Source organism: Phocaeicola salanitronis DSM 18170 (genome assembly GCF_000190575.1).
Lineage (GTDB): Bacteria > Bacteroidota > Bacteroidia > Bacteroidales > Bacteroidaceae > Phocaeicola > Phocaeicola salanitronis.
Genome location: NC_015164.1, coordinates 2,966,027 through 3,023,537 on the forward strand (window position 1 = coordinate 2,966,027; position 57,511 = coordinate 3,023,537).

The window sequence follows — 57,511 nt, forward strand, 5'->3', positions numbered from 1 at the left end:
CAATCTGACGGCTCAGTTTCACGAGTTCGACGGTGTGTTGCTCCAGCTTGTAGAGCAACGCCATCGCCTTTTTCTCGGAAAAATGCAGCCTCAATTCCTTCACGACTTGGTTGTAATTCGTACCCACGGCGCGGAACTGCGCGTGAAAATCCGACAGCTTGGTGTAGTAGTCCACCAGCGTCTTGTCCACCTTCAGCACCTTGAACGGTTGCCCGAAGAAGTGCGCTTTGAGGAAAACCGACCGTGCATAGACACCCGATTTTCCGAACATGGCGAGGAAACGGTTGTGTTCCTCCTCGTTGAAACGGACGGTGTACCGGTACACCGCCGGATCAAGTTTGGGATTTCTCCCTGCTTTGCTTTTCCTTTTCTCTTTCATATCACTTTGGATTTAGCGGATTGACGGCATAAGCCGCCGCTTCTGTTCACGGCACCGCAGTTCTGAAAGGCTTTCCGACTTCGGAGGGAAAGCCCGTCCCCTGCAAGGGCAAGTGCTTTTCCGGGATGCTCAAATCATTTTGAGCGGCTGAAAAGACATCTTGCTATGTTCAGGTGAACATAAAAATCCGTCAGGGGACGGATTGGGAAAATACCTTTCAGGACTCCGGGCCGCGCGTCATCGGCGAACCCTGCTGTCCGGGTGCAAAGTTACGCCCTTAAAGCGGTATCGGACAGATGCTTGACCCGGTCAATGACTGCCAACCGGCGCAACGTGCCGCCACTTGCCGGAGAAGTGATACAGGTTCCAAAATATACTTGTTTATTTGCAGCATGATTCAAGAAACGAACGATTTGAAGATATGATAAACGGAACATTCAAATACCCGGAAATCCGCTTCTTCGGATACTTGCCGAAACGGATACCCGAACCGTCGGAAACCCGGTTCTCCGACAATTCGGTGACGTATGGATTCAATGACTTCATGACGCAATGTCGTCAATCACCATTTGTCCGACGCACCGCTTCACCACAGAACCGGATACGCGACGACCCGCCTGCGTGTGTAGTCACGGAAGCGGATGGTGCGACAGCCAAATCCGTATGGAAACAGAAAAACAAATCATCAACAATTAAAATAAATGGAACTATGAGTAAGGAAATCTTCGTTGCATTCGCAACACAGAAAGGTGGCATCGGCAAATCCACTGTCACGGCACTTGCCGCCAGCTACCTGCACAACGTGAAAGGCTACAATGTCGCCGTCGTGGACTGCGACGACCCGCAGCACAGCATCCACGGGCTGCGCGAACACGAAATGGGGCTTATCGACAGCAGCACCTACTTCAAGGCTCTCGCTTGCGACCATTTCCGCCGGATCAAAAAGAACGCCTACACCATCGTCAAAAGCAATGCGGTGAACGCCCTCGACGATGCCGAGAGGATGATTGCCACTGAGGACGTGAAACCCGACGTGGTGTTCTTCGACATGCCCGGCACACTCCGAAGCAACGGCGTGATAAAGACGCTCTCGCAGATGGACTACATTTTCACTCCGCTGAGTGCCGACCGCTTTGTCGTGGAGAGTACCCTGAAATTCGTCACGATGTTCCGCGACAGGCTGATGACTACCGGACAGGCGAAAACAAAGGGGCTGCATCTGTTCTGGACGATGGTGGACGGCAGGGAGAGGAACGACTTGTACGGCATCTACGAGGAAGTGATAGCCGAAATGGGCTTTCCGGTACTTTCCACCCGCTTGCCCGACAGCAAGAAGTTCCGCCGTGACCTTTCGGAAGAGCGCAAGAGCGTTTTCCGCTCCACCATCTTCCCGATGGACACGGCACTGCTGAAAGGGAGTGGCATCCGGGAGTTTTCCGAAGAGATAAGCGACATCATCAGACCGCAGTGAGCATGGGCAGCAGGAAAGTGAACACGGAAGGCATCGACGAGGAACTGCTGTTAGCCTCCATCGGGCGGCGCACACAGGACGGGACACTGCGCCCCGCACAGGAAGTACCCGCAGCTGCACCGACCGAAGAGGACACCGCCGCACCGGAACCATCTCCTGTGCAACCCGTAACACGGGAAAAAGCGCAGAGGGAAAGTGGACGCCGGAAAAGGCAGGACGAGGACTACAACGAGCTATTCCTGCGCCGCAACGAGATAAAGACCCGCCAATGTGTCTATATCAGCCGTGACGTCCACGGCAAGATCCTCAGAATCGTGAACGACATCGCCGGAGGGGAAATCTCAGTAGGCGGATATGTGGATACCGTGCTGCGCCAGCATCTGGAACAGCACAAGGAGAGAATCAACGAACTGTACAAGAAACAACGTGAAGATCTGATTTGAAAATGGAAAAAGAAATGACACCGAATGAAAAAAGACCACAGCAAGACTGCGGAGGTATGTTTACCCAAGTGCAGGCGAGTGTGGAAATACTGTCGCCTGTCCCGGTAAGCGGCAAATGCAGTGAGAAGGACTATGAACGCCTGTTCATCCGCGACCCGGAAGTAAAGGCACGTGAGGGGAAGATGGCGTATGTGCGCCCGGAGTACCACGAGCGTATCATGCGTATCACCCGTGTAATCGGGCATGACCGGCTTACGCTGTCCGCTTACATCGACCATGTGCTGACGCACCACTTCAACCAGTGCGAAGATGCGATAAAGAGCCTTTATGCCCGAAATTACAATTCAGTATTCTAACCAAAAACGGAAGGATATGAATTACACAATCAGCATGACAGACATTCTGCTGGCGGTATCGGTCGGCTGCAACCTCTGGTTCCTGTTCCTGCTCCTTTACGAGCGCATCATGGACACGCGGATTGTCCGCTTCTTCAAGGGCATTGTCGGATTATGGCGGTCACTGGACGGGAATGAGGCTAAACGCATAGCGGCACACGAGGAAGTCCCTGCGGAAAAGGCGGACATCATCGGCAAGAGCCGTTTCAGGATGGCATCCACCCGGACAACCGCTGCCATACCGACGCAAGAAGCCGCCACTATTGAAAAAGGCATTGAGCTGTCGGAGGAAGAGGCTACTTTTGACGACGGAAAAACGGGAAACGCATCCCGCCCGGCACAAGTCCCGGAGGAAAAACTCGATGAGACCTTCACGAGCATACCGCCGGAGGAACTGGGATACGGGGACGACGAACCGGAAGAGGACGCCTCGGACACGCCACGGGCTTCGGGCAGCAGCTTTGACGAGATTGACGACGCCTGCAAGACCGCCAAAAACCCGGACGCGACACAGGCGGAACGTGAAAAGGCGGCTAAGGTGTTCACCGACATGGAGGGCACGGAGTTGTACGAGAAAATGATGGAAGGCTCTTCGGAGATAGGCATCCGCATCAAGGGGCTTATCGAGATTCGGCTGAAGAAATCTGAAAAGGAGTTCGTCGTGCCGGACAACATCGAGGAGTTCGACATTCGCAACTATGTATGACAACAATAAAAGAAATGAACATGAAAGAATGACATCAACCCACGCGGCGAGGAAACGCAAGGCGCATCCCCATCCGCAACGGACACGCCCACGTCCGTGGAAACAAACGGGCATCCACTAAAACCAAAGTAAAGAAACAAAGTATCAACCGCCCGACAAAGGACCATCCACCCTTTTGACGGCAAAAAACAAGAACAGTTTATGAACAAGAACATCTTGAAAAACAGAAAAGCAATCCTCTCCGCGGCACTTGTCATCGCCGCAACCGCCTCCGCTTTCGCGCAGGGAAACGGCATCGCGGGCATCAACGAAGCCACCTCTATGGTGAGTTCTTATTTCGACCCCGGAACTAAACTGATATACGCCATCGGTGCAGTCGTCGGGCTTATCGGGGGCGTAAAAGTGTACGGCAAGTTTTCATCGGGCGACCCCGACACCAGCAAGACAGCCGCCTCGTGGTTCGGCGCGTGCATCTTCCTGATTGTTGCCGCCACCATCCTGCGCTCATTCTTCCTTTAATAAATAATGTATGGCTGAATACCCAATCAACAAGGGTATCGGCCGTCCGGTAGAGTTCAAGGGCTTGAAGGCACAGTACCTCTTCATCTTCTGCGGAGGTCTGCTGGCTCTCTTCGTCCTGTTCGTCATCCTCTACATGGTCGGTATCGACCAGTGGATATGTATCGGCTTCGGCGCGGCATCGTCCTCCCTCCTTGTATGGCAGACCTTCGCGCTGAACGCCCGGTACGGTGAACACGGGCTGATGAAATTAGGAGCGGCACGGAGCCATCCCCGATACCTTATCAACCGGCGGCGGATAACCCGTCTGTTCAAACGACAACGAAAGGAAGAAAGACAATGAGGAATACATCGAAAATGACAACACTGGAAAACAGGTTCCCACTTTTAGCGGTGGAGCATGGCTGCATCATCTCAAAGGACGCCGACATCACGGTGGCTTTCGAGGTGGAACTACCGGAACTTTACACCGTGACGGGTGCGGAGTACGAGGCGATACACAGTTGCTGGTGCAAGGCTATCAAGGTGCTGCCGGACTACTCCGTCGTCCACAAACAGGACTGGTTCATCAAGGAACGCTACAAACCGGAGCTTCAGAAGGACGACATGAGCTTTTTAAGCCGCTCTTTCGAGCGTCACTTCAACGAGCGTCCGTACCTGAAACACACCTGCTACCTCTACCTGACCAAGACAACAAAGGAGCGTAACCGGATGCAGAGCAATTTCAGCACGCTGTGCCGGGGACATATCATCCCGAAGGAGCTGGACAGGGAAACCACGACCAAGTTCTTGGAAGCCTGCGAACAGTTCGAGCGCATCATGAACGACAGCGGGCTTGTCAGGCTGCGCCGCCTCTCCACCGATGAGATTGTGGGTACTGAGGGAAAGACGGGACTTATTGAACGCTACTTCTCGCTCATGCCGGAAGGTGACACCACCTTGCAGGACATCGAGCTTTCGGCAAGGGAGATGCGCATCGGCGACAACCGCCTGTGTCTGCACACCCTCTCCGACGCGGAAGACCTGCCGGGCAAGGTGGCTACCGACACCCGTTACGAGAAGCTCTCCACCGACCGGAGTGACTGCCGACTGTCATTCGCCTCCCCGGTGGGGCTTCTGCTCTCCTGCAACCATATCTACAACCAGTATGTGCTGATAGACAACAGTGAGGAAACCTTGCAGAAGTTCGAGAAGTCCGCCCGTAACATGCAGTCGCTATCTCGCTATTCAAGGAGCAACAGCATCAACCGCGAGTGGATAGACCAATACCTGAACGAAGCCCATTCCTACGGACTGACCTCGGTACGGGCACACTTCAACGTCATGGCGTGGAGCGACGATGCGGAGGAACTGAAGCATATCAAGAACGACGTGGGCAGCCAGTTGGCAAGCATGGAATGCGTGCCGCGCCACAACACCATCGACTGCCCGACACTCTACTGGGCGGCGATACCCGGCAATGCGGCGGACTTCCCGGCGGAAGAGAGTTTCCACACCTTCATCGAACAGGCGGTGTGCCTGTTCACAGAGGAAACCAACTACCGCAGCTCGCTCTCGCCCTTCGGCATCAAGATGGTGGACAGGCTCACGGGAAAACCGCTGCACCTTGACATCTCCGACCTGCCCATGAAGCGAGGTATCACGACCAACCGCAACAAGTTCGTGCTGGGTCCTTCGGGCAGCGGCAAGTCTTTCTTCATGAACCACCTCGTGCGCCAATATTATGAGCAAGGCGCACATGTGGTATTGGTGGACACGGGAAACTCCTATCAGGGCTTGTGCGGCATGATCCGACGCAAGACAGGCGGAGCGGACGGTGTGTATTTCACCTACACGGAAGATAAGCCCATCAGCTTCAACCCGTTCTACACCGACGATTACATCTTCGACGTGGAGAAGAAGGACAGCATCAAGACCCTGTTGCTGACGCTCTGGAAGTCGGAGGACGACAAGGTGACAAAGACGGAGAGCGGCGAGCTGGGCAGTGCCGTGAGTGCCTATATTGAGCGCATCCAATCCGACCGTAGCATCGTGCCGTCGTTCAACACCTTCTACGAGTATATGCGTGACGACTACCGCAAGGAACTGGCACAGCGTGACATCAAGGTGGAGAAGTCCGACTTCAACATCGACAACATGCTCACCACCATGCGGCAGTATTACCGGGGCGGGCGTTACGATTTCCTGCTCAACTCCACGGAGAACATCGACCTGCTCGGCAAGCGGTTCATCGTCTTCGAGATAGATTCGATTAAAGAAAACCGCGAACTGTTCCCCGTCGTGACCATCATCATCATGGAAGCCTTCATCAACAAGATGCGGCGGCTGAAAGGCGTGCGGAAACAGCTTATCGTGGAAGAGGCTTGGAAGGCCCTCTCATCGGCGAACATGGCTGAATATCTGCGCTATATGTATAAGACGGTCAGAAAATATTACGGCGAGGCAATCGTGGTGACGCAGGAGGTGGACGACATTATCAGTTCTCCGGTGGTCAAAGAGAGCATTATCAACAACTCGGATTGTAAAATCCTGCTTGACCAAAGGAAATATATGAACAAGTTCGACCAGATACAGGCGTTGCTCGGACTGACGGAAAAGGAGAAGTCGCAGATACTCTCCATCAACATGGCGAACAACCCTTCACGGCTCTACAAGGAGGTGTGGATAGGCTTGGGCGGCACGCAGTCGGCGGTCTATGCCACGGAGGTCAGCGCGGAAGAGTATCTGGCGTACACCACCGAGGAAACGGAAAAAGTGGAGGTTTACCGTCTGGCGGAGAAGCTGGGCGACGACATCGAAGCCGCCATCCGGCAGCTTGCCGAAAGGCGGAGAAACAAGGAATAACTAAAAAACAGAATGTATCAACCAAAAAAGAAAAACGCGTATGAATTTACCAAAAGTGAAAATGCTGCAAGTCAGCAAGTGCCTTATCGGATTGGCGGTCATGATGCTGCAATCCTGCGACGTGGCCGACAACCGCCGCGACATGCTGTGCGGGAACTGGGAGAGCGTGGAGGGAAAACCTGACGTGCTTATCTACAAGGAGGGCGAAGCCTACAAAGTGACGGTGTTCCGTCGTAGCGGTCTGCGCCGCAAGCTCAAGCCGGAAACCTATCTCTTGCAGGAGGAGAACGGCAACCTGTTCATGAACACCGGCTTCCGCATCGACGTGTCCTACAACGAGGCCACGGATGTGCTGACTTTCTCGCCAAACGGGGACTATGTGCGGGTGAAGCCGCAGCCGGGACATCCGACCGAAGAATAACAACCACTAAAATCCAAAGTAACATGAGAACAAGAATAACAATGATTATCTGCCTGTGCCTGCTTTTCGCGGGCAGGGCAAGCGCACAGTGGGTCGTAAGCGATCCGGGCAATCTAGCGCAGGGCATCATCAATGCCTCCAAAAACATCATCCATACCTCCAAGACCGCCACGAACATGGTGAGCAACTTTCAGGAGACGGTGAAAATCTATCAGCAGGGCAAGAAGTATTACGATGCCCTCAAATCGGTGAACAATCTGGTCAAGGACGCCCGCAAGGTGCAGCAGACCATCCTGATGGTGGGCGACATCACAGACATCTATGTGAACAGTTTCCAACGGATGCTCCGTGACGGGAATTTCAGACCCGAAGAGCTTTCCGCAATCGCTTTCGGCTACACGAAACTGCTGGAGGAAAGCAACGAAGTGTTGACGGAACTCAGGAACGTGGTGAACATCACCACGCTCTCCATGACCGACAAGGAGCGCATGGACGTGGTGGAACGCTGCCACTCGAAGATGAAGCGTTACCGCAACCTCGTGAGCTACTACACGAACAAGAACATCTCCGTGAGTTACCTGCGTGCGAAAAAGAAGAACGACCTCGACCGCATCATGGGGCTGTACGGGAACATGAACGAAAGATACTGGTAGCCTATGAAGTTCGACAACCTTCATCAGATTTTACGTTCACTTTATGAGCAGATGATGCCGCTGTGTGGGGACATGGCTGGTGTGGCGAAAGGCATCGCCGGGCTGGGTGCGCTGTTCTACGTCGCCTACCGGGTATGGCAGTCGCTGGCGAGAGCTGAACCGATAGACGTATTCCCGATGCTCCGTCCTTTTGCCATCGGTCTGTGCATCATGTTCTTCCCGACTGTGGTGCTGGGCACGATAAACAGCATCCTCTCACCCGTCGTACAGGGCACGGCAAAGATGCTGGAGGCGGAAACGCTGGACATGAACCGATACCGGGAGCAGAAGGACAAACTGGAATACGAGGCGATGGTACGCAACCCCGAAACCGCCTACCTCGTGTCCAACGAGGAATTTGACAAGCAACTGGAGGAACTCGGCTGGTCGCCCTCCGACATGGTGACGATGGCGGGAATGTATATCGACCGGGGAATGTACAACATGAAGAAGAGCATCCGCGACTTCTTCCGCGAGATACTCGAACTGCTGTTCCAAGCCGCCGCCCTCGTGATAGACACCGTCCGCACCTTCTTTCTCGTGGTGCTGGCGATTCTCGGTCCGATAGCCTTCGCCCTGTCGGTATGGGACGGTTTCCAAAACACGCTCACGCAGTGGATATGCCGCTATATACAGGTCTATCTGTGGCTACCGGTATCGGACATGTTCAGCACCATACTGGCGAAGATACAGGTTCTGATGCTGCAAAACGACATCGAGCGGATGCAGGCAGACCCGAACTTCTCGCTGGATTCGAGCGACGGGGTGTATATCGTATTCCTCTGCATCGGCATCATCGGCTACTTTACCATTCCCACCGTTGCGGGCTGGATTATCCAAGCCGGAGGCATGGGCGGTTACGGTCGCAACGTGAACCAGATGGCGGGACGAGCCGGAAGCATGGCGGGCAGCGTGGCGGGTGCAGCCGCAGGAAACGCAGTCGGACGTGTCGGCAAATTGCTGAAATAATCAATGTGCAATCATAAATTGGAAAATATAAATGGAATTCAAATCACTTAGAAACATCGAATCGTCGTTCAGGCAGATACGCCTGTTCGGTATCGTCTTCCTCTCGCTGTGCGCCGTGGTGACGGTGTGGAGCGTGTGGAACTCCTACCGTTTCGCAGAGAAGCAACGGGAGAAAATCTATGTGCTGGACAACGGCAAGAGCCTGATGCTCGCCTTGTCTCAGGATTTGTCGCAGAACCGCCCGGCGGAGGCACGGGAACATGTGCGCCGTTTCCACGAGATGTTCTTCACGCTATCACCTGAAAAAAGCGCGATTGAACACAACGTGAAACGTGCCTTGCTGCTGGCGGACAAGAGCGTGTACCACTATTATTCGGACTTCGCGGAGAAGGGGTACTACAACCGCATCATCGCCGGGAACATCAACCAAGTGCTGAAGGTGGACAGCGTGGTGTGCGACTTCAACGCCTATCCCTACCGTGCCGTGACCTACGCCACACAGAAAATCATCCGGCAGAGCAACGTCACCGAGCGCAGCCTCGTGACCACCTGCCGCCTGCTGAACGCATCGCGGTCGGATGACAACCCGAACGGTTTTACCATCGAGGGTTTCACCATCATTGAGAACAAGGATTTACAGACTATCAAACGGTAACAGGACATGAAAAGTATCAGAAAATCAATGTGGGGCATGTATTGGAAACTCCACGACAAACGGAAACGCTTGGCGGCAAGTCTCAAAGGGTATCTGGACGGCTTGCCGCCGGAAACACGCCGCCGCATCGTGCTGGGGATGTTCGCCGCCTTCGCGGTGCTTGCCCTTTACACCTTCGGCAGAGCCGTCTATGACATCGGCAGGAACGACGGCTCACATATGGAAACGGGACACGCCGGACGGGTGGAACTGCCGACCCCGGCGGAAACAGGCAATCACTTAACACCTTATTTATATGGAACAGACAAAGAATGAACCGACGAAAGAGAACAAAGCTGCTCCCGAAACGGGGAAACCGAAAAAGGAGCGCGAACCGCTGACAGAGGCGCAACGGCTGAAACGGCAGAAGATGATCGTGCTGCCCGCTATGGTGTTGGTGTTCATCGGGGCGATGTGGCTGATATTCGCCCCGTCCTCCGGCAAGGAGCAACCGCCGGGAACGGACGGATACAACACCGAGATGCCCGACGCTGACAAGGCGAACCGGCAGATTATCGGCGACAAGCTGAAAGCCTACGAGCATGGGGAGATGGAAGAGCGTCAGGAGAGCCGCAACCGTGCCATCGGGCAGCTGGGCGACATGTTCGACCGCGAGATAGCGGGAACGGAGAACGGAGTGGACTTCGACCTCGCCAATCCGGGCGGCAAGGAAGAAAGGGCAAAGCCAGCCACGCCGCAGACCATCCAGTCCTCCGCAGCCGCCTACCGTGACCTGAACGCCACGCTCGGAAACTTCTACGACCAGCCGAAAAACGACAATGCGGAGATGGACGAATTGTTGGAGCGCATCGCATCGCTGGAGTCGGAACTGGAAAGCGAGAGGGGCAAGGCTTCCTCTATGGACGAGCAGGTGGCTCTTATGGAGAAGTCCTACGAGCTGGCGGCAAAGTACATGGGCGGTCAGAACGGAGGACAGCCATCGGCGGAACAGAGGGCAGAGCCAACTACCGTGCAGAAAGGGAAGAAGAACAAGGCAATGCCTATCAGACAGGTGGAGCATCAAGTAGTTTCTTCACTCTCACAGCCTATGAGTAACGCGGAGTTTGTCGCCGCCTTATCGCAGGAACGCAACCGGGGTTTCAACACGGCTGTCGGCACGGCGGAGGTATTGGACAGGAACACCATACCGGCGTGCGTGCATGGGGCGCAGAGCGTGACGGACGGGCAGACGGTAAGGCTGCGCCTGCTGGAGCCTATGGCGGTGGCAGGCAGGACAATACCCCGGGGTGCGGTGGTGGTCGGCACGGGCAAGATACAGGGTGAGCGGCTCGACATCGAGATTACCTCGCTGGAATACGACGGCACGATTATCCCCGTGGAGCTTGCGGTCTATGACACGGACGGACAGCCCGGCATCTTCATCCCGAACTCGATGGAGATGAACGCCGTCCGGGAGGTCGCCGCCAACATGGGCGGCTCGCTGGGAAGCAGCATCAACATCTCCACCAATGCCGGGGCGCAGCTCGCCTCCGACTTGGGCAAGGGGCTGATACAAGGCACGAGCCAGTACATCGCCAAAAAGATGCGAACCGTCAAGGTGCATCTGAAAGCCGGGTACAGGGTCATGCTTTACCAAGAAAAATATTGAAAACAATAAAAATTACCACTAAAATCCAAAAGTAATGAGAAAAGTAATCATCATGTTTGCCCTCGCTATGGGCATCATAACTGCCAACGCGCAGGAGAATGTAACCGTTGAAACGACCAACGGAAGTGAACAACCGACCTTGACGAAGGAGGTCTATCCGCAGAAGGAGGCGGACGGCGACCTATATCACGGGCTGTCACGCAAGCTGACCTTCGACCGCATGATACCGCCGCACGGTCTGGAAGTGACCTACGACAAGACCGTCCACGTCATTTTTCCGGCGGAGGTGCGCTATGTCGATTTAGGCTCGCCCGACCTGATTGCCGGGAAAGCCGACGGAGCGGAGAACATCATCCGTGTGAAGGCTACCGTAAGGAATTTTCCCAACGAAACGAATATGTCCGTCATCACGGAGGACGGCAGTTTCTACACCTTCAACGTGAAGTACGCCGCCGAACCGCTGTTGCTCAACGTGGAGATGTGCGACTTCATCCATGACGGCAGCACGGTGAACCGCCCGAACAACGCGCAGGAAATCTATCTGAAAGAGCTGGGCAGCGAAAGCCCGATGCTGGTGCGCCTTATCATGAAGTCCATCCACAAACAGAACAAGCGCGAGGTGAAGCATATCGGCTGCAAGCGTTTCGGCATCCAATACCTGTTGAAAGGCATCTACACGCACAACGGCTTGCTTTATTTCCACACGGAGATAAAGAACCAGAGCAACGTGCCTTTCGATGTGGACTACATCACTTGGAAAATCGTGGACAAGAAGGTTGCGAAGCGTACTGCCGTGCAGGAGCAGATTATTCTGCCGCTCCGCGCGCAGAACTACGCCACCCTCGTGCCGGGCAAAAAGAGCGAGCGCACGGTCTTCACGATGGCGAAGTTCACCATCCCCGATGACAAGTGCCTCGTGGTGGAATTGAACGAGAAGAACGGCGGCCGTCACCAGTCCTTCGTGATTGAGAACGAGGATTTGGTACGCGCGGGTACCATCAACGAACTTCAAGTACGCTGACCATGAGAAAGTACATCGCAATAATCATCGCGTCGCTTGCCCTTTTTACAGGGCAGGCGCACGCCCAGCGGTGTCTGCCGAAGATGCAGGGCATCGAGGTGAGGGCGGACATGGCGGACGGCTTCAATCTCGGCGGCAAGGACGGCGGGTACAGCTTCGGGGCGGCTCTCTCCACCTACACGAAGAAGGGGAACAAGTGGGTGTTCGGTGGCGAATACCTGTTGAAGAACAATCCCTACAAGGACACCAAGATACCCGTGGCGCAGTTCACGGCGGAGGGCGGCTATTACTTCAAGATACTGTCGGACGCCCGAAAGATTGTTTTCGTCTATGCCGGGGCTTCGGCTCTCGCCGGATATGAGGCGGTAAATTGGGGGAAGAAGGTGCTGCATGACGGCTCCACGCTGCACGACCGGGACGCCTTCATCTACGGCGGTGCGCTGACGCTCGATGTGGAGTGTTACGTGGCAGACCGTATCGCCCTGCTTGCCAACCTGCGGGAGCGTTGCCTTTGGGGTGGCGACACACGGAAGTTCCACACGCAGTTCGGGGTCGGTATCAAGTTCATCATCAACTGACACGGGCATGGAAAGGACGGAAATAGATGCTGTCAGAAGGATGCCGCTTGCGGATTTTCTCGCACGGCTGGGGCATGAGCCTGTCAGAAGGAGCGGTAACGAGCTGTGGTATCTTGCCCCGTACAGGGGCGAGCGCACATCCTCTTTCCGTGTGAACGTGGCGAAACAGCTCTGGTACGACTTCGGTTTGGGCAAGGGCGGCGACATCTTCACGCTTGCCGGGGAGTTTCTGCAAAGCGATGACTTCATGAAGCAAGCGAAGTTCATAGCGGAAGCCGCCAATATGACGGTTGCCGGATGGGAAAAGCCCGTCTATCTCTCGAAGCCGACCGAATCCGTTTTTGAGGATGTGGAGGTCGCTCCGCTGCTCCGCTCACTGCTGACGGAGTATTTAGAGGAACGGGGCATCCCTTACGCCATCGCATCCCGTCACTGCTGCCGCTTGAACTACGGTGTGCGTGGAAAACGGTATTTTGCCGTTGGCTTTCCGAACATGGCAGGTGGCTATGAAGTCAGAAGCCGATATTTCAAGGGTTGCATACCTCCGAAGTCTGTATCACTGGTAAAGGCGAATGACATCCCGGCTGACGAGTGCCTCGTGTTCGAGGGCTTCATGGACTTTCTCTCTGCCGTGACGCTTGGTGTAACCGGTAACGCTGACTGTCTTGTGCTGAACTCAGTCGCCAACGTGGAGAAGGCGGCGGGATTGCTGGACGGATACGGGCGCATCGGCTGCTTCCTCGACCGTGACGAAGCCGGACGGCGGACGCTTGCCGCACTTACCATGCGATACGGGGAACGTGTCACCGACCGTTCCTCCCTCTATGACGGTTGCAAGGACTTGAACGAGTACCTGCAACTGACAACGAAAAAACAGAAAAACAACCATCTAAAAATCGAAGAACAATGAACATACTGAACAACAGAAACAAGAGAACATCAATATTCAAGGCAGTGGCGTTATGCCTGATAGCCGCCATGTCATTCACCCTCGTGTCATGTGACGATGACATGGACATCCAGCAGTCCTATCCCTTCACGGTGGAGGTCATGCCCGTGCCGAACAAGGTAGTAAAGGGGCAGACAGTGGAAATCCGCTGTGAACTGAAAAAGGAGGGCGACTTTTCGGGTACGCTCTATACCATCCGCTATTTCCAGTTCGAGGGGGAAGGCTCGCTCAAAATGGATAACGGCATCACCTTCCTGCCTAACGACCGCTACCTGCTGGAGAACGAAAAATTCCGCCTGTACTACACGGCGGCGGGTGATGAGGCGCATAATTTCATCGTGGTGGTGGAGGATAACTTTAGCAACTCCTACGAACTGGAATTTGACTTCAACAACAGGAATGTAAAGGACGACGATCTTACCATCGTTCCCATCGGCAACTTCAGCCCCTTGTTGAAATGATGCGTGTATTCATGACAATGCTCTGTTCACTTCTGACGGTCTGTTCTGTGTCCGCGCAGATCAGCCGCCAAGAGGGAACGGACGGGCAGGCGGCAATCTACCGACTGCCGCTTATGGAACGTGCTTTTTTATGCTGCCGCTACTTTGAAGGCTGGCACTCAGAAAAACACTACCCATACGTCGGTTGGGGTCACAAACTTTTGCCAAACGAGAAGTATTCGGCACGAACCATGACAAAACGGGATGCGGATGAACTTTTGCGGAAAGACCTGCGCAAATTTGTCGCCATGTTCCGTAAATTCGGGGTTGATTCGATTTTGCTTGGCACGTTAGCTTACAATGTGGGACCGGCGAAGCTGTTAGGCAGCAAAACAATCCCCAAAAGCACCTTAATCAAGAAGCTGGAAGCTGGTGACAGGAACATCTACCGTGAGTATATAGCCTTCTGCAACTACAAAGGAAAACGCCACGCCATGCTGCTCAAACGGAGAAAGGCGGAGTTTGCGCTGTTGTATATCCCATAAAAGGACTGACAAAACTGGCAAAAGACGTGCCATATTTAACTTGGCACGTCTTTTGCTCTATCACTTGATAGATTATCGTAGGATTTTCTCGTTAATTGACATCGTTGAGCCATTTTTGCCTATCGGTTTCCAAATAACACTTCAAGTTGTAAGTGTTGTGAGAGCAATACAAAACATAGTTATTAACCATAAAAAGTATAGCGAAATTATGAAGAAAGTATTTAGCCTTAAATCCGCAACTCCATTCCCGAAGTGCTACCTACATAAAGAGAAATGGACTTTTGATTCGTAAGATAACCATTAAGTCCTCGCGTCCGTTTCAATGCGCATACCATCCCCTTACCCCATAAAGCGACTTGAGGCAATACGCAATCAGTGGCCATCAAGTGATGTAAATCATCCGGAAGAAGTTTTGAAGGCTTCTGCATATGCATGGTTGTCGGTGTAGATATTCAGCACACATTGCCTTGCGGTCTTAATCCACTTGGCAGGTACTGAAATGAATTTGAAGACAAACGTCTTGATACGGCTGGTTTCCTTGAGCCCGAACTTCTTCACTTCAATCCTTTGCATGATGGCCTTGTAGAAATTGCGTATCAGTGCCGTCAGGAGCAGGAACACGGTATTTTCCGCCATGAAGGATTTAGGCAGTCTGTCCCATCCAAACCCATTGTTCATGTCATCAAAGACGCGTTCCTTGCCACCGCGCATGTTATAGAACTCCACGATGTCCCTCATGGATGATTCGTAATCGTTGGTCAGGATGCAGCGGTATGTATATTCCCCCTCCCACAGGTCCGGTCCACTGCCCATGCGTCTCTGTCTCTGGATTACCAGGCGATACGGTTTGCCCTTCCACTTCTCAACGAGAATGGAGTTCAACTCAAACACGATGCCGTTTATCTCTTCCTTCTTCCACCCTCTGAGCGCGAAGATGTCATCATAGAGCGAGCAGCAGCGGTTGGCGCGTATGTAGAATGTCCTGCAATGCTTCCTGACCTCATCCACAATGTCTTCAGAGCATGAGCCGCAGTCGGCCCTGAAGCGTTTGACTGTCAGCTTCTTCTCTTCAAGTCTCTCCAAAATCCTCTTTAGCGTGTCCTTCTGGTGAAAGCGTACATTGGTGTTGCCGTCGCTGTTCTCTATGCCGACAATCATGTCGCCGATAACGGCCACACCGGACCTGTAACCAAGAAATTTCTTGTACGTGGGCTTTGCATCGTACTTCTCCGCCTCAATGAACTGGTGGTCAAAGTCAACGTCATACTCCCCGCCCTCTTTCAACTGCCCTGTGGACAACAGGCAATTCAGGAGCAATGTGTTGAGTGTGTCTGCCGTATTGAAATCATAGGACTTTCCGGCATCAGACGTGTATGAGATGTTTTCCCGGGTCAGTTCGTTTATTGCCCTAAGGATGGTGTCGGCGCTACAGGTGCGGAGTGTGGGGTGAAGGGAAAGATGACTCATTAAGTGGGCGGTGACATCCTCAACGCAAGAACCGCCGCAGAAGTAAACGCATAGGAGGGAGCGGATGATTTCGCTGTATTGATAACCATAGAGTTTGCATCTCAACCCAAGTGTTGAGTCAATTGTAGAGGAGAGAAGGGAGGTAAATTGCTCCATGATTGGAAATATGCCTCCAAAAGGAGTGAGTCTTTCGGATTTTATTGCTACCTTTGCCATGCCTGTTGCGGTTTTCTTTGTCTTTGGATTCGCAACACTAAGGTAAGTGAAAACGCTGACATGGCAAAAACCTGGGCAACAAAATGTTGCTCAGGAACTTATAAAAATAATTATCAATTATGTTGCGGAATTAAGGTTTAGGAAAATTCAGAAAGGAACAATTCAAGTATTCACCTGTAAGAAGTTACTAATGACAAAAAAGAAATTGCCCGTTCGTTTTACGGGTCAGCACTTTACTATTGATAAAGTGCTAATAAAAGATGCAATAAGACAAGCAAATATAAGTAATCAGGATACGGTTTTAGATATTGGGGCAGGCAAGGGGTTTCTTACTGTTCATTTATTAAAAATCGCCAACAATGTTGTTGCTATTGAAAACGACACAGCTTTGGTTGAACATTTACGAAAATTATTTTCTGATGCCCGAAATGTTCAAGTTGTCGGTTGTGATTTTAGGAATTTTGCAGTTCCGAAATTTCCTTTCAAAGTGGTGTCAAATATTCCTTATGGCATTACTTCCGATATTTTCAAAATCCTGATGTTTGAGAGTCTTGGAAATTTTCTGGGAGGTTCCATTGTCCTTCAGTTAGAACCTACACAAAAGTTATTTTCGAGGAAGCTTTACAATCCATATACCGTTTTCTATCATACTTTTTTTGATTTGAAACTTGTCTATGAGGTAGGTCCTGAAAGTTTCTTTCCACCGCCAACTGTCAAATCAGCCCTGTTAAACATTAAAAGAAAACAGTTATTTTTTGATTTTAAGTTTAAAGCCAAATACTTAGCATTTATTTCCTGTCTGTTAGAGAAACCTGATTTATCTGTAAAAACAGCTTTAAAGTCGATTTTCAGGAAAAGTCAGGTCAGGTCAATTTCGGAAAAATTCGGTTTAAACCTTAATGCTCAAATTGTTTGTTTGTCTCCAAGTCAATGGGTAAACTGTTTTTTGGAAATGCTGGAAGTTGTCCCTGAAAAATTTCATCCTTCGTAGTTCAAAGTCGGGTGGTTGTCAAGATGATTTTTCTGGTTTGGTGTCGTCTTTTAAGCTGCCGCATAACGAAAAATGGTAGCCGTAGTTGCCGGATTTACAGCACTTTCGTATCAATTTAGCACTTCGGTTCGTTAAAAGCACCAAAGTATCAAGTTGGCACGAAAGCCGGCAATTATCGGCTACCATATGTGTGTGCCCTGCATATGCAGGACACACCCCGAAAGCTTTTCAAATAGTTCAAAAATACAAATTTAGTTTTACGAACCAAGTTTTCGGGGTGTTATTTTTCCAGAGGGTGCAAGTCCCTTACGAGCGGATTGAAACCCCGAATCGTTAGCAAGCTGCAAGGTGGTTTATCGTGAGGTATGCACTGAAGGAAGCAGAACTGCAAAAGTCTGTACCGACGAACAGAAAGTACATAAGAGGCATAACAATAAGGATGAGTATCCACAGCAATACGAAGTCCAAAACAGTGTTCTGAACATGCTATTAAATCAGATTATTGTTATGTAGATGTACCGGCGATAGACGGAAGGAAAAAGCATTTACCAGGGGAGGTCTTGGCGATTACGAGTTAATCAATCCAAGAAGTCAGCAGAGGTCATAGTACTTGAGGGCAAACGAGGTGCGAATAGATACCGCATAGGTCTCACAAACAAGGAAGGACTGAACGTAAAGAGGTTTTCAATAGGTAACGGAACACATAGTAGCCCTACTTAACGAAAACAGGTTAAAAACAACTAAAATGATAACAAGAGTAGTACATCCGTTTAATCTTCAAAGAGCATTGGAACACGTGATTGCCAATAAAGGTAGTGCGGGTGTTGATGGTGTTTCTATAAGAGAGCTCCGCAAGGTGTTTTCTGAAAAGAAACTACAACTGATTGAAGCAATCAAACAAGGCAACTATCAAGTACAACCCATTTTAGGTATTGAAATTCCGAAAGGAAATGGGAAAACTCGATTATTGGGTGTTCCCACCACTACAGAACGTGTGTTGCAACAAGCCTTAGCACAAACTATTGCACCACTTTTTGAGCCCGAATTTAGTAATTACAGCTATGGATTTAGACCTCACAAGAATGCCCGACAAGCCGTTGGACAATCTCGGGATTACATCCATTCAGGATTAAACCACATTGTGGATATTGACCTGAAAAACTTCTTTGATGAAGTTGACCACTGTTTATTACTGAATTTAATCTATCAAAAAGTGAAATGCAAAGCTACCATGCAACTCATACGCAAATGGCTCAGAGCACCTATTAAAATCAACGGAAAGCTACGAAAGAGAAGAAAAGGCGTTCCGCAAGGAAGCCCTTTAAGTCCATTATTGTCGAACATTTTACTACATCAACTGGATAAGGAAATGACTCGAAGAGGACACAAATTTGTACGTTATGCGGATGATTTTAGTATTTATTGCAAAAGCCACAATCAAGCCAAGGCAACAAGAGTGGTAATTGAAAAGTTTTTGAAAAACAAACTCAAATTAACTATAAATGAAGAAAAGAGTGGTATCAGAAAACCAATCCACTTCACAATTTTGGGTTTCGGATTCGTACCTACGTACGAGAAAGGAAGTAAAAATCAATACCAACTTATTGTATCGGAAAAAGCATGGAAGAAACTAAAAGAACGACTTAAAACAATCACCCGAAAAACCACACCAGCCACATTTGAAGAGCGTATTGCCAAGATAAAAGAAGTGCAACGCGGATGGTTGAACTATTTCCAAGGCACGAGTATTTTGGGCAAATTACGAGATTTAGATGGTTGGCTTCGCAACCGACTGCGCTATTGCATTTGTCATCATTGGAAAAAACCCGAAAGGAAAAGGAAAAACCTGATTCGATTAGGTGTAGACCAAGACCATGCCTACGCTTGGAGCAGAACACGGAAAGGCGGTTGGGCAATAGCACAAAGTCCTATTCTAGGCACTACCATTACTTTACAACGCTTGAAGAAAAGAGGATATGTTTCCTTAACTGAATTACATTTACAACTTAACCCATCTCTTTGCGAACCGCCGAGTACGTGACCCGTACGCTCGGTGGTGTGAGAGGCGCACTCCGTCAGTTACTGGCGGAGCCGTCTACTCGATTATGCGGTCGGTTTTCATTTTCTCTTCTTTCTCGTTAATTTGTCAAGCAAAGTTACTAAATTTGCAGTCAAGCAATTTCAATTTTTGAATTATGTATTTCAGCAGACCTTGGACTTCTATCTAAGTGATAGGCAGTCCTGAAAATTCCAATCTCTTTTAGGTCAAGACAATTAGTCTATGGGTTTCGTGTACCGACTTTTTTGTAAAGGCGTTACGTTGTCATAGTTGCTCTGTCGGGTAATACTGTCTATTCACTTCTCCACGATTTCAACAACAAAAATGATTGAACGTATCAAATCGTTGGGGGAAATGGAGACGAAGCAGAAATGTGTAGTTCAACGGTTCGAGATTATCATTCCCCTCCACCAAAAAATAACGACCCAATATATAGCCTCCGCAAGTTTTACTTGCGGATTTTTTAGTTATCGCAGATTGGACAAAGGTTTCTTTGCTACTTTCTTTGTCCGCCATCATGCTCACTGAAAGAAAGTAGGGCGGCTCTCGCCGCCCCGCCACTCAAAAGCGTGTGTAAAGTCCCGTCACCATCGTGAACATTTCCTCCAGCATATCAAAATAGATACCCTCGTGTACGGCAATGTCCTTTGTCTTGCACTCAAAGGTCTTTTTGCTGAACGTCCTGCGGTAGAAGCGCATATTGTAGAGGTCTGCCCCTTCGTCATAGATGATGTCAAGGCGGTTGGCACTTGTTTTGTTCCTTGCAAGGCTCATCCGTAAGCCGTTGCCCATATCTATGAAATCACGGCTACCTGTCATGGCGGTGAAGCGTTTTCCGCCTATCTGCTGTAATATCGTCTTGGCTATCATATCTTTTGTTTTTAGGGTTTTAAGTATTGGCGGTGCGGACACCGCCATCCCGTTCAAAATTCTCGCATTTCGGAAATGGGGGTCTGCCGTTGTAGCCACTCTTTCACACATTCCATATTGTACTCGCTCGTGATGACTGCCGTATGGCTGTCGGTGGCGGTGAAACGTGTGCTTTCGTAATCATCTATCCACCCCTTGAGGGTGTCCGTTCCCCACGCTCCGGTATCGTCAAAGATACCGTCCAATGCCGTGATAGGTTCGCTGAACTTGACTATCAGCGTTTGATAGGTCGTGTTCATAGTCTGTCCTCCTTTCCCTTCTTTGCGTTCAGCCACTTGTCCCGTGCGGCTCGGCACTCGTCCAACGTGGGTTTGACACAAGAGAACAATTCTCTGTCTATGGGGTGGCGGTAGTCGTACTGCACAAGTGTCCGCCTGCGTCTTCCGATACCCGATTGGAAACGCTCGTATTTCTCCGTACCTGCTTCCGCGCAGGTGCTTACTCCGTTGATGGTCATTCGTGTTGTCATAATGTTGCTTTTTAGATGGTTAAAAATGTACTGACAGAACTCTGTTCTTCATCACCATTTCGGGGTTGCTTGTGTAGCGTTGGTGCAGGTAGAAATGGTGTGAGCCGAAGCCGTAAAGGAAAAACTTGTCAAGTTCGTGCTTCTCGGCAAACTCCTTTACGCTCTTTCTCAATTCCCCCTCACTCGTTGTGAGAGTGAGGAGGTTCACAAATTCAAGGAACATCGTGGGGATTGCATCATCCCACACACAAATCATACTTTCAATTCTTACTTCCATATCAATGTTGTTTTAGGGGTTATGCTATGCCGCTTTCATCCGCTCACGGATAAGGTTGGCGTTCTTGTTCACAAGGTCTATGATGCGCTCGTGATATTCGGTGTCCTGGTTGTGCTTGCCGTGGCACTGCACCACTTCGAGGGTTCGCAAGTCCACCTCTACGGTTTCAATAATCTCATCGCCAATCCTTGCCGATAGTATGAGGGTGTCGGCTTTCTTGTAGTATCCACTGCCAAACACGCAGATGCCCTGCGTCTTGCCCTCGTTGTAATACTCGTCTATGCTTTCAAGCACCTTGACGATTATTTCCTCGTCCGTGATTACCAAGCCGAAGAATTTGGATTTGTTGGCGATGAAATCCTCCGCATCTTTCTTTCGTTGGAGTTGTCGCTGTTGCTCACGCTCACGCCTTTCAATCTCCCAACGGCGTTGCTCTGCGGCTCTTTCCTTCTCGTGTATGGCTTCAATTTTTCGGGTTGCGTTGTCGTGTGCCGCCATGAAATCTTCGGGACAGATGTTCTTCGGGTTACGGAGGTCTTGACCGAGTTTTTTGAGCATACGCAGATAGTCGCACCACATTGAGAGGTTGTCTATCTGATACTTGTGACGCTTGGCAATCAGATATGATGCCCAACATTCATCGGCAGTACGGGTATTGAAAAGAAAGTGTTTCATGACCTCAATCTCACCGCCTTTCATAAGGGTTTCAATTCTTGGGTCTGAAAGCAAGGCTTTGAAAAGACGCACGGGGGAGATGCCGTGGAAATCGCCCTTGAAGCCGTTACGTCTGAGTTGGGGCAATATCCTCATCTTTGGATATGCACAGCTTCTTGCCACCACATCATCGTATAGGCTGTTGTGCGGTCTTACCTCCATATCGCTGCCTAATGCCCACACATCGCAATAGCAGAAAAGGAAGCCACGGAGCAACGCCATGTCCGTAACCTTGCCGTCGGGTGAAATCCAACGCTGCACGACCTCGTGGCAGTAGAAACGCATCGGTTCGCCTTTCCTGCTCTCGCATCTGACCTGCGCCACGCGGATTACCTGATACCCTTTGCAGGTGGTTATCACGCTGAAATTCTGCGTTTCCTTGTAGATGCGTCTGCGTGTGTCCTGCACTTTGAGTTCGGCATGGCATTTGGGGCAGGTGCAGCCTTCAAGGGTGTCGCATAGTCCGCTGTCGCTGTGCCACTCGTGACCGCAGTCGGAACAGGTGATGTTCCCTTTCTTGGTGCGGTAGCCGATATGCTCAACGCAGTGGCGGTATGCCCAATCTATTTGTGTCGCTGATATGGGGCGAAGGTTGGCGGAAAGTCTTGCCACCTCTTTCTGTATCTTGGTCTTCGGTTTCATAAGCCTAAATCAAATAATGAGGGTTGGGGTTGGTTTTCTTTTCTCGCTGACGGTCTGTGGCGGTTCTGCAACTTGCGGAGTTCCTCCTCTTGGTATTTGCGGACAGCGTTCTGACGTGCCTCCGCCTTTTCCTCTGCCGTGAGTTTCACAACGTGGTTCACAACCACTTGGCAGTCCATCGGTTTGCCCACCTCTATCTCGTTTTCCTCATAGTAGTGGATGGCTTGCCCGAATATTTCTCCGTCCGTGAAACCGTTGCAACCGCTTTTCTGCACATAGTTCAGAATGTGGGTCACGCACTCGTCCATGTTCTTGGCAGGGTTGCGGTACTTCTTTGCAAATAGCGCATCTTCCTCCGCACGCTGTTCCAAGTACATATATATCGTTCTCTTGAAATGGTCTGTTCCTTTCATATCGCTGTCATTTTTAGATTATCTGTTTCAGTATCTCTCTCCAATAGGTCGGCTCTACCTCGCTGAGAAGGAAGTCCATGAAATCCCTCCGTGCGTCCTTGTTCAGTTCGTGGTACAATCTTCGGAAAGTTTCAAAATTGCCGTTGATGTACGTTTCCACCATATACACGAAGATGTTGTCCACCTCGTAATATCTGCACTGCTGCGCTGCCGTCTTGCTGTTTCTTTTTGCCATGTCGGTAAGGGTTAAAGGGTGAATAACCAAAGGATGAAGCCAAAGAAGGCAATGGTGGAAAGGATAGCCACGATTACACCTATCGCCACTCGGAACACTCCGTTTACAATCTCTCTGATGATGCCCCAAAGGATGCCGAACACCCCGAAGGCGGTGCGCATCATCAAGCCGCATATCGCCAACCCGATGTGTTGCGCCATTTGTCTGAAATTTGCCGTTGCCGTCATATCTTCGCTGTTTTTGATTTTTTTGTTTTTAATGCGGATTCAAGAGCTGAGGGAGTTGAGTTTCAAACTATCTTATCTGCCTCTCGTTTATCCGACATTTTTTTTATGCGTCTTTCTGTCGCATCGGTCGTTTTCGTTTCGGGTGCTTGAAAAGGTAGGGATTAGGGAATGCAAGGTTTTTCGGTCAAAATACTACCCGCAGGGCTGGAGATTTTTACCGAAAACAGGAGGCTTGACCTTGCTTTCCCGTCCAATCCCGGAATTACCTTTGCGCCCAGAACGAAAATGACTGACTGATGCGGCTTACTGAAAGGCGCAAAATGGAGGTAAACGAAAACAGAGGCAGATTGTGTAGAAAAAAACTTCAGGGGAAAATCCGTAAAAAAAAGAATCACCAAAAGGAAAAAGACATCACCGGAAGCGTGAAAAGGGCAAACCACAACAAAGGAAGTATGATTGTTTCCGATCCGACGGAACTTGTTCAGCCGGGTGGCAACAATCATTCTTCCCGGTTTGTCCGGCTGTGTGTGGGCGCCTGTTTCATTCATGGGGCAGGCTGACACACTCTGCATTCACTTTCCGCTTCCGGCAAAAGAGACAGCGAAAAAAGAAAAATCATTTGAAAACCCGTAAAAGCACCTCTTGGCATAGGCGCAAAAGAAAGGGGCATTGCTTCATCTGTCTAAACATCGTTTAGGCGTGAGGCAATGCCCTTTTCTCCAGCTATGCGGTAGTCGGCACACGTTTGTTCCAAACTCGTTTTGGGCAATGGTGTGCCGACGGACAATACCGCTTTTACGGAAAATTCTTATGAATGAGGGGATAAAAAACGGGAGTTTATATCAAAATCTCGAATTAAATAGCTACTTTTGCATACGAAGAGTTCTTTGAAGGTTACGCAACGCGCAGAAGGATAATGCAGTAGATAACTAACTAAATCGTAACCTATTACTATCAAGAGCAATTAACCTACGCTCATTTCCAATAAATTACACTCTTTTCGTAACTTCCGGTTGCAAAGGAACAAAAAAGCATCTGTTCTTCGGGCAGAAGTTCTGTTAAATTTTGAAACTATCCCTATCTTTTTGCCGGACTGGCAAATTATCGTTATATTTGTACTTGCATATATTTAATAATGTAGTACGATGAAATTCCCGATAGGCATACAGAGTTTTGAGAAAATGATAACAGAAGGATACTGTTATGTAGACAAAACGGATTTACTCTACCAACTGGTAAAGGAAGGTGCGATTTATTTCCTCAGCCGTCCCCGCAGGTTCGGGAAAAGCCTGCTTGTATCTACCCTGAAGAATTATTTCTTAGGTAAGAAAGAGCTGTTCAAAGGACTTGCCATCGAGAAACTGGAAACGGAATGGAGGGAATATCCCGTATTCCATATCGACTTCAACGGAAGCAACTTCACCGTTCCGGGTACGTTGGAAGATATACTGGAAGGCACCATAAAAGGTTGGGAACGGGAATACGGAAAGAGCCAGGACTATACGGATATAGGGAAACGCTTTGCATACGTCCTCAAACAAGCTCACGAACAATCGGGTAAACGTTGCGTGGTGTTGATTGACGAATACGACAAGCCTATCTTGGACGTGCTTGATACGGGCATTAAGGGAGAACAGGAGGAAATGCTGTTGGAGGACCGGAACCGGGAAGTGCTGAAAGGATTCTATTCGGTATTCAAGGCTGCGGACGATGACCTGCAGTTCGTCTTGCTCACCGGAGTTACCAAGTTCTCGCAGGTAAGCGTGTTCAGCGGTTTCAACCAGCCTGCCGACATCAGCATGGACATACGCTATGAAGCCCTGTGCGGTATCACCCAGGAAGAACTGGAACACTACTTTGCCGGTCCGATAAGTGATATGGCAGACAGGGAAGGCATATCCAAGGAAGAAATGACCGGTCTGCTCAAACGCCAGTACGACGGATATCATTTCAGTAAAGCCATGACAGATATCTACAATCCTTTCAGCCTGCTCAATGCTTTTGCCACGCAAGACATGCAAGATTACTGGTTCCGTAGCGGTACTCCTTCATACCTCATCCGCCTGCTTGCGCATACCGATGAGAACCTGGATGAACTGACCGGAAAATATTACGACCCGCAGGAGTTTATTGACTATAAGGCAAACGTAGAAAAACCTTTGCCGATGATTTACCAGAGCGGATACCTTACCATTAAGGACTATAAACCACGCCGAGGTACATTCCTGCTCGACTTCCCCAACAATGAAGTGAAGAAAGGATTTGTATCGTTGGTAGCTTCCGATTATTTCAAGCCCCAACGGGAAAATGTAAACAGTTGGATACAAGACCTTATCGATGCGCTGGAGGAAGGTGATACAGACAAGCTGCATAAGCTGTTCACCTCGTTCCTTGCCGACATTCCCTATACCATGCGTCGCAAGCAGGACGAGAGGGAAAGGGAGCGTTATTTCCACTATACGTTCTACCTGATATTCCGCCTAGTCAGCGTCTACACGGTCTATACCGAAAAGGAACAGAGCGAAGGACGGGTGGACTGCATCGTAGAGACACCCGATTACGTCTATATTTTCGAATTTAAGCTGGACGGTTCGGCAGATGAGGCATTACGCCAAATCGAAGAAAAAGGCTACGCACGCCCGTATGCTTCCGACAAGCGGACGATCTATAAAATAGGTGCCAGCTTCTCCTCGCAGACCGGAACCATTGACGACTGGAAGATTCAAAACTAATATCTTTGAAGCAAGAAAGACGCAGAAGTATAATAATCCGTTTACACTTCTGCGTCTTTGTTATTTCAATGTGATCCCGTCCAAATTATACCAGATGTGCCACCCATTCATCACGGTCGCCCGGAAGGAGGTCTACTACCGGAATCTCAATCATTGTGTAGCATCCCGGTTGCTGACGCATCGAGGCGCGGGCTACGCATACCAGTACTTGGGCAGTCAGAGCCGGATTGTTGATTTTCATATCAAATTCGAACAATTGGTTATGAGTCTTGCCCGATACACCTTTGCGAACCAAGTTCACACCGTGGCCTACATCGTTCAGGTCGTCCACACAAGCGACTTGTTTCACGTGCGTTTCGTCATTCACGAAATACGGGTCAGCTTTGATAGCTGCTTCTACCTGCTTGAAATCGGCACCCTCTTCCAGCTCTACATATACCATACGGCGATGAATGCCCGTACCTACGGGAATAGTCATCGACAACGCATCTTTCACACCGGCAATCGCGCGCACAGCTACAGAGTGACCCATGCTGCGGCCCGGACCGAAGTTGGTATAGGTGATGCCTTTTGGAGCAATGGCTTCCAGCAAGGTACGTACTACCGAGTCACTTCCCGGGTCCCAGCCTGCCGAAATAACCGATACGGTATTGTTTGCCTTAGCCACTTCGCCCAATGTACGGCGCAAGTCGCTGATTTGTGTATGGATATCAAAGCTGTCCACGGTGTTGATACCGAGTGCGAGGATTTCTTTGGCGTACTGCTCTACGCTGCGCGTCGGAGTGGCAAGAATGGCAACATCCACGTCTTTCAGTTCTTTGATGTCTTTCACCACTTCATAGTTTGCCAACTCGGCAGGCTTGTTTTCCGCCCCATGACGGCGCACGATACCTGCCACTTCGAAATCGGGAGCCGCTTCCAGCGCTTCCAGCGTAAATTTTCCGATATTACCGTAACCCACTACGGCTGCTCTAATTTTCTTCATTTTCTTATTGGTTTTATTGAATATGCTGTTTTTATTTCTCTTTGCAAAAATACAAAACTTGGAATAAATTCAACGAATAAGAAGGACGCGAATTTGTAAATATTCGGGCAAAACTTACAAATTATAAGTTTTTTATAGCTATTTTTGTCATGAAACTTATAATTTGACAAAGAAACATGATTGAATACATCAAAGGAGAACTTGCCGAAGCGGCACCGGCTTTTGCGGTGGTAGATTGTAATGGGGTAGGGTATGGCATTAATATATCGCTTAATACCTATTCTGCCATACAAGGGAAGAAAGAGGTGAAACTGTTTATTTACGAGGCAATCCGCGAAGATGCGTATGTGCTTTACGGTTTTTCAACGAAGCAGGAGCGCGAACTTTTTCTTTTGCTTATCAGCGTGCCGGGTATCGGGGGCAATACCGCACGCATGATTCTTTCGGCGCTTTCTCCTCGCGAATTATGCAACGTCATCAGTACGGGCAACGATAAATTGCTGAAAACGGTAAAAGGTATCGGATTGAAAACCGCCCAGCGCATCATCGTAGACTTGAAAGACAAGATTGCTTCGACGGGCATTGAAGAAGAGGCAAGTACGGTATCTTCTCTTTCGCATACCGTCAACACCGAAATCTACGAAGAAGCCGTGGCGGCTCTTGTCATGTTGGGATTCGCACAGGCTCCTTCGCAAAAAGCGGTGGCAAGCATCCTGAAAGCCGAACCCGATGCAGCCGTTGAGCGGGTGATTAAGCTGGCTTTGAAGATGCTGTAAGGCATTTCAACTCTTAATTTTTATTTTTTAATTATTCTCTGTATACTGTCGTGTCCAATTTATTTCTACTTTTGCGCAAACATTTTAAAGAACGGAAATATGATTGCTACACTTTTATTTATGGGAATCGGAATGCAGGAACTGATTGTCATTGTGCTGATTGTCTTGCTGTTGTTCGGCGGGAAGAAGATTCCCGAACTGATGAAAGGGCTGGGCAAAGGCGTGAAGAATTTCAAGGACGGCGTGAACGGGATAGAAGAAGACCTGAAAGCCGGCACGAAGGAAGAAGAAAACAAGCCGACCCAAGCGAAATAATTAATTAAGGAGAAACGAGGCTCGTGGAATCCAACGCATCGAACATGACTTTTTGGGATCACGTGGATGAACTGCGTAAAGTGCTTTTCCGCATCATCGGCGTGGTGGTGGCGTTTATGCTCTTTGCGTTCTGTTTTAAGGAGGAATTGTTCCGTGTCATCCTTGCGCCGAAGGAAAGCGATTTCATTATCTACCGGCTATTCGACCGCATTGGCGAAGCCTTGCATCTGACGGGAGCCTTCACGTCCGATTTTCAGGTCCAGCTCATCAACACCAAATTGTCGGGCCAGTTTCTTACCCACATGAGCGTATCCTTCTATGCGGGCATTGTATTGGCTTCTCCTTATATTATATACCAGCTGTTCCGTTTCGTTTCGCCTGCCCTTTATGCCAACGAGCGGCGTTATTCCCTGCGGGTTGTGGTGTGGGGATACGTCTTGTTTCTCTTGGGCGTGTTGTTCAGCTATTTTCTGGTATTCCCTTTTACTTTCCGTTTCCTTGCCCTTTATCAGGTCAGTGCCGAGGTGGCGAACGCGATTCTTCTCAGTTCTTATATTGATACACTTGTGATGCTGAGCCTCATGCTGGGCATCACGTTCGAGATTCCGGTCCTTGCGTGGCTTTTTGCCAAGCTGGGCTTTCTTACTTCCGGCTTCATGCGTACTTACCGCAAGCATGCCCTTGTCATCGCCTTAATCGTATCTGCCATTATTACCCCTACGTCCGATGTCATTACGCTGATGCTGGTAGCCGCTCCGATGGCCTTGCTTTACGAAGCCAGTATTCTTATTGTAAGGCGGACAAATAAATGAGCCATATATTAGGCAGGAGTTGCGCTTATAGGTCCTTTCGTGAAGTAAGATATATTCATCCGCGGTTTGATGTATATTGAATCCGGCGTGAGAAGATATCCTTTTCCATTTGCAAAGTATTTGAAAATCGTTATCTTTGTGCAGAAGTATGTAAAACCAAATAACTGACGAAAATGAAAGATTTCTTGAAGTACATGCTGGCGGCTATTGTCGGAGTCTGCATTGTAGGAGTAGTATTTGCCATTATCGGTGTGATGAGTATTGCCGGAATGGTGGCTTCCTCATCGGGAAGTGAAACGAAGGTAAGCGATAATTCGGTCTTTATCTTGAACCTGAAAGGGAGCGTGGAAGAACGGGTGCAACCGAATCCGCTCAGCCAACTGGTAGGAGAAGAGTTCGGGACATACGGCTTGGACGATATTCTCGGTTCGATAAAGAAGGCGAAAGATAATGAAAAGATAAAAGGCATTTGCCTGGATGCCGGAGCGTTCGTATGTCCGCCCGCTTCGTTGGAAGAGATACGCAACGCGTTAAAGGATTTCAAGGAAAGCGGAAAATTTATAGTCGCATACGGAGGAAATTATCTTCAGAGTACATATTATCTGGCAAGTGTAGCCGATAAGGTTGCAATCAATCCGCAAGGAAGCCTGGGCTGGCACGGGCTGGCTACGCAAACTTATTTCTTGAAAGACTTGTTGGATAAAATCGGAGTAGAGATGCAAATATTCCGTGTAGGTACGTATAAGTCAGCGGTAGAACCTTATACGTCGACTGAAATGAGCCCTGCCAACCGTGAGCAGACCCAAGCTTTCGCCAACTCGATATGGGGTCAGATGGTAGATGAGGTAGCCGCCTCGCGTCGTATTCCGGCTGATAGCCTCAATGCGCTTGCCGACCGCAACATGGATCTCCAGCCGGCAGAGCTTTATATAAAGACAGGTTTGGCGGATACGTTGATGTATCAGGATGAAATGCTTGCCTATCTGAAGCAGTTGACCGAAACAGATGAAGACGATGCATTGAATAAGCTTTATCTGGAAGACATGGTGAATGTGCAGCGCAATGTGCCGAAAGACAAAAGCGGAAATGTGCTTGCGGTCTACTATGCAACGGGAACGATAGGCTCTGGCGAACTCTCTGCCGATGAAGGCATTCATCCGGAAAAGGTGGCGAAGGATTTGCGCCGCCTGCGTGAAGATGAAAGCGTAAAGGCGGTTGTATTCCGTGTGAACTCGCCGGGCGGAAGTGCTTTCGGCTCGGAAGAAATATGGCGTGAAATAACCTTGTTGAAAGAACAGAAGCCTGTTATCGTATCTATGGGTGACTATGCCGCATCGGGCGGATATTACATTGCGTGTGCCGCCGATTGGATTATAGCCCAGCCGACTACGCTGACCGGTTCCATTGGCATATTCGGCTATATACCTAATGCCGAAAAATTGCTGAATGATAAATTGGGCATTCATTTTGACGGGGTGAAAACCAATAAACTTTCTGATTTAGGTGACATTAGCCGTCCTTTCACCGAAGAAGAAACGGCACTGATGCAGAATATGGTCAATCATGGCTATGAACTCTTTACCCAGCGTTGCGCCGACGGGCGCAAGATGCCGGTGGACGAGATAAAGCGGATAGCTGAAGGCCGGGTCTGGACAGGGAAAATGGCAAAAGACTTGAAGCTGGTAGACGAATTGGGAGGAATTGACCGTGCGATAGCGGTTGCGGCAGAACGTGCGGAAATCGAGAACTATACCGTCATGAGTTATCCCAAACAGGAAGATTTTTTCAGCAGCCTGCTCAGCTCGGGCACAGACCGTTATTTGTCGGCTCGTTTGAAAGCGGAACTCGGCGCATTGTACGAGCCGTTCCGTTATTTGCAGACAATCAAGGAAAGTGACCGGATTCAGGCACGTCTGCCGTTTATGATAACGATAAAATAAGAAAGGATTGATAACTGGTGTTATGGGCAACGACCGGGGAATATATCGCAGTCTGCTTCCTGTAGCCTGGCTGTATGGGGCAGGCGTATGCTTGCGTAACTTTCTTTTTGATAAAGGGGTGTTGCGCCAGCAGGCGTTTTCTGTTCCGGTTATTTGCATCGGGAACCTGACGGTAGGGGGGACGGGAAAGACGCCTCATACCGAGTACCTGATTCGCTTGTTGCGCCCGGAATATCAAGTGGCAGTGCTTAGCCGGGGGTATAAGCGGAAGTCGAGGGGCTTTGTATTGGGTAATCCGGAAACGCCGATTGAAGAGATAGGCGATGAACCTTACCAGATGTTGCACAAGTTTCCCGATGTCTATGTAGCGGTGGATGCCGACCGGTGTGAAGGCATCCGCCGGTTGACCGACGGGCATACGGCTCCCGGCACACGGGTGATTCTCTTGGATGATGCTTTCCAACACCGGTACGTGAAACCGGGTATCAGCATTCTTCTTACCGATTATAACCGGTTGATGACAAGAGATTCGTTGCTCCCGGCAGGCCGCTTGCGTGAGCCGGTTGAAGGGAAAAGGCGTGCTGATATGATTTTAGTAACCAAGTGCCCGCATTCTTTAAGCAGGACAGAACGGGAGGCATTGCGGCAGGAGATTGCTCCCATGCAAAACCAATCGCTCTTTTTTACGGCATTGGCTTATGGCCGGTTGCAATCTTTGTTTGTTTCTTCTCCGGAACGTAGACTGGAAAGCCTTGAAGCTGACGAGCATGTCTTGTTATTGACTGGAATTGCCTCTCCGGCTCCGCTTATCGGGAAATTGTCGGAATATACTTCTCATGTAATGTCCTTGACTTTCCCTGACCATCATGCGTTTGATGCCAATGACCTGCAGCGTGTCAAAGCGGCGTTCGAAACGCTTCCGGAAGGGAAACGGATTATCATTACGACTGAAAAAGATGCTGCAAGGCTTATCGGGCATCCGGAGATAGATGCGAGCCTGGCGCCATTTATTTATGTGTTGCCCATTGAGGTAAGTTTCCTTGACGAGGAAGAAAGAACCATGTTTAACCAAAACATTATAGCGTATGTTAGAAAAAATACAAGAAACAGCAGCCTTTCTGAAGGCTAAAATGCAGACTCATCCTGAAACCGCCATTATCTTGGGAACTGGTTTGGGAAGTTTAGTACATGAGATAACCGATAAATATGAAATAAGTTACAAAGATATCCCCAACTTTCCCCTTTCAACCGTAGAAGGACATAGCGGTAAGCTGATATTCGGCAAGTTGGGCGGGAAAGACATCCTGGCGATGCAAGGGCGTTTCCACTTTTACGAAGGCTATTCGATGCAACAAGTGACCTTCCCGGTGCGGGTGATGCGTGAGTTGGGCATTAAGACGCTTTTTGTGTCGAATGCTGCCGGAGGCATGAATCCTGATTTCGAGATAGGCGACCTGATGATTATCACCGACCACATCAACCTTTTCCCCGAACATCCGTTGCGTGGAAAGAACATCGATTACGGTCCCCGCTTCCCGGACATGAGCGAGGCATATTCGAAGGAATTAATCGCCAAGGCATTGGAAATCGCCAAGGAAAGAGGCATCAAGGTACAGCAAGGCGTATACGTAGGCACACAAGGCCCGACATTCGAAACGCCGGCGGAATACAAGATGTTTCATATCTTGGGCGGTGATGCGGTAGGTATGTCGACCGTGCCCGAAGTCATCGTGGCAAACCATTGCGGCATCAAGGTATTCGGCGTATCGGTCATCACCGACTTAGGCGTAGAAGGTAAAATCGTGGAAGTATCGCACGAAGAAGTGCAAAAGGCAGCCGATGCCGCCCAGCCGCGCATGACCACTATTATGAGAGAACTGATAAACAGAGCGTAAGCCATGCACGAAGGAAACAGAACCGAAATAGCGACGCTAGGCGAATTTGGCTTAATCAAGCGTCTGACGGAAGATATTAAATTGGAGAACAAGGAGTCGGTGTACGGTGTAGGCGATGACGCCGCCGTACTCTCCTATCCGGATAAACAGGTATTAGTTACTACCGACCTGCTGATGGAAGGCGTACATTTCGACCTGGTATATACCCCACTGAAACACTTGGGGTACAAATCGGCCATGGTGAACTTCTCGGATATCTATGCCATGAACGGGACACCCAAGCAAATCACCGTATCGCTTGCCGTATCGAAACGCTTCTGCATCGAAGACTTGGATGATTTCTACGAGGGAGTGAAACTGGCGTGCCGGCAACATCATGTGGATATCGTGGGAGGTGACACGACTTCTTCGGTCACAGGCCTTGCTATCTCCATCACCTGCATCGGCGAAGCGGACAAAGAACAAGTGGTTTATCGGAACGGTGCGAAAGAAACCGACCTGATTTGCGTATCGGGCGACTTGGGTGCCGCCTATATGGGACTTCAGTTATTGGAACGTGAGAAAGCGGTATTCCAAGGAGAGAAGGACGTGCAGCCCGACTTTGCCGGAAAAGAATACCTGTTGGAACGCATCCTGAAACCGGAAGCACGCCGCGACATCATCGAAAGCCTGGCGAAAGCAGGAATCAAGCCCACGGCAATGATGGACATTTCCGACGGACTTTCTTCTGAATTGTTGCACATCTGTACGCAAAGCAAGGTAGGATGCCGAGTTTACGAGGAGCGCATCCCGATAGATTACCAGACCGCCGTCATGGCAGAGGAGTTCAACATGAACCTTTCCACCTGTGCCCTCAACGGAGGAGAAGACTACGAACTGCTCTTCACCGTCCCCCTCACGGCGCACGAGCAAGTAGAGCAGATAAAGGATGTGAAAGTTATCGGCTACATCACCAAACCCGACTTAGGCTGTGCCTTGCTTACGCGCGACGGCACCGAGCTGGAACTGAAAGCCCAAGGCTGGAATCCGCTGAAGTAAAATGAAATAGGGCACAAAAGCATAGAGAGTGATTTTGTGTCCTATTTCATTTAAATGCAAACACTAAAAAAGAATTGCTTCCTGACCTTTCTCATATTTGAAATAAGGAGAGTCTAAAATGTGTTTTTTAAACTGCGATATATTCTCATTCGAAACATCTCCTAATTTTATGATTATTCGATTATTCCTTTCATCTAAAGTATGTCCATAATACTTGATTTCAGGATGATTATCTGCTACAATTAATGAATCTAAAGTCTTCATCATCCCCACTAACATAGCCATACTGTTCGCGTATGGCTTGATGATGATTCCATTTTTAGTTTTACATCTTTGCCAGATATCTTCTTGTACGGTGTATGAATTGGAAGTGGTCCAAATATATAATATCTCATTTTCCACATAGGCACCACCATAATAAGGAGGAATTCCTGATTGTTGTATAGAGGATAACCAATTATGAACGACCTCTTTATTACTGAGCACAGCCTGCGGTATCTTTTCATCAGTATGAGGTTTATTTTCACGACCTGTGCAAGACAACATCAGCACCACTGCTATAACCGCAATATATTTAATATAACTCCAAATCATATCTTTCTACTATACAAGAAGCAGGACAAAAATATGCAATAGAAAAAATGCTATCGAAGCATAAAAGAGCATTCATCATAATCTTTCTCCCGGCAACGGTGGAAGAAATAATCTGTCAGAAAGTGTGCGTTTTGTTGTAAGAATTTCCGTCCGTATTCTTCCCCTTTTAAACTGTTTAGCATCGCATCCGGCAACATGCCCTTGTCTTGCAACATGCAACTCAAGTCGTATGGAATCACGTCTGGGCTAAGTAAGAAAGAATGTGCTTTTTGAGCGGCGGCTTTTGCATCGTAAAACGGATTGTCGGGCGACTTGACACATTCGCATAACTGGGTTTGTATGTACAGCCCCGTACGAGGACTTGCCATCAAGATCAATCCATGCTTTGCTCCTATTGAAGGGAGTTTCAATCCTTCAGCCGTACGGTATTTCATCTCATGAGTCAGGAAACCAATCATTTCTTTCCGGGATTTGCAGAAATAAAAAGGCTTTCCGCCGGTTGCTCGTATGAAGTCTTCATACACAGCCTTTTCGTTCCGATGTTCTTTTTTGTCACGCAGGCTTTCTACAGCTTGCTTTATGTCATTATTCAATGACGGCAACAGACTCATTATACCTATTTGATTCCATACTTTTCCATAATGCAGCAAGGTGCAGAGAGCAACTGATTCACCCACTTGCCTTTCTTTGATAGAACTCAAGTCGAAAGAGTCCTTAGCAACTCGATACACTTCATCCTTACCGCATAGGTCCTGTAAATACAAGAAACCGTCATCTTCCCCTGTAAGCAAGAAGAAACTTTCTATATACTCCTTTGTCGAACGCCATTCTTGCGGACCGTTGTTCTGTTCAGCCCACAATGCCAGCCATTCGCAAGATGTCAAGGATAAAAGGTCTCTGCGCCCTTGCAACATCAAGGCTGTATAGGTGTTATATACGAGCAAGTTCTTCTTTCCTTGCCAATCCTCGCTTAAATCGCTTGTTGTTTCTTCTAATTCATCCTCATATTGCTCTTGGTTTTCGATATTGAAATAAGAGCCATAATGAAACCATTGCAATACTAAACGATACTTCTCGAAACTGTCCCATCTTCCTTTCCCCTCGGGATGCATAAATAGCCAAAGCCGTTCATTTTCGGGTGCCGTTTCATAAATCTCATCCAATATGCAGTAAAGTTCATTCGCGATGAGTTCTATTCCCGGATTTTCGGGATTAATAATACGTCCTTCATCCCGGGAAGAGAACTGTATATGATGCCATAACAGAAAACGTATGTCTTCTACATTAATTTCATCGGGGTAATAATTTTCATCCAGCGGATAAAAGGGAAGCCAGTTCCCGTAACGTTTCTTACACGTTGCTGTAAAAGTAGTCCAAATTCCTACTTGGCTGATGACATCCTCAAACCAGGCTGCCAGGCAAAGGCTAAAATAGCGGGCATCCTCCTCCTCAAACATTCCGTCTGCTAAAGGCGTGTTCAGTACTTGGTAAATCTGATTGGCTACATCGGTGTAATAGCGGTCTACTTCGTCCACTATTTGATAAGGATGCAATTCTAACCATTCTTTCGGATATATTTTCTTCATTGTCTATTGATTTTAGTAGCACACATCGTTGTTCTTTCTTGTCAATTTTTGCCGAAGGTACACAAAAAAACGTTTGTCCTGTTGCTTTCCCGGTTATTTCTGCTCTTTTGATAAAAAAGTTTCAAAATAATTTGCAGATTCAAAAAATTTGCCTACCTTTGCACCCGCAATCAAGAAACAACGATTGTAAAGTTGGTGCCATAGCTCAGTTGGTAGAGCAAAGGACTGAAAATCCTTGTGTCACTGGTTCGATTCCCGTTGGCACCACAAAGAGTCAGAGAGTTACAGCGATGTAGCTCTCTTTTTTATTGTTTTATTGGGAGTCCGAAATAAAAAGGTTTTTCAACATCAAATGATTGTTTCTAAAAAGAATTAGCTATATTTGCCCTTAAAGGCTCTTTACCTTTATGGCTCATACAGCAAAGGCAACCACACAGAGGACAGCGACATTGACATTGCCGTTGTGGTAGAACGAATGAGTGATGATTATTTTGAAGATACTCCTTTATTGTGGAAACTGAAACGTAAGATAAGCAATCTTATAGAGCCAGTTCTACTTACAGAGGACACAAATAATCCTCTTTATGCAGATATTCTCAAAACGGGAATATGATATAAACAGAAATATAGAGAACTTAAGAAACAAAATCATAATGCCTCGTATAATCTGGAAAGGATGTTCGCGCAAACCGTATGAAGCTCCTGACGAGCCGCTTCCGCCTGAGGCCATAAAAGTGGAGATTCCGCGGAATCATTTTTGGATGCGTGCGTTATTCATGGCTGCTCCTTTGTATCTTCCTGTAGTCGCCTCGCTTTATTTAAAGAGCCATATCGCCGGATATGCCCTCATAGACAAGCGTTGGATTGCCCTCGGCTTGCTGGGCGCTTTGCTTTTAAGTAACGTGAGTTCGAAATAAGAATCAATATAATCTATTGTAAATTAGGAACATAGCGATAAAAGTATTAAATTTATAGTGCTGAATTATAATATTTAAACGATTACCACTATGTTTCCAGAGTCTAAAGTTACAGAGATTTATTGTATGGCTGATGATTTTTGCAAGGAATTTGCGTTACAACAGGAAAAATATATGATTGAAGACAGTAAAAAGAAGCATCGCAACAAGCCCAACCGCATGAGTGATGCTGAGATTATGGTTATTCTTATTCTGTTCCATTCTGGCGGTTTCCGTTGTTTCAAGCATTACTACAGGGAATATGTGTTGCAAACATCTGAAACACCTGTTTCCGCGTCAAGTATCCTATAATCGTTTTGTAGAACTGGAGAAGGAGATACTGCTTCCTATGACCATCTTCATAAAGAAGGTATTGATGGGAACCTGTACCGGCATCAGTTTTGTCGACTCCACTCCTTTACGTGTCTGTCGTAACCAAAGAATTCTGATTCATAAGACATTTGAAGGTCTTGCAGAACGAGGGAAATGCTCCATGGGATGGTTCTTCGGATTCAAGTTGCATCTGATAATCAATGATAAGGGTGAAATTCTCAATTTCATGTTTACACCTGCAAACGTAGATGATCGTGAGCCATTGAAACAGGGTAAGTTCGTGGAAAACATTAAGGGAAAACTATGTGCAGATAAAGGATATATTGGGCAGGCTTTGTTTGAAAATCTCTTCCTAAACGGTATTCAGCTTGTTACAAAGGTTAAAAGCAACATGAAGAATTCACTCATGAGTATAGCTGATAAGATTCTGCTTAGGAAAAGAGCCTTGATTGAAACGGTCAATGACGAACTGAAGAATATTGCTCAGATAGAACACTCCAGACATCGTTCTTTTAACAACTTTATAGCCAACTCCTTGTCGGCTATTGCGGCATACTGCTTTTTTGAGAAGAAGCCCGCCATTGATGTAAATTTTGTCAATGACGGACAACTATCTATTTTCTAATCTTATATCGAACTCACGTTAAAATAATATTGAGTTAGTAATAGAATATTTATTGAATAGTTATTGCGGTCGGAGTCCGGGAGGATTTCCGGCCGTTTTTATTGGATTATCCTCTCCGGCGAAGAGGGTAATCCTCTGCAAAGTCAAAGATAAAGCGTAAATTCGTGCTTTGTTCCAAAATCTTTTCGTACTTTTATACCCAAAAAGAGAAAAAGACTATGGATGCCGAACTGCAGAACGTGATAGCCCGTTTCCCTCAGATACGGAAAATCAAGGAGATAAAGCCTATCCAATCGGGGTTGATTAACCGGACTTACCTCATCGTGACCGATGAGGCGGACGATTATGTGCTTCAGTGCATCAACCATCAGGTGTTTACGGATGTGGATTTGCTTCAGCATAATATTGAATGTGTGACTTCGCATATCCGTGCGAAACTGATAGCGCGTGGCGAGCAGGATGTAGAGCGGAAAGTATTGCGTTTCCTTTCTACACCGGATGGGAAGACGTATTATTTCGACGGTGCGCATTATTGGCGTGTCTGTGTGTACATCCGCGGTTCGCATACGCAGGACGAGGTGACGCCTGATACGGCTTACCTGGTGGGATTGAAGTTCGGAGAGTTTGAGTCGATGCTTGCCGACTTGCCTGATAAGCTGGACGAAACGATTCCTGACTTTCATAATATGGAGTTCCGGATGGCTCAACTGAGAGAGGCGGTACAGGCGGATAAAGCCGGACGCAGAGAGAAGGTGCAGGCATTGATAGATGGAATAGGACGGGATGCGGAGGAGATGTGCCTTGCCGAACGCCTGTATCGGGAAGGGAAATTACCGAAACGGGTTTGCCATTGCGATACGAAAGTGAGCAATATGCTGTTTGATGCTGACGGGAAGGTGCTTTGCATTATCGATTTGGACACGGTGATGCCTTCGTTCGTCTTTTCCGATTTCGGCGATTTTCTTCGTACAGCCGCATGTACAGCGGCTGAGGATGAGCCGGATACAGACAAGATACATTTTAATCTGGAAATCTTCCGCGCTTTTGCCAAAGGGTATCTGGAGTCGGCGGTCTCTTTCCTTACACCGCTCGAAATTGAGATGCTGCCATACGCCGTGCGGCTTTTCCCTTACATGCAGGCGGTACGTTTCCTGACCGATTACCTGAACGGGGATTCGTATTACCGGATTCAATATGCCGAGCATAATCGTGTCCGTGCGCTGGCGCAATACAAGCTGTATCAGGAAGTGTGCAAAGCGCTGCCGGAGATGTATGATTTTATTAAAACGCAGATTCACGCAGATTTTCGCAGATTAGAATGTAACGGTTAAACGTATCTGCGTGAATCTGCGAAAATCTGTATTTCAACTAAATATATTAACTATAAACAGAATAAAGACATGAAGATAATCAAAACATGGGCATTGGGGATGTGTCTGCTCCTTGGAACCTGCGCCACCCAACCGGAATCGGAGGTGCAGACAAACGATAAAGGAACGCAATGGGAATGGAAAAAGGGAACAATTGTGGTGAAAACACCCGAACGTCCTGCCGGTCAGGAGAGTGTATTGGGATTGGCTTTGCCTAAAATGGAAGCGGTGCGTGTCGGCTTTGTCGGTTTGGGCATGCGCGGTCCGGGTGCTGTGGAACGTTTTACGTATATTCCGGGCACTCAGGTTGTGGCTTTGTGTGATTACGAGAAAGAGCGTGCCGAGGCTTGTCAGGAATTGTTGCGGAAAGCTTCTTTGCCGAAAGCCGCTATCTATTCCGGCGAGAAGGGGTATGAAGAATTGTGCAAGCGGGATGATATCGACCTGGTATATATTGCAGCCGATTGGTTGCACCATTTCCCCATTGCGAAGTGTGCGTTGGAGAACGGGAAGAACGTGGCTATCGAAGTGCCTTCGGCTATGAACTTGAAAGAATGCTGGGAGCTGGTAAACTTGAGCGAGAAAATGCGCAAGCATTGCATGATTCTGGAGAATTGTTGTTACGACTGGTTTGAGATGAATACGCTGAACATGGCGCAACAAGGAGTCTTCGGTGAAATTATCCGGGCACAGGGAGCGTATATTCATAATTTAAATGAATTCTGGGACCATTATTGGAAGAAAGGCGAAGACGACAAGTTGGGGTGGCGTCTAGATTACAACATGCGCCATCGGGGCGATGTGTACGCTACGCATGGTTTAGGTCCCGTAGCGCAGGCACTCAACATTCATCGGGGCGACCGCATGGCTACGTTGGTCGCTATGGACACCAAGTCGGTGGTAGGGAAGGCGTTGGTAGAAGCACGTACCGATTCGGCTTGTACGGACTTCCGCAACGGTGACCATACTACAACCCTGATTCGTACGGCAAACGGGAAGGTGATTGAAATCCAGCACGATGTAATGACTCCTCAGCCGTATAGCCGTTTGTATCAGCTGACCGGAACGAAAGGTTTTGCCAATAAATATCCGGTAGAAGGGTATGCGCTCGATAGCGAGCAGCTTTCCGCTTCGGGCGTCCAGCCTAAAGTGGACGATTTGAGTGCGCACGGCTTCTTGCCTCAGGCAGAACAGGAGGCTTTGGTGGCTAAATACCAGCATCCGATTCTGAAGAAGTATGGTGAACTGGCAAAAGAGGTAGGCGGACATGGCGGTATGGACTTTATCATGGACAGCCGTCTGGTGTATTGCTTGCAGAACGGATTGCCTTTGGATATGGATGTCTATGATTTGGCGGAATGGTGCTGCCTTGCCGAATTGGGAGAACTGTCGATGGATAACGGTTGTGTGCCGGTGGAGTTTCCTGATTTCACCCGTGGCGAATGGAATGTGATAAAAGGGTATCAGCATGCGTATGCTTCTCCTGAAGAAGAAGCTGTTGCCGCTGAAAAAGCCAAAGCGTTTACCGCCAAGCTGAAAGAACAAGGAGCCAAGGAGTGGGGATTGACAATTAATAATTAATAATTAATAATTAACAATTAACAATTGACAATGGACAATTGACAATTGAGGATGATGATGCCGCACGGTTAATTATTAATTATTAATTGTTAATTGCCCATTCATATACGACTATTTATTAACTAAATTCTTATAATACTATGTATCCATTAAAATTTAAGCCTATTCTGAAATCGACGATTTGGGGAGGCGAGAAAATTATTCCTTTTAAGCATTTTGATTGCCAGCAGGCACAAGTAGGAGAAAGTTGGGAAATCTCGGATGTGCCGGGTGATGAGTCTGTTGTAGCCAATGGTGCTGATGCCGGAAAGAATCTTACCCAGCTGGTGAATGAATACAAAGCCGCATTGGTGGGCGAAAACAATTACAAGCGTTTCAACGGGAAATTCCCTTTGCTTATCAAGTTTATCGATGCGCAGCAGGATTTGTCCATTCAGGTACATCCGAACGATGAACTGGCGATGAAGCGCCACAACTCGATGGGAAAGACCGAAATGTGGTATGTGATTGGCAATGACGGAGGCAAGGCGCATCTGCGTTCGGGCTTGAGCAAGCAGATTACGCCGGAAGAATATGCCCGGCGGATTGCCGACAACACCATTTGCGATGTGCTTGCCGATTATGCGGTGCAGCCGGGCGATGTGTTCTTTTTGCCTGCCGGACGCATTCATAGCATCGGAGCCGGATGTTTTATCGCGGAAATCCAGCAGACCTCGAACATCACATACCGTATTTATGATTTCAACCGGAAAGACAAGAACGGAAATACCCGCGAATTGCATACCGAATTGTCAAAAGATGCGATAGACTACACGGTCAGTGCAGATTACCGCACGCATTACACTCCGAAGCAGAACGAGCCGGTAGAGTTGGTAAGCTGTCCGTATTTCACAACTACGGTGTACGACCTCACCGAACCGATGGAGATGGATTACAGCGAACTGGATTCGTTTGTAATTTATATTTGCATGGAAGGGGCTTGCAGCATTACGGACAATGAAGGGAATCAGGTGGAACTTCAGGCAGGCGAATCTGTCCTCTTCCCGGCAACTACCGAATCGTTGTCGGTAAAGGCGAACGGACATGTGAAGTTTTTGGAAACGTATGTTTAATTGATTTGTATGGGGCAAAAGATAGCCAAATCTTAGAGCCTGATAGAATATTACTTTATTGGAAAATTTAAACAGGCTCTTATTTGCCTCCTTACTCTCTTAGAAGAAATAATGAAGAAAATACTGAATTATGCAGTTGTATGCCTGTTTTGGCTGGCTGCACTCCCTCTTTGGGCAGAAAACTATCCTTACCGGAGTGATGTGCTTTGGGTGACAGTGCCCGATCATGCTGATTGGTTGTATGAAACGGGCGAGAAAGCAGAAGTCGAAGTGCAATTCTATAAGTATGGCATTCCGCAAGACAAGGTAGAAGTGACATACGAAATCGGTGGAGACATGATGCCTGCGGATAAAAGCGGTACGGTTACACTGAAGAACGGGCGTGCCGTTATCTCGCTGGGTACGATGAACCAGCCGGGCTTTTTGGATTGCCGCCTTTCGGCTACAGTCGGTGGAAAGAAATACAATCATCACGTAAAGGTGGGCTTTTCTCCGGAGAAATTGCAGCCTTATACGAAACTGCCTGCCGATTTCAACACATTTTGGGAGAAGAACCTGGCTGAGGCTGCCAAGTGCCCGATGAAATACACGATAGAGCCAGCACCTGAATACAGTTCGGAAAAGTCGGATTGCTATCTGATTAAGCTGCAGTGTTTCCGTCCGGGTTCGTATGTCTATGGCTACCTGACCCGTCCGAAAGCGTCGGGCAAGTATCCGGTAGTGCTTTGCCCTCCGGGAGCGGGTGTGAAGACCATAAAGGAACCTAAGCGCCATATCTATTATGCGGACGAAGGTTGCATCCGTCTGGAAATGGAAATACACGGATTGAATCCGACCATGTCCGGTGAAGAATTTAAGGAAATCTCTTCGGCGTTCGGCAATTATCTGGTAAACGGCATTGATAACCGTGACAATTATTATATGAAGAAAGTGTACATGGCTTGTGTACGTGCCATCGACTACCTTACTTCATTGCCTGATTGGGACGGAAAGAATGTCATCGTACAGGGCGGAAGCCAAGGCGGGGCTTTGGCATTGATAACCGCCGGGCTGGACAAGCGGGTGACGGCATGTGTGGCAAACCATCCGGCATTGAGCGATATGGCAGGCTATAAGGCAGGGCGTGCCGGAGGTTATCCGCATCTGTTCAAGAATTATCAGGGCATGGATACGCCGGAGAAGATAAACACATTGGCTTATTACGATGTGGTGAATTTCGCCAAGCAAATCAAAGTCCCTGTTTATATGACATGGGGGTATAACGACAATACATGCCCTCCTACTACCAGTTATATTGTATATAATGTGCTGGATTGTCCCAAAGAGGCATTGATTACTCCGATTAACGAGCATTGGACTTCGGAAGCTACCGAATACGGACATCTGAAATGGATTCAGAAGCATTTGAAATGATATAAAAAACATCGAACGCAAAGACACAGAGGAATAAATTTTAGAGGGCAAAGGACATGGGACCAGACACCACCCTCTGTGTGCTTTGCTCTCTCAAAAATAATCTCTGCGTTTCTGCGTTTGATGAAAGAAATCCCCTGTTGTCCATGCGGACGGCAGGGGATTTAATTATCTGCATGCGGGATGTCATATGAGTGACGTAGTTAAGTTTTTTTCTTGTTATAAGGTAAAAATGTACGGTATTCTATGAGAATGTACGGGTTTCCATCTTGACATACAATGATTTCACTAAATTTGCAGAAAAATTTTAATTATTAATTGAATCATTTAATCTATGAGAACAGTACACAGAACTTTTAGCTTGTTAATGTTCTTGTTAATAAGCGTGAGTTTCCCGTTTAGTGCGTTTGCACAAAACAGGACGATTACAGGAACGGTGAGGGATGCGCAAGATGTCGTTATCGGTGCATCTGTCACAGTGAAAGGACATTCTACTTTGGGTACCATCACAGACATGGATGGTAATTATTCTATTTCGGTTCCGGCTTCTGCAACGGAATTGGTTTTTTCTTATATCGGTTATGAGACACAGTCTGTTGCTATTAAAGGGCGTACACGGATTGATGTGACGTTGGAAGAAAGCAGCCAGATGTTGGAAGAAGTTGTTGCCATCGGTTATGCGAAAGTAAAACGTAAGGATTTGACGGGTTCTTCGGTGTCGGTAGGTGGTGATGATTTGAAGATGACTCCGGTAACTACTGCGGCACAGGCATTGGCAGGTAAGGCTGCCGGTGTGAACATTGTTACCCAAAGTGGTGCTCCGGGTGCTGACATCAATATTACAGTACGTGGAGGAACATCTATCACACAAGGGACAGAACCGCTTTATATCGTAGACGGTTTCCAAATGGAAGACGGTTTGCGCAATGTGGATATTAATGATATCGAAAGCATTGATATCATGAAGGATGCTTCGGCTACGGCTATTTATGGTGCGCGTGGTTCAAATGGTGTAATCTTGATTACTACCAAGTCAGGTAAAGCAGGAAAGACGGAAGTGTCTTATAACGGATATGTCAGTTTCGACCGTTTAGGAAAGAAACTGGATTTGCTGGGTGTGGAAGATTATGTGAAATATCAGTATGAATTCCAGCAGCTGCGTGACAATATGGATAATTGGGCAAGCATTTTTGGCGGAAGTATCAATGATGCTGATTTCTATACTGGAGCTTATAGCCGCATCCATAATGACTATGCCAACCGTGAGGGCATTGACTGGCAGGATGAAGTATTTGGAAATACAGGTATTACGCAGAATCATAACGTCAATATTAGCGGTGGTAGCGAAAAGACCCGTTATATGTTGAGCTACAACTATACAGGTGAAGACGGCATCATGGACAAACATGGTTACCAGAAGAACAGTGTACGTGCAAAAATCAATCACGAGTTGTGGAAAGGGGTACGTTTTGATTTTTCTTCCAGTTTGCAGATGACGAAACTGGAAGGTGGAGGTTCTTTGGGCGGAACATTGAAACAGACCATTCTGCAGCCGGTTACCGGTGGTGTAAGATGGACAAATGAAGAATTGTTGGGTTCGGATTTGAGTGACCTGTTGTCGGAAATGTATGGCGGTGACAATTATGATGCTAACAACCCGATATTGAATAACAAGGCCATTACAGAGGAAAAGTATACCCGTTTCGCTTCGGTAAACGCCGGATTGGAATTTGATATTATTAAAGGTATGACTTTCCGTACAGCTGCAAGTTACTTGTGGCAACAGGTGCGTGAGGATTATTGGGATGACGGTAGCACAAAGACTGCTCAAACGAATCAAAGTCCTTATGGTTACGGCCATCGTAATAATGATGAGAAATTCTCTTGGCAGATTACCAATACCTTGAACTATTCTTTTGATATCGCCGAGAAACATAGTTTTAGCGTCTTGCTGGGTCAGGAAACTTGGTATCAGGAAAAAATGAACTTGGATAATGAATACCGTAATTTTTCCGATGGAAACTTTGGATTGAACGATGTGAGCATGGGTACGCCTTATACTTGGAAATCTGGTAAGAGCCGTGAAGGTTTGGTTTCTTTCTTTGGCCGTGTATCTTATAATTTCAACGAACGTTATCTTGTTACCGGAACGTTACGTGCCGATGGTTCTTCTAAATTTGCGAAAGGAAACCAATGGGGCTATTTCCCCTCCGCTTCTGCCGCTTGGCGTATTTCGGAAGAAGCATTTATGGAAGATGTGGAATTCATTGACAACCTGAAGTTACGTGTCGGTTATGGTACATCAGGTAACAACAACATCGACAACAATATGTATGCTACCGATTATGGTTCGGGACATTACGGGTATAACGGTACCGATTTTATCACTCTCGTACCGGGAACGAAACTGGGCAATAAAGATTTGAAGTGGGAGAAAACAACTTCTACCAATATCGGTATAGACTTTTCTGCATTCAATAGCCGTTTGAACTTGTCGGTAGACTGGTATAACAATGAGTCTTCCAATCTGTTGATTGAAAACAAGATTCCTACTTCTACCGGATATTCTACTCAGTTCCAGAATATTGGTTCTATCCGCAACCGTGGTGTGGAAATCGTGTTGAATACGGTCAATATCCGTACAAACGATTTTACTTGGATGATGGACTTTAACATGGCATTCAACCGTTCAAAGGTACTGCAAATCTATGGTGACAGCGAAACGAAATATTTCATTCAGGATTACGAGTCACGTATGGGATTTAAGATTGAAGAAGGAAAGCCTTTAGGACAGTTCTATGGTTTGCAATATGATGGTATTTATACAACGGATGATTTCATTCAGAATGCTGACGGTACTTACACGCTGAAAGACGGTATCCCTTACCTGAAGGGCTCGAATCGTGAAAGCGTAAAACCGGGTGATGTGAAATATCGTCCTACGGCAGGTGAAACGGATGATAACGGCAATCCGGTATGGAGCACCAATGACCGTACCGTTATTGGTAATGCTGCTCCTGACTTTACCGGTGGTTGGAATAACACATTCCGCTACAAAGGTTTCGATTTGAGCGTATTTATGTATTTCTCGGTTGGAAATGATGTGTTCAACATGAGTACCCAGCGCTTTGTAGGTCCGTATCTTGCCAACCAGAACACCATTGATAAAATGGCAAACCGCTTTACTCTGATTGACCCGAATACAGGAAAAGAAACCACCGATTTGGTCCGTCTGGCAGAATTAAATCCGGGACAGTACAGTGGTGACATGATGTGGAATATCTCTACAAACAATAAGACGGCCATCAGCGACCATAGCAGTTATTACATTGAAGATGGTTCATTCTTGCGTTTAAGCACTATTACATTAGGATATACCTTCCCCACCAGATGGGTACAGAAAGCGAAATTAAAGAGCGCGCGTCTGTATTGTACATTGAATAATGTATGTACGATTACAGGATATAGCGGTTATGACCCTGAAGTATCAGCTACAGACAGTGCGTTGACTCCGGGTATCGATAATTCTTCTTATCCTCGTTCAAAAAGTTGGGTAATAGGCGTTAATTTAACCTTTTAAAGACAGAAAATAGATATGAAAAAGATAATGAATATATTGGGGGCTGCAGTTTTGGTATTGACTGCTTCCTCTTGTCAGGACTGGTTGGATATGCCTTCTGAATCGAAGGCGGATAGTTCTACCGTTTTTTCTACGCTGAGCCGTGCAGAGATGGCTGTGATGGGAGCCTATTCTTCCCTTCATACGCAAGAACTGGGATATCAGTTGCTGATGGGTACGGACGAATGCACTTCTACGGAAAGTAATTCTAAATATAACGTGGCGAATTACGACTATACGAACACATCGGGAATGCTGAGCAAGACATATACCGAAATGTATAAGGCAATAGAATATTCTAATGTATGTATCAAGAATTTGCCTTTGATGTCGGTAAGCGAAAGCGAGCAGGAAAAGCTGAATGCCCTGTTGGGTGAATCGCTGGCTATCCGTGCGTATGCATATTGGAATATCGTCCGTTTTTATGGTGATGTGCCTTATACGGATATACCGACCAGCGATTTAACAACTTTCTCTTCTTCTCGTGTGAGCCGCGATACCATTTATGATCATTGTATTTCCGATTTGCAGCGTGCAATCGAACTGTTGCCTTGGCGCAGTGAAGGGATGGTGGAAACTCCGGAACGTTTCACAAAGAATGCCGCTTATGGTATTTTGGCACGTGTAGCTCTTTATGCTGCAGGCTATTCGTTGCGTTGGGATCTGAGTACAGTACCTTACAATGCAAGCACTTGCCGTATTGCTCAACGTGATGACCAAACTCGTATTCGTGAACTTTATCAAATTGCAGCAGACGCTTGTAAAGCAGTCATTACAAAAGGAGAAAACTCTTTGCTGGAAGATTATGACGAGATTTTCCGTGATTTAGGAAATCAGCGCTACAACAATGAAACAATGTTTGAATTCGGCTGGTATGGTGCAAACTCATCCGATGTACGTACCGGCTATACGAACGGTATTCCTACGAGTGGTACTGATAATGAAGTGCTTGGCAAGGGTGGCAGCCAGATGATAGCCATGCCGACTTTCTATTTCGAATACGAGGAAGGCGACCAACGTAGAGATGTTTCTATCTGTAATTACGGATTGAGGCTCTCGACTGGAAACAATGCTTATCAGATGAATACCTTTGCTGGTATGGGTGTCGGGAAATACCGCATCAATTGGAAGAATAGCCGTGGTACATCGGACAGCCGTCGGGATATTAATTGGCCTTTGTTGCGCTATTCAGATGTGTTGTTGATGTATGCCGAAGCGTTGAATGAATTAAATAATGGCGCTACGTCAGAGGCTGTAGATGCTGTGAGAGAAGTCCGTATGCGTGCTTTCCGTAATGATGAGGCGAAAGTAGGCGATATACCTACCGGTTACGAAGATTTTAAGAATTACATTATACAAGAACGTAAATTGGAATTGTCGAACGAAGGTTTGCGTAAGAGTGACTTGGCGCGTTGGGGTATTTTGGTAGATTATTTGACAGCAGAGAAAGAAAAATTGGTTCAATTGGCAAAACGTGAAGGCAAATATGCAAATGTAGAAGTATACCGTGCCTATAAGTTATCTGCAGTTCCTACCTTGAACGATCCAACCATTGCCTTGTCGTATATCCCGATGACAGAAGAAGAAGTGGCTTCTATTTTGACCGATGAAGAACTTGCCACATTGCATGTTCTCAATTCAGGTGCAAGCGGTGCTGTGGTCAAGGATTTCTATGAAGATGCTGACGGCAATGTCTATTATACGGAACAGCCGGGTACTACTGCGGTGGAATATACCATCTTGAATATGTTCAGCATCAATACGATAAAGCAGAAAGGTAATTTGAGCGTGGAGGATGTGGAAGGTGTATCTTCTAACAATCCGTGGATTACGGGAACTTCAGGTGTATATTATGGAATGAAGAAAAATATGGTAGAAATACTTCCATTTAACACAACCAATATTATAGATGTCAATCCGGGGCTTGCTGAACAGCAGCATCCTTGTTATTGATGAAGGTCTTTTTTAATGGAGGATGTGCCGAAACGAAACATGGTTTTGTAGAGGCGCATCCTCTTTTTTTATAGAAAAATCATATCATGAAAACATTTTTATTGGGGGTAGGTTTGTGCCTGTCAGTTTCAGTGATAGCACAACCTTTGGCATTCCCACAAGCAGAGGGATATGGAAAGTATACAGTCGGTGGAAGAGGCGGTAAAGTGATAAAAGTCGTTAATCTGAATGATTCCGGACCGGGAAGTCTGCGTTTTGCGGTAGAACAACACGGAGCAAGGATTGTTGTATTCGATGTGGATGGGACTATTGAACTGAAGTCACCGCTTCGGATAAACAATGATAGCATTACGATTGCGGGGCAGACGGCTCCGGGTGATGGCATCTGTCTGAAAGACTATCCTTTGGTTGTAAATGCCAGTCAGGTAATTGTCCGCTATCTCCGCGTGAGGGTAGGGGATAGGGTAAAGGTTGATGCTGATGGTATTGGTGGAGGAAGATATGGGCAACATCATGTTATCTTGGATCATTTGACTTCGAGTTGGTCAATTGATGAATGTCTTTCGATTTATAAAACCAAATACTTGACGGTACAGTGGTGTATGGTAAATCAAAGTTTGACACATTCGGTGCATACAAAAGGAAATCATGGGTTTGGTGGAATTTGGGGAGGCTATCAGGCTACTTTTCATCACAATCTGTTGGCAAACCATTCCAGCCGTAACCCGCGTTTTTCTTCTGTAGAAGGGACAAAGATGGTTGATTTCCGAAATAATGTAGTCTACAATTGGGGTTTTAAAGCAGCATACGGCGGCGGGCGTGGTGGCGAAATCAATATGGTTGCCAATTATTATAAGCCAGGTCCTGCGACGGAATGCCCCCATAAGTTATTGGATGTTGCCGAAGACGGTACAGGGCGTTATTATGTGGAAGGCAATGTATTGGAAGGCGATTCTAAGGTTACAGAAAACAATTGGAAGGGGGTGTTCGGTAAGCATCCGGAACGTTGTAGGGTAGAGCAGCCTTTTGCGTATGAGGAAATAGCACAGGATACGCCAGAGGAGGCATATTCGAAAGTCTTGGAGAACGTGGGATGCAGCTTTTCCCGTGACAGCTATGATGCGGAAATCATTCGTCAGATTCGGGAGGGAGTTTCTCTTTTTGGAAATAAGGGACTGATTGATACACCGGAGCAGGCTGGAGGTTGGCCCGATTTGCGTAAAGGGGTGCCATTGCGTGATACAGACGGAGATGGTATTCCCGATGTATGGGAACAAACACATGGATTGAACCCTTCAGACTGTTTAGATGCTTCGTTGTATAGTGAGGAAGATAAGGCTTACACGAATATTGAGGTATATATGAACAGTTTAGTAAAATAAAAAGTGCAAAAAGAAAGCCGGCTTTTCGTGAAGTCGGCTTTCTTTTTGTTGAGGGTATCTGTTTTTTATACTTCTACCAGTTTGTATTTCGGAACCATAACCTTCATCATAATCCAGCTGAATAGGTAAGCCAAGGATGCTACGATGAATACAATCATGTAACCTGCATCGATACCTTCGAAGCCTAAGAATGACATATTGGTTTCTTTCGAGTAGGTGAACAGCAGACCAGAGCATTGGTTGAAGAGCAGACAGCCTACACCACCTGCCATACCGCCGATACCGGTAACTGTCGCTACGGCTGATTTCGGGAACATGTCGCTGACTACTGAATAAACGTTTGCGCTCCAGCTTTGGTGTGCGGCACCGATGATACCGATGATGATAATCGGATACCAGCAAGAGGCTGCACCTGCCGACTGGGCGAACAAGCCTATCAGCGGGAAGAACGAGAAAATCAGCATGGCTTTCATTCTGCCTTTATAGGGATCCATCTTCTGTTTCTCTACAAAGAAAGTAGGCAGATAGCTTCCGTAGAGCGACAACATCGAAATCAGGTACAGGGTAAAAATCAGCATCATACCCATGGTAGAGTCTGAACTGTATCCATATACATCGCGGATGTATGCCGGAGCCCAGAACAGGAAGAACCACCATACTCCATCGGGCAAGAAACGTCCGAAGATGACAGCCCATGTCTGACGGAAAGTGAAACATTTCCAAAGTCCAATTTTCGGTCCGTCGTTGTTGTCCTTGCTGACAGTGTTTTCGGCTACTGCATCTTGTTCGATATAGTCCAGCTCTGCTTTGTTCACACGCTTGTTGTCGCGCGGTTTGTCGTAGAATTTATAGAACAGTATCATCCACAGCAGTCCCACACCGCTCATTACGATGAATGCCATTTCCCATCCGAAGGCACGTGCAATGCCCGGTATGATAAACGGAGCTATCAGGGCACCTACTTGTGCGCCGGCATTGAACAGACCGGTAGCGAAGCCGCGGTCTTTTTTGGGGAAATATTCAGCGGTAATCTTGATGGCTGAAGGGAAGTTGCCCGATTCGCCGATAGCTACGATACACCGCATGAACACGAACAGCCATACACTGACGGTTGACACTGCCAATGCGATATTTCCGGTTGATTTGATGACGGCAAGGTTTTCGCGGGCAGCCCCGAAAGTAAACATCCAGTCGCCGCTTACAATACCGTTGGTCAATATGCCGGTGAAGGCGTGCAGGAATGCACCTACCACCCAAGTACCGAATGCGATGAGATAACCGCGGCGTGTGCCTACCTTGTCGATGAACTTGCCGATGAACAGCATGCTGATGGCGTATACTAACGAGAATACACCCGTGATGGTTCCGTAGTTGGCATCCGACCAGTTCAGTTCAGGGGCAATGAAGTCTTTATAGGTAAGCGACAAGACCTGACGGTCCATATAAGTTGCTGCGGTAGCCAAGAAGAGCATACTGCAAATCACCCAGCGGTAATTGCTCATTTTAGCTCCCGTTTCGTTTGAATTACTCATGGTATTAAACTGTTATTTAGAAATTATGTGTGAATAAATCATTTATCTCATGTCCAGGTATTTGATTTCGTCCTTGTCGCTATACTTCAGGTTTTCGCCTGCCATCCCCCAGATGAAGGTATAGTTGCTGGTACCTGCTGCTGCATGGATGCTCCATTCCGGCGAAGTGATGGCTTGCTCGTTGTGGAGCCAAACCAGACGTTCTTCCTGAGGCTCGCCCATGAGGTGGCAGATGGCATTGCCTTCGGGAACATTGAAATAGAAGTATGCCTCCATGCGGCGTGTGTGCGTGTGGGCAGGCATGGTGTTCCATACCGAGCCGGGAGCCAGTTCGGTCAATCCCATTTGCAGCTGGTTGGTGCCGCCGCCTTCTACGCGTTCCAGCACATCTTTCACAATCAGCTGGTTCACTACACGGTCGTTGCTGTCTTCCATTTTTCCGTAGTGGTCAGAAATTGCCAGTGCATATTTCTTGGGGTTCGCTTTCTGAGCCTTTACATCGGTGGTAATCAGCTGAGTGACAAATTGCTTGTAGGCAGGAGCCGAGTTGATATAGAATTTGGCAGGTTTGGCAGGGTCGTTGCTTTTGAAAGTCACTTCCTTGTTTCCGCAACCTACATAGAGCGCTTCTTTATATTTCATGGGATATTCTTTACCGTCTACAGTTACAACACCGTCTCCGCCGATGTTGACTACACCTAATTCGCGGCGTTCCAAGAAATATGTGATTTCCGGACCCAGTTCATGGAATGTTTCCAGTTTCAGCACTTTGTTGACGGGCATTACGCCACCATAGATAAGGCGGTCGTAAAGTGTATAAGTCAGGTTGATTTCATCGGCTGCCATTACTTTCTCCATAGCGAAAGACGAGCGCAGGCGTTCGGTGTCATAGTGCTTTACGTCTTGCGGGTGGCAAGCGGTCTGCACCTTGTAATTCATTTGGGCAGATGCCGTAGTGGCTGCAAAGCCCAGCATCATTGCGATAGCTAATTTTTTCATTGTTCTGTATTTTAAGTTATTGAATTATTATGTTTTTGGGTATTTATTTGGCTGCCTGTTTGGCTTCTTTCTCGCTGCGGATGATGATGCGGCGGTTGATAAGCATCATGGCGATGGCTATCAAAGCGAGCAGTCCGGCACCTATGTACGAGAGTTTGATGCCTCTGTAGATAAGCCATCCGAAGAGAGAGGAAGCAAAGTCGAGTGCGCCGCCCGAGAAGCCTTCCGGAATGTGTGCTGTGGGGTCATGTGTAGCTTCATATACCGTGTTGGCTGCCAATGTGAAGTCGGGAGCCATGTCGGTCACGAAATAAAGTCCGATGATAAGTGTAACCAGACCGATAATCAAGGTTTTCAATACATTTCCTTTTGTATAGGGTAATACCATGGGGAACAGGTAGAACATGCCTGCCAGGGATGCCAAGGGCAGGAACTGGTTGCCCGGAAGGAATACGGCAAGCGCCAGAATGACGGGAATCAGGATAACCGATGCTACCAGTGTGGCAGGATGGCCGATGACCAGGGCGGGGCTCATGCCGATATGCACTTTCTTGCCGTTGAATTTGGTCTTCACCAGTTCCGAAGTCTTTTCGGAAATGGGTTTCAGTCCTTCAATGAAAAGCGAGGTAATGCGGGGGATAAGTTCCATGACCGCACCCATGGTGATACCCAGGAAGAGCACTTTCTTGATGTCGAGCTGTGCGGCGGCACCGATAAGTATACCTACGATGACACCCAGCACCAGCGGTTCGCCCAATACGCCGAACTTCTTTTTCATTCCGTCGGCGTCAATGTCCAGCTTGGAGAAGCCGGGAATCTTGTCCAATGCCTTATTTATAAGGATAGCGAAAGGCGTGAAGCTTTGGCAGAAAGGCTGGGGGATGGAGATACCGTCCAAGTCATAGTATTTCTGGAACTTGTCTGCTGTCAGGTCGGCGCATACAAGTGTGATGATGTAGCAAATGATGGCTGCGAAATAGCCCCATGCCAGGCTTTCTCCCATAACGAAATACGCTACGGCACCGATAAAGGCGAAGTGCCAGTAGTTCCAAAGGTCGATGTTCACCGTACGGGTGGTCTTCGTGATGAGCATCAGCACGTTTATGCCCAGGCAAATCGGAATAATCAAGGCACCTACGGCCGTGTTGTATGCCACGGCTGCCGCTGCGGGCCAGCCCATGTCGAATACGTTCAGTTGCAGGTGGTAAAGGTCGGAGATAGCTTTTAAGGGATTGTCGAAGTTGGTGGTCAGCAAGGCGGTGACTACGCCCAAGCCCACGAAGCCGACACCTACACAAAGTCCGGACTTCAATGCCTTGCCAAACTTCATGCCGATGCATAAACCGATGATTGTAAAGATGATAGGCATCATGACCGATGCCCCTAAACTAATAATGTAGCTGAATACTTGTTCCATACGTTATTTCTCTAAAATGTAGTTACTAAGGTTAATGATGAATGAAATTGTGCCAAATGTACGGTCTTTTCTTCTAATTTGCAATTGATTCTGCAAGAAATTGCAAACTTTGGTCAAATTAAAACGATTTTTACCGTTATCGTGCACGATAATCTTTGTTATGTGATTAATTATTCCACGTTTAAGCACAGAAAATCCACATGTGCCGTTCGGTTTTTTTCGTATATTTGCCGTAAATAAATTGAACTATCATGAAAAGCAAGAGTTTTTTAGTATTTGGGTTGGGAATGTTGTGTTCTGCGTTCGGCACAGTACAGGCGCAGACGGATTTCCCGAAAGAGCAGAAGCCGTGGTCGGTGCGTATGGCAGAGTCGGAAATGGTTCGGAATCCCGAATCGTGGATGCTTGATTTCCAGCCGGCTTTGAAGTGGGACTATTGTCATGGGTTGGAACTGGGAGCGATGCTCGATGTGTACGACCGTTATGGCGACGCGAAGTTTTTCGATTATGCCTTGGCGTATGCCGATACCATGGTCAATGCCGACGGCACCGTTAAGAAGTACAAGGTAGAGGAATACAGCCTCGACCGTATCAATTCGGGTAAGTTCCTGTTCCGCATCTACGAGCAGACGAAAGACCCGAAGTATAAGAAAGCCTTGGATTTGATTCGTACCCAGTTCGACGGGCAGCCCCGGAACGACGACGGAGGTTTCTGGCATAAGAAGGTCTATCCGCACCAGATGTGGCTGGACGGCATCTATATGGGCGTGCCTTACCTGGCGGAATACGCTTACCGCAACAACGAGCCGCAGGCTTATCAGGAAGTCATCAAGCAAATCCAGTTGGCGAAGAAACATACCTACGACCCTGCCACGGGATTGCTCCGCCATGCGTGTGACGTGAGCAAGACCGAGAAATGGGCAGACAAGCAGACCGGCCAGTCGCAACATACTTGGGGGCGTGCGTTGGGCTGGTATGCCATGGCGTTGGTCGATGTGCTCGATTTCATTCCCAAGCACGAGCCGGGACGCGACTCGGTGCTGGTGATTCTGAACGACATCGCCAAGGCATTGAAGAAGTACCAAAGCCCCGAAGGCCTGTGGTATCAGGTAATGGACCGGAGCGGAGACGAAGGCAACTACCTGGAGTCGTCCTGTTCTACGATGTTTGTCTATTCGCTCTTCAAGGCGGTGCGCAAGGGATACATTCCCGTTTCTTATTTCAATGTGGCGCGGAAGGGATACGAAGGCATCCTGAACCATTTTATCAAGGTAGACGAGAACGGGCTGGTATCCATCACCCGTGCCTGTGCCGTAGCCGGTCTGGGAGGAAAGAATTACCGCTCGGGCGACTATAACTATTACATTAACGAGACCATCCGCGACAACGACCCGAAGGCGGTAGGCCCCTTCATCCTTGCCAGCCTGGAATGGGAAGGGCTGCCCAAGGAGCAGCGCCGCTTTGCCGAACCACGCTCGCTGGTGGTGGCTCAGGACGGGTCGGGCGACTTTACCACCCTTGCCGATGCATTGGAGTCAGCCCGTGCGTTTATGGATTTCGACGTGAAAATCTATGTGAAGAAAGGCGTCTACCACGAGAAACTGGTTGTTCCCTCATGGCTTCAGCACATCGAAATCATCGGGGAGGACGTGAACGAGACGGTCATCACCAACGCCCACCATGCCAATATGAACAAGATGGGGACATTCCGTACTTATACGGTGAAAGTGGAAGGCAATTACATCACGTTCCGCAACCTTACCATCGAGAACAATGCGCCGCGCCTGGGGCAGGCGGTGGCGTTGCATACCGAAGGCGATTGCCTGCGTTTCTTCAATTGCCGTTTCTTGGGCAATCAGGATACGGTCTATACCGGCACCGAAGGCACCCGCCTCTATTTCGAGAACTGTTACATCGAGGGGACAACCGATTTCATCTTCGGTCCCTCTACGGCGTGGTTCGAGGGATGCACCATTCATAGCAAGGCCAATTCGTATGTGACGGCGGCTTCTACGCCTCAGTACATCGCCTACGGCTATGTGTTCCATAAGTGCAAGCTCACGGCGGATGCCGGCATCGATAAGGTCTATTTGGGCCGTCCGTGGCGTCCGTACGCTTCTACCGTCTTTATGAATTGCGGGTTGGGCAAGCACATCCTTCCCGCAGGCTGGCATAACTGGAACAACAAAGCCAACGAACAGACCGCACGTTATGCCGAGTATGGCAATACAGGCGAGGGAGCCGGCGTTTCCGGACGTGTGGCATGGGCACGTCAGCTCACCGCGAAAGAAGCCGAAGGCATTACGATGAGCAAGGTCTTTGCGATGTCGAGCGATTGGAATCCTTGTGAGTAAAACAAAGTAGATAATATTTCGGGGAAAGGCAGCCGGGTGCATGCGCTGATGCAGCCGGCTGCCTTTCTTGTTTCATATAGCTGCGTTACGTGCACGATTAGTAATCGTACAGCAATACGATTAGTAATCGTCAACGTGTACGATTAGTAATCGTACACACAACGCAGTTATACTTCTTTCCATTCATGAATAAGTCATGTGGATTACACAGCCTATTGCAATCCAATTTACAGGCTGCTTCAGGAACAGGAATAAACATTCAGAGTTTGCTCATAAACCGTTCGCGGTCTACGATGTAGCGGATGTGGGTGGCTTCGCCTACCACGCCTTTCGTATCGGAAGCCGTCACCTTGAAAGCCAGTTTCCGTCCTTCCACATTCTCCAGTACCGCCGTGGCGGACACTTCCTCGCCCAGCGCCGAAGGTTTCACATGGGTGGTTTCGATAAAGGCGCCCACCGTAGTGCTGCCTTCGGGAAGCTCGGGCTGTACAGCCTTCATCGCCGCATTTTCCATTAATGCTACCAAGGCGGGCGTAGCAAACACTTCCATATCGCCCGAACCTAACGCCAGGGCGGTATTCGCCTGCGTCACTTTTACTTTACTTGTATAAGTCAATCCTTTTTCCATACTTTTGTTTTATTGCTGTTTTATCATAGGCAAAAGTATGCATTTTATCGAAAAACAACTTTAGAGCCTGTTTAAATTTTCCAATAAAGTAATATTCTATCAGGTTCTTTTGCGTTTGTTTCCGGTCTGTTTTCCCGATTTTATCCGTCAGATAGCCCGCTGTCCTCCTCATAAAATCAGAAAAACATCCTCGAAAACAATTCGCAAATTAACCTGGGCAAAATTTAAACGACAGGCTCTTATCATCAA

At 48.0% G+C, this 57,511-nt stretch carries 57 protein-coding genes, 1 tRNA gene and 1 pseudogene (1 of these 59 only partly in view); 41 read left to right on the top strand and 18 right to left on the bottom strand.

Going from position 1 to position 57,511, the window contains the following annotated elements:
* Positions 1-379, bottom strand: the 5' portion of a protein-coding gene (gene mobA, locus BACSA_RS12790; RefSeq protein WP_004312006.1) for a conjugal transfer protein MobA. The gene continues 50 nt to the left of window position 1, outside the view; only the first 379 of its 429 coding nucleotides appear in the window; its start codon is at positions 377-379; the stop codon falls past the left edge of the window.
* A gap of 421 nt (positions 380-800) precedes the next feature.
* Between mobA and BACSA_RS12795 the strand changes: the two genes are divergently transcribed.
* The 18 genes from BACSA_RS12795 (at position 801) to BACSA_RS12880 (ending at position 14,675) form a co-directional block, all read left to right on the top strand.
* Positions 801-1,850, top strand: coding sequence for a ParA family protein (locus BACSA_RS12795; protein ID WP_004291492.1), 1,050 nt, complete (start codon positions 801-803; stop codon positions 1,848-1,850).
* A gap of 2 nt (positions 1,851-1,852) precedes the next feature.
* Positions 1,853-2,293, top strand: a complete 441-nt coding sequence (locus tag BACSA_RS12800; protein WP_004291503.1) for a DUF3408 domain-containing protein — start codon at positions 1,853-1,855, stop codon at positions 2,291-2,293.
* A gap of 2 nt (positions 2,294-2,295) precedes the next feature.
* Positions 2,296-2,649 carry a DUF3408 domain-containing protein gene (locus BACSA_RS12805; RefSeq protein WP_004291505.1) on the top strand — a complete coding sequence of 118 codons (354 nt, stop codon included), beginning with the start codon at positions 2,296-2,298 and terminating at the stop codon, positions 2,647-2,649.
* Between the two features lie 16 nt (positions 2,650-2,665).
* Positions 2,666-3,394, top strand: a complete 729-nt coding sequence (locus tag BACSA_RS12810; RefSeq protein WP_004304280.1) for a hypothetical protein — start codon at positions 2,666-2,668, stop codon at positions 3,392-3,394.
* Between the two features lie 201 nt (positions 3,395-3,595).
* A complete protein-coding gene (locus BACSA_RS12815; protein WP_002560983.1) occupies positions 3,596-3,913 on the top strand; it encodes a DUF4134 domain-containing protein in 318 nt (105 codons plus the stop codon).
* A 10-nt stretch (positions 3,914-3,923) separates the two neighbouring features.
* Positions 3,924-4,256: a DUF4133 domain-containing protein gene (locus tag BACSA_RS12820; RefSeq protein ID WP_004291514.1), complete on the top strand. Its 333-nt coding sequence runs from the start codon at positions 3,924-3,926 to the stop codon at positions 4,254-4,256.
* Positions 4,253-6,757 (top strand): TraG family conjugative transposon ATPase, encoded by a 2,505-nt coding sequence (locus BACSA_RS12825; protein ID WP_004291515.1) that lies wholly within the window; start codon positions 4,253-4,255, stop codon positions 6,755-6,757. Before BACSA_RS12820 ends, BACSA_RS12825 begins: the two co-directional genes overlap by 4 nt.
* A 40-nt stretch (positions 6,758-6,797) precedes the next feature.
* The gene (locus BACSA_RS12830) at positions 6,798-7,178 is read left to right on the top strand and encodes a DUF3876 domain-containing protein (protein ID WP_004291516.1); all 381 of its coding nucleotides are present in this window, start codon (positions 6,798-6,800) and stop codon (positions 7,176-7,178) included.
* Between the two features lie 23 nt (positions 7,179-7,201).
* Positions 7,202-7,831 carry a DUF4141 domain-containing protein gene (locus tag BACSA_RS12835; RefSeq protein WP_004304283.1) on the top strand — a complete coding sequence of 210 codons (630 nt, stop codon included), beginning with the start codon at positions 7,202-7,204 and terminating at the stop codon, positions 7,829-7,831.
* Between the two features lie 3 nt (positions 7,832-7,834).
* Positions 7,835-8,839 (top strand): conjugative transposon protein TraJ, encoded by a 1,005-nt coding sequence (traJ, locus tag BACSA_RS12840; RefSeq protein ID WP_004291518.1) that lies wholly within the window; start codon positions 7,835-7,837, stop codon positions 8,837-8,839.
* 31 nt (positions 8,840-8,870) lie between these two features.
* On the top strand, positions 8,871-9,494 hold the full coding sequence (gene traK / locus BACSA_RS12845) for a conjugative transposon protein TraK (protein WP_004291519.1): 624 nt from the start codon (positions 8,871-8,873) through the stop codon (positions 9,492-9,494).
* Between the two features lie 27 nt (positions 9,495-9,521).
* The gene (locus BACSA_RS12850; RefSeq protein ID WP_018697145.1) at positions 9,522-9,809 is read left to right on the top strand and encodes a TraL conjugative transposon family protein; all 288 of its coding nucleotides are present in this window, start codon (positions 9,522-9,524) and stop codon (positions 9,807-9,809) included.
* The gene (gene traM / locus BACSA_RS12855) at positions 9,790-11,142 is read left to right on the top strand and encodes a conjugative transposon protein TraM (RefSeq protein WP_004291521.1); all 1,353 of its coding nucleotides are present in this window, start codon (positions 9,790-9,792) and stop codon (positions 11,140-11,142) included. The genes BACSA_RS12850 and traM overlap by 20 nt, the downstream gene beginning before the upstream one ends.
* Positions 11,143-11,176: 34 nt before the next feature.
* On the top strand, positions 11,177-12,163 hold the full coding sequence (gene traN / locus BACSA_RS12860; protein ID WP_004291522.1) for a conjugative transposon protein TraN: 987 nt from the start codon (positions 11,177-11,179) through the stop codon (positions 12,161-12,163).
* A 2-nt stretch (positions 12,164-12,165) separates the two neighbouring features.
* A complete protein-coding gene (locus BACSA_RS12865; protein WP_004291523.1) occupies positions 12,166-12,741 on the top strand; it encodes a conjugal transfer protein TraO in 576 nt (191 codons plus the stop codon).
* Between the two features lie 7 nt (positions 12,742-12,748).
* Positions 12,749-13,651, top strand: coding sequence for a toprim domain-containing protein (locus tag BACSA_RS12870; protein WP_004291524.1), 903 nt, complete (start codon positions 12,749-12,751; stop codon positions 13,649-13,651).
* Positions 13,648-14,151, top strand: coding sequence for a DUF3872 domain-containing protein (locus BACSA_RS12875; RefSeq protein ID WP_004291525.1), 504 nt, complete (start codon positions 13,648-13,650; stop codon positions 14,149-14,151). The genes BACSA_RS12870 and BACSA_RS12875 overlap by 4 nt, the downstream gene beginning before the upstream one ends.
* Entirely contained in the window at positions 14,148-14,675 is a 528-nt protein-coding gene (locus BACSA_RS12880; protein ID WP_004291526.1) for a glycoside hydrolase family protein, read from the top strand. The genes BACSA_RS12875 and BACSA_RS12880 overlap by 4 nt, the downstream gene beginning before the upstream one ends.
* A 396-nt stretch (positions 14,676-15,071) precedes the next feature.
* Here BACSA_RS12880 and BACSA_RS12890 read toward each other — a convergent pair whose 3' ends face one another.
* Positions 15,072-16,358 carry an IS1380-like element IS615 family transposase gene (locus BACSA_RS12890; RefSeq protein WP_007567149.1) on the bottom strand — a complete coding sequence of 429 codons (1,287 nt, stop codon included), beginning with the start codon at positions 16,356-16,358 and terminating at the stop codon, positions 15,072-15,074.
* 190 nt (positions 16,359-16,548) lie between these two features.
* Here BACSA_RS12890 and erm(F) point away from each other — a divergent pair, with 190 nt between their 5' ends.
* The 3 genes from erm(F) to BACSA_RS20800 all read left to right on the top strand — a co-directional run bounded on the left by erm(F) (position 16,549) and on the right by BACSA_RS20800 (position 19,936).
* Entirely contained in the window at positions 16,549-17,349 is an 801-nt protein-coding gene (gene erm(F) / locus BACSA_RS12895) for a 23S rRNA (adenine(2058)-N(6))-methyltransferase Erm(F) (protein WP_004295323.1), read from the top strand.
* A gap of 745 nt (positions 17,350-18,094) precedes the next feature.
* Positions 18,095-19,390, top strand: coding sequence for a group II intron reverse transcriptase/maturase (ltrA, locus tag BACSA_RS12900; protein ID WP_041584028.1), 1,296 nt, complete (start codon positions 18,095-18,097; stop codon positions 19,388-19,390).
* Between the two features lie 342 nt (positions 19,391-19,732).
* Positions 19,733-19,936 (top strand): hypothetical protein, encoded by a 204-nt coding sequence (locus BACSA_RS20800; protein WP_004316914.1) that lies wholly within the window; start codon positions 19,733-19,735, stop codon positions 19,934-19,936.
* Between the two features lie 33 nt (positions 19,937-19,969).
* On the opposite strand, the gene BACSA_RS12910 is transcribed toward BACSA_RS20800, so the two are convergent.
* The 9 genes from BACSA_RS12910 to BACSA_RS20420 all read right to left on the bottom strand — a co-directional run bounded on the left by BACSA_RS12910 (position 19,970) and on the right by BACSA_RS20420 (position 23,863).
* A complete protein-coding gene (locus BACSA_RS12910; RefSeq protein WP_004304290.1) occupies positions 19,970-20,278 on the bottom strand; it encodes a hypothetical protein in 309 nt (102 codons plus the stop codon).
* A gap of 53 nt (positions 20,279-20,331) precedes the next feature.
* Positions 20,332-20,577, bottom strand: a complete 246-nt coding sequence (locus BACSA_RS12915) for a DUF6956 domain-containing protein (RefSeq protein WP_004291529.1) — start codon at positions 20,575-20,577, stop codon at positions 20,332-20,334.
* Positions 20,574-20,807 carry a DUF3873 domain-containing protein gene (locus tag BACSA_RS12920; protein ID WP_004304291.1) on the bottom strand — a complete coding sequence of 78 codons (234 nt, stop codon included), beginning with the start codon at positions 20,805-20,807 and terminating at the stop codon, positions 20,574-20,576. Before BACSA_RS12920 ends, BACSA_RS12915 begins: the two co-directional genes overlap by 4 nt.
* A gap of 19 nt (positions 20,808-20,826) precedes the next feature.
* Positions 20,827-21,084: a hypothetical protein gene (locus BACSA_RS12925; RefSeq protein WP_004291531.1), complete on the bottom strand. Its 258-nt coding sequence runs from the start codon at positions 21,082-21,084 to the stop codon at positions 20,827-20,829.
* 24 nt (positions 21,085-21,108) lie between these two features.
* Positions 21,109-22,440, bottom strand: coding sequence for a PcfJ domain-containing protein (locus tag BACSA_RS12930; RefSeq protein ID WP_004291532.1), 1,332 nt, complete (start codon positions 22,438-22,440; stop codon positions 21,109-21,111).
* Positions 22,437-22,853 (bottom strand): PcfK-like family protein, encoded by a 417-nt coding sequence (locus tag BACSA_RS12935; protein WP_004291533.1) that lies wholly within the window; start codon positions 22,851-22,853, stop codon positions 22,437-22,439. The genes BACSA_RS12930 and BACSA_RS12935 overlap by 4 nt, the downstream gene beginning before the upstream one ends.
* 13 nt (positions 22,854-22,866) lie before the next feature.
* Entirely contained in the window at positions 22,867-23,088 is a 222-nt protein-coding gene (locus BACSA_RS12940) for a hypothetical protein (protein WP_004291534.1), read from the bottom strand.
* A gap of 11 nt (positions 23,089-23,099) precedes the next feature.
* A complete protein-coding gene (locus tag BACSA_RS12945; RefSeq protein WP_004291535.1) occupies positions 23,100-23,315 on the bottom strand; it encodes a hypothetical protein in 216 nt (71 codons plus the stop codon).
* A 161-nt stretch (positions 23,316-23,476) separates the two neighbouring features.
* Positions 23,477-23,863: a hypothetical protein gene (locus BACSA_RS20420; RefSeq protein ID WP_009126113.1), complete on the bottom strand. Its 387-nt coding sequence runs from the start codon at positions 23,861-23,863 to the stop codon at positions 23,477-23,479.
* 597 nt (positions 23,864-24,460) lie between these two features.
* On the opposite strand from BACSA_RS20420, the gene BACSA_RS12955 reads away from it, so the two are divergent.
* Positions 24,461-26,047, top strand: coding sequence for an ATP-binding protein (locus BACSA_RS12955; protein WP_013618488.1), 1,587 nt, complete (start codon positions 24,461-24,463; stop codon positions 26,045-26,047).
* A gap of 85 nt (positions 26,048-26,132) precedes the next feature.
* Here the strand turns inward: BACSA_RS12955 and BACSA_RS12960 are convergent, their stop codons facing one another.
* A complete protein-coding gene (locus tag BACSA_RS12960; protein ID WP_013618489.1) occupies positions 26,133-27,032 on the bottom strand; it encodes a diaminopimelate dehydrogenase in 900 nt (299 codons plus the stop codon).
* 176 nt (positions 27,033-27,208) lie between these two features.
* Between BACSA_RS12960 and ruvA the strand changes: the two genes are divergently transcribed.
* The 7 genes from ruvA to thiL all read left to right on the top strand — a co-directional run bounded on the left by ruvA (position 27,209) and on the right by thiL (position 33,808).
* Positions 27,209-27,808, top strand: a complete 600-nt coding sequence (gene ruvA, locus BACSA_RS12965; protein ID WP_013618490.1) for a Holliday junction branch migration protein RuvA — start codon at positions 27,209-27,211, stop codon at positions 27,806-27,808.
* Between the two features lie 99 nt (positions 27,809-27,907).
* Positions 27,908-28,123: a Sec-independent protein translocase subunit TatA/TatB gene (locus BACSA_RS12970; RefSeq protein ID WP_013618491.1), complete on the top strand. Its 216-nt coding sequence runs from the start codon at positions 27,908-27,910 to the stop codon at positions 28,121-28,123.
* Positions 28,124-28,167: 44 nt separating this feature from the next.
* Positions 28,168-28,935, top strand: a complete 768-nt coding sequence (gene tatC, locus BACSA_RS12975) for a twin-arginine translocase subunit TatC (protein ID WP_041584029.1) — start codon at positions 28,168-28,170, stop codon at positions 28,933-28,935.
* 173 nt (positions 28,936-29,108) lie between these two features.
* On the top strand, positions 29,109-30,875 hold the full coding sequence (gene sppA / locus BACSA_RS12980) for a signal peptide peptidase SppA (RefSeq protein ID WP_013618493.1): 1,767 nt from the start codon (positions 29,109-29,111) through the stop codon (positions 30,873-30,875).
* Positions 30,876-30,897: 22 nt separating this feature from the next.
* Entirely contained in the window at positions 30,898-32,004 is a 1,107-nt protein-coding gene (lpxK, locus tag BACSA_RS12985) for a tetraacyldisaccharide 4'-kinase (RefSeq protein ID WP_013618494.1), read from the top strand.
* Positions 31,961-32,770, top strand: coding sequence for a purine-nucleoside phosphorylase (locus BACSA_RS12990; RefSeq protein ID WP_013618495.1), 810 nt, complete (start codon positions 31,961-31,963; stop codon positions 32,768-32,770). The genes lpxK and BACSA_RS12990 overlap by 44 nt, the downstream gene beginning before the upstream one ends.
* 3 nt (positions 32,771-32,773) lie before the next feature.
* A complete protein-coding gene (thiL, locus tag BACSA_RS12995) occupies positions 32,774-33,808 on the top strand; it encodes a thiamine-phosphate kinase (protein ID WP_013618496.1) in 1,035 nt (344 codons plus the stop codon).
* A gap of 63 nt (positions 33,809-33,871) precedes the next feature.
* Here thiL and BACSA_RS13000 read toward each other — a convergent pair whose 3' ends face one another.
* Positions 33,872-34,402: a hypothetical protein gene (locus tag BACSA_RS13000; RefSeq protein ID WP_013618497.1), complete on the bottom strand. Its 531-nt coding sequence runs from the start codon at positions 34,400-34,402 to the stop codon at positions 33,872-33,874.
* Positions 34,403-34,452: 50 nt separating this feature from the next.
* Positions 34,453-35,988: a DUF3843 family protein gene (locus tag BACSA_RS13005; protein WP_013618498.1), complete on the bottom strand. Its 1,536-nt coding sequence runs from the start codon at positions 35,986-35,988 to the stop codon at positions 34,453-34,455.
* 194 nt (positions 35,989-36,182) lie between these two features.
* Here BACSA_RS13005 and BACSA_RS13010 point away from each other — a divergent pair.
* From BACSA_RS13010 to BACSA_RS13060, 11 genes and pseudogenes are all read left to right on the top strand, one after another.
* Positions 36,183-36,255, top strand: a tRNA-Phe gene (locus tag BACSA_RS13010).
* 115 nt (positions 36,256-36,370) lie between these two features.
* Positions 36,371-36,601 (top strand): nucleotidyltransferase domain-containing protein, encoded by a 231-nt coding sequence (locus BACSA_RS13015; RefSeq protein ID WP_013618499.1) that lies wholly within the window; start codon positions 36,371-36,373, stop codon positions 36,599-36,601.
* A 40-nt stretch (positions 36,602-36,641) separates the two neighbouring features.
* Positions 36,642-36,905 carry a hypothetical protein gene (locus tag BACSA_RS13020; protein WP_041584030.1) on the top strand — a complete coding sequence of 88 codons (264 nt, stop codon included), beginning with the start codon at positions 36,642-36,644 and terminating at the stop codon, positions 36,903-36,905.
* 90 nt (positions 36,906-36,995) lie between these two features.
* A pseudogene (locus tag BACSA_RS13025) lies at positions 36,996-37,902 on the top strand (IS982 family transposase).
* Positions 37,903-38,120: 218 nt separating this feature from the next.
* Positions 38,121-39,233 (top strand): phosphotransferase enzyme family protein, encoded by a 1,113-nt coding sequence (locus BACSA_RS13030; RefSeq protein ID WP_013618501.1) that lies wholly within the window; start codon positions 38,121-38,123, stop codon positions 39,231-39,233.
* Positions 39,234-39,302: 69 nt separating this feature from the next.
* On the top strand, positions 39,303-40,853 hold the full coding sequence (locus BACSA_RS13035; RefSeq protein WP_013618502.1) for a Gfo/Idh/MocA family protein: 1,551 nt from the start codon (positions 39,303-39,305) through the stop codon (positions 40,851-40,853).
* A gap of 140 nt (positions 40,854-40,993) precedes the next feature.
* Positions 40,994-41,965 carry a type I phosphomannose isomerase catalytic subunit gene (locus tag BACSA_RS13040; RefSeq protein WP_013618503.1) on the top strand — a complete coding sequence of 324 codons (972 nt, stop codon included), beginning with the start codon at positions 40,994-40,996 and terminating at the stop codon, positions 41,963-41,965.
* 111 nt (positions 41,966-42,076) lie between these two features.
* The gene (locus tag BACSA_RS13045; RefSeq protein WP_013618504.1) at positions 42,077-43,378 is read left to right on the top strand and encodes an acetylxylan esterase; all 1,302 of its coding nucleotides are present in this window, start codon (positions 42,077-42,079) and stop codon (positions 43,376-43,378) included.
* Positions 43,379-43,712: 334 nt separating this feature from the next.
* Positions 43,713-46,958 (top strand): SusC/RagA family TonB-linked outer membrane protein, encoded by a 3,246-nt coding sequence (locus BACSA_RS13050; RefSeq protein ID WP_013618506.1) that lies wholly within the window; start codon positions 43,713-43,715, stop codon positions 46,956-46,958.
* A 15-nt stretch (positions 46,959-46,973) separates the two neighbouring features.
* Positions 46,974-48,950: a RagB/SusD family nutrient uptake outer membrane protein gene (locus BACSA_RS13055; protein WP_013618507.1), complete on the top strand. Its 1,977-nt coding sequence runs from the start codon at positions 46,974-46,976 to the stop codon at positions 48,948-48,950.
* A gap of 86 nt (positions 48,951-49,036) precedes the next feature.
* A complete protein-coding gene (locus BACSA_RS13060; RefSeq protein ID WP_013618508.1) occupies positions 49,037-50,332 on the top strand; it encodes a pectate lyase in 1,296 nt (431 codons plus the stop codon).
* A 65-nt stretch (positions 50,333-50,397) separates the two neighbouring features.
* Here the strand turns inward: BACSA_RS13060 and BACSA_RS13065 are convergent, their stop codons facing one another.
* From BACSA_RS13065 to BACSA_RS13075, 3 genes are read right to left on the bottom strand one after another with little or no spacing between them, the layout of a single operon-like run.
* Positions 50,398-51,864 carry an MFS transporter gene (locus BACSA_RS13065; protein ID WP_013618509.1) on the bottom strand — a complete coding sequence of 489 codons (1,467 nt, stop codon included), beginning with the start codon at positions 51,862-51,864 and terminating at the stop codon, positions 50,398-50,400.
* 42 nt (positions 51,865-51,906) lie between these two features.
* Positions 51,907-52,863 carry a 5-dehydro-4-deoxy-D-glucuronate isomerase gene (gene kduI, locus BACSA_RS13070; RefSeq protein WP_013618510.1) on the bottom strand — a complete coding sequence of 319 codons (957 nt, stop codon included), beginning with the start codon at positions 52,861-52,863 and terminating at the stop codon, positions 51,907-51,909.
* A gap of 43 nt (positions 52,864-52,906) precedes the next feature.
* Positions 52,907-54,280 (bottom strand): PTS galactitol transporter subunit IIC, encoded by a 1,374-nt coding sequence (locus BACSA_RS13075; protein WP_013618511.1) that lies wholly within the window; start codon positions 54,278-54,280, stop codon positions 52,907-52,909.
* A gap of 251 nt (positions 54,281-54,531) precedes the next feature.
* Between BACSA_RS13075 and BACSA_RS20875 the strand changes: the two genes are divergently transcribed.
* Positions 54,532-56,634, top strand: coding sequence for a pectinesterase family protein (locus BACSA_RS20875; protein ID WP_013618512.1), 2,103 nt, complete (start codon positions 54,532-54,534; stop codon positions 56,632-56,634).
* 259 nt (positions 56,635-56,893) lie between these two features.
* Here the strand turns inward: BACSA_RS20875 and BACSA_RS13085 are convergent, their stop codons facing one another.
* Positions 56,894-57,262 (bottom strand): thioesterase family protein, encoded by a 369-nt coding sequence (locus BACSA_RS13085; RefSeq protein WP_013618513.1) that lies wholly within the window; start codon positions 57,260-57,262, stop codon positions 56,894-56,896.
* Between the last annotated feature and the right edge of the window lie 249 nt (positions 57,263-57,511).

Bases quoted from the DNA above. Each gene is read 5' to 3' on its own strand.
- BACSA_RS12970 (WP_013618491.1), top strand. From the start codon at position 27,908: ATGATTGCTACACTTTTATTTATGGGAATCGGAATGCAGGAACTGATT.
- ltrA (WP_041584028.1), top strand. From the start codon at position 18,095: ATGATAACAAGAGTAGTACATCCGTTTAATCTTCAAAGAGCATTGGAA.
- BACSA_RS12810 (WP_004304280.1), top strand. From the start codon at position 2,666: ATGAATTACACAATCAGCATGACAGACATTCTGCTGGCGGTATCGGTC.
- BACSA_RS13060 (WP_013618508.1), top strand. From the start codon at position 49,037: ATGAAAACATTTTTATTGGGGGTAGGTTTGTGCCTGTCAGTTTCAGTG.
- kduI (WP_013618510.1), bottom strand. From the start codon at position 52,863: ATGAAAAAATTAGCTATCGCAATGATGCTGGGCTTTGCAGCCACTACG.
- BACSA_RS12915 (WP_004291529.1), bottom strand. From the start codon at position 20,577: ATGAACACGACCTATCAAACGCTGATAGTCAAGTTCAGCGAACCTATC.
- BACSA_RS12865 (WP_004291523.1), top strand. From the start codon at position 12,166: ATGAGAAAGTACATCGCAATAATCATCGCGTCGCTTGCCCTTTTTACA.
- BACSA_RS12820 (WP_004291514.1), top strand. From the start codon at position 3,924: ATGGCTGAATACCCAATCAACAAGGGTATCGGCCGTCCGGTAGAGTTC.
- BACSA_RS12815 (WP_002560983.1), top strand. From the start codon at position 3,596: ATGAACAAGAACATCTTGAAAAACAGAAAAGCAATCCTCTCCGCGGCA.
- lpxK (WP_013618494.1), top strand. From the start codon at position 30,898: ATGGGCAACGACCGGGGAATATATCGCAGTCTGCTTCCTGTAGCCTGG.
- traK (WP_004291519.1), top strand. From the start codon at position 8,871: ATGGAATTCAAATCACTTAGAAACATCGAATCGTCGTTCAGGCAGATA.
- thiL (WP_013618496.1), top strand. From the start codon at position 32,774: ATGCACGAAGGAAACAGAACCGAAATAGCGACGCTAGGCGAATTTGGC.
- BACSA_RS13075 (WP_013618511.1), bottom strand. From the start codon at position 54,280: ATGGAACAAGTATTCAGCTACATTATTAGTTTAGGGGCATCGGTCATG.
- BACSA_RS13030 (WP_013618501.1), top strand. From the start codon at position 38,121: ATGGATGCCGAACTGCAGAACGTGATAGCCCGTTTCCCTCAGATACGG.
- BACSA_RS13020 (WP_041584030.1), top strand. From the start codon at position 36,642: ATGCCTCGTATAATCTGGAAAGGATGTTCGCGCAAACCGTATGAAGCT.
- BACSA_RS12830 (WP_004291516.1), top strand. From the start codon at position 6,798: ATGAATTTACCAAAAGTGAAAATGCTGCAAGTCAGCAAGTGCCTTATC.
- sppA (WP_013618493.1), top strand. From the start codon at position 29,109: ATGAAAGATTTCTTGAAGTACATGCTGGCGGCTATTGTCGGAGTCTGC.
- BACSA_RS13050 (WP_013618506.1), top strand. From the start codon at position 43,713: ATGAGAACAGTACACAGAACTTTTAGCTTGTTAATGTTCTTGTTAATA.
- BACSA_RS13040 (WP_013618503.1), top strand. From the start codon at position 40,994: ATGTATCCATTAAAATTTAAGCCTATTCTGAAATCGACGATTTGGGGA.
- BACSA_RS13065 (WP_013618509.1), bottom strand. From the start codon at position 51,864: ATGAGTAATTCAAACGAAACGGGAGCTAAAATGAGCAATTACCGCTGG.
- BACSA_RS12990 (WP_013618495.1), top strand. From the start codon at position 31,961: ATGTTAGAAAAAATACAAGAAACAGCAGCCTTTCTGAAGGCTAAAATG.
- BACSA_RS12960 (WP_013618489.1), bottom strand. From the start codon at position 27,032: ATGAAGAAAATTAGAGCAGCCGTAGTGGGTTACGGTAATATCGGAAAA.
- BACSA_RS13000 (WP_013618497.1), bottom strand. From the start codon at position 34,402: ATGATTTGGAGTTATATTAAATATATTGCGGTTATAGCAGTGGTGCTG.
- BACSA_RS20800 (WP_004316914.1), top strand. From the start codon at position 19,733: ATGATTGAACGTATCAAATCGTTGGGGGAAATGGAGACGAAGCAGAAA.
- traJ (WP_004291518.1), top strand. From the start codon at position 7,835: ATGAAGTTCGACAACCTTCATCAGATTTTACGTTCACTTTATGAGCAG.
- BACSA_RS20420 (WP_009126113.1), bottom strand. From the start codon at position 23,863: ATGAATGAAACAGGCGCCCACACACAGCCGGACAAACCGGGAAGAATG.
- BACSA_RS12825 (WP_004291515.1), top strand. From the start codon at position 4,253: ATGAGGAATACATCGAAAATGACAACACTGGAAAACAGGTTCCCACTT.
- BACSA_RS12850 (WP_018697145.1), top strand. From the start codon at position 9,522: ATGTGGGGCATGTATTGGAAACTCCACGACAAACGGAAACGCTTGGCG.
- BACSA_RS12925 (WP_004291531.1), bottom strand. From the start codon at position 21,084: ATGGAAGTAAGAATTGAAAGTATGATTTGTGTGTGGGATGATGCAATC.
- BACSA_RS12930 (WP_004291532.1), bottom strand. From the start codon at position 22,440: ATGAAACCGAAGACCAAGATACAGAAAGAGGTGGCAAGACTTTCCGCC.
- BACSA_RS12940 (WP_004291534.1), bottom strand. From the start codon at position 23,088: ATGGCAAAAAGAAACAGCAAGACGGCAGCGCAGCAGTGCAGATATTAC.
- BACSA_RS12935 (WP_004291533.1), bottom strand. From the start codon at position 22,853: ATGAAAGGAACAGACCATTTCAAGAGAACGATATATATGTACTTGGAA.
- BACSA_RS13045 (WP_013618504.1), top strand. From the start codon at position 42,077: ATGAAGAAAATACTGAATTATGCAGTTGTATGCCTGTTTTGGCTGGCT.
- BACSA_RS12955 (WP_013618488.1), top strand. From the start codon at position 24,461: ATGAAATTCCCGATAGGCATACAGAGTTTTGAGAAAATGATAACAGAA.
- BACSA_RS12795 (WP_004291492.1), top strand. From the start codon at position 801: ATGATAAACGGAACATTCAAATACCCGGAAATCCGCTTCTTCGGATAC.
- BACSA_RS13005 (WP_013618498.1), bottom strand. From the start codon at position 35,988: ATGAAGAAAATATATCCGAAAGAATGGTTAGAATTGCATCCTTATCAA.
- BACSA_RS12920 (WP_004304291.1), bottom strand. From the start codon at position 20,807: ATGACAACACGAATGACCATCAACGGAGTAAGCACCTGCGCGGAAGCA.
- BACSA_RS13055 (WP_013618507.1), top strand. From the start codon at position 46,974: ATGAAAAAGATAATGAATATATTGGGGGCTGCAGTTTTGGTATTGACT.
- BACSA_RS20875 (WP_013618512.1), top strand. From the start codon at position 54,532: ATGAAAAGCAAGAGTTTTTTAGTATTTGGGTTGGGAATGTTGTGTTCT.
- ruvA (WP_013618490.1), top strand. From the start codon at position 27,209: ATGATTGAATACATCAAAGGAGAACTTGCCGAAGCGGCACCGGCTTTT.
- BACSA_RS12800 (WP_004291503.1), top strand. From the start codon at position 1,853: ATGGGCAGCAGGAAAGTGAACACGGAAGGCATCGACGAGGAACTGCTG.
- traM (WP_004291521.1), top strand. From the start codon at position 9,790: ATGGAACAGACAAAGAATGAACCGACGAAAGAGAACAAAGCTGCTCCC.
- BACSA_RS12835 (WP_004304283.1), top strand. From the start codon at position 7,202: ATGAGAACAAGAATAACAATGATTATCTGCCTGTGCCTGCTTTTCGCG.
- BACSA_RS12880 (WP_004291526.1), top strand. From the start codon at position 14,148: ATGATGCGTGTATTCATGACAATGCTCTGTTCACTTCTGACGGTCTGT.
- BACSA_RS12870 (WP_004291524.1), top strand. From the start codon at position 12,749: ATGGAAAGGACGGAAATAGATGCTGTCAGAAGGATGCCGCTTGCGGAT.
- BACSA_RS13035 (WP_013618502.1), top strand. From the start codon at position 39,303: ATGAAGATAATCAAAACATGGGCATTGGGGATGTGTCTGCTCCTTGGA.
- BACSA_RS12945 (WP_004291535.1), bottom strand. From the start codon at position 23,315: ATGACGGCAACGGCAAATTTCAGACAAATGGCGCAACACATCGGGTTG.
- BACSA_RS12805 (WP_004291505.1), top strand. From the start codon at position 2,296: ATGGAAAAAGAAATGACACCGAATGAAAAAAGACCACAGCAAGACTGC.
- BACSA_RS12910 (WP_004304290.1), bottom strand. From the start codon at position 20,278: ATGATAGCCAAGACGATATTACAGCAGATAGGCGGAAAACGCTTCACC.
- BACSA_RS12875 (WP_004291525.1), top strand. From the start codon at position 13,648: ATGAACATACTGAACAACAGAAACAAGAGAACATCAATATTCAAGGCA.
- traN (WP_004291522.1), top strand. From the start codon at position 11,177: ATGAGAAAAGTAATCATCATGTTTGCCCTCGCTATGGGCATCATAACT.
- tatC (WP_041584029.1), top strand. From the start codon at position 28,168: ATGACTTTTTGGGATCACGTGGATGAACTGCGTAAAGTGCTTTTCCGC.
- BACSA_RS13085 (WP_013618513.1), bottom strand. From the start codon at position 57,262: ATGGAAAAAGGATTGACTTATACAAGTAAAGTAAAAGTGACGCAGGCG.
- BACSA_RS12890 (WP_007567149.1), bottom strand. From the start codon at position 16,358: ATGGCAAAGGTAGCAATAAAATCCGAAAGACTCACTCCTTTTGGAGGC.